The organism is Nocardia sp. NPDC057353, from assembly GCF_042667085.1.
Classification (GTDB): Bacteria; Actinomycetota; Actinomycetes; order Mycobacteriales; family Mycobacteriaceae; genus Nocardia.
In genome coordinates this window covers 1-57,482 of the sequence record NZ_JBHVAK010000041.1, presented here as the reverse complement: position 1 = coordinate 57,482, position 57,482 = coordinate 1, and the positions used below count along the sequence as shown (strand labels likewise).

The 57,482-nt window shown below is 73.4% G+C and carries 47 protein-coding genes (1 of these 47 running past the window's edge); 23 read left to right on the top strand and 24 right to left on the bottom strand.

Features of this window, described 5'->3' with window-relative positions:
- Positions 1-399, top strand: partial view of a PPA1309 family protein gene (locus tag ACFUUZ_RS21130; protein WP_378698693.1) — the 3' portion only. It extends 189 nt beyond the left edge of the window; the window shows 399 of its 588 coding nt (coding positions 190-588); its start codon lies beyond the left edge, outside the window; it ends in the stop codon at positions 397-399.
- A gap of 65 nt (positions 400-464) precedes the next feature.
- On the opposite strand, the gene ACFUUZ_RS21125 is transcribed toward ACFUUZ_RS21130, so the two are convergent.
- Positions 465-1,490 carry a PDZ domain-containing protein gene (locus ACFUUZ_RS21125; RefSeq protein WP_378698691.1) on the bottom strand — a complete coding sequence of 342 codons (1,026 nt, stop codon included), beginning with the start codon at positions 1,488-1,490 and terminating at the stop codon, positions 465-467.
- Between the two features lie 118 nt (positions 1,491-1,608).
- Here ACFUUZ_RS21125 and ACFUUZ_RS21120 point away from each other — a divergent pair, with 118 nt between their 5' ends.
- The 3 genes from ACFUUZ_RS21120 (at position 1,609) to ACFUUZ_RS21110 (ending at position 5,611) form a co-directional block, all read left to right on the top strand.
- On the top strand, positions 1,609-3,168 hold the full coding sequence (locus ACFUUZ_RS21120; RefSeq protein ID WP_378698689.1) for a zinc-dependent metalloprotease: 1,560 nt from the start codon (positions 1,609-1,611) through the stop codon (positions 3,166-3,168).
- Between the two features lie 71 nt (positions 3,169-3,239).
- Entirely contained in the window at positions 3,240-4,118 is an 879-nt protein-coding gene (locus ACFUUZ_RS21115) for a hypothetical protein (protein WP_378698687.1), read from the top strand.
- A gap of 137 nt (positions 4,119-4,255) precedes the next feature.
- Positions 4,256-5,611, top strand: coding sequence for an ABC1 kinase family protein (locus ACFUUZ_RS21110; protein WP_378698685.1), 1,356 nt, complete (start codon positions 4,256-4,258; stop codon positions 5,609-5,611).
- A 72-nt stretch (positions 5,612-5,683) separates the two neighbouring features.
- Here ACFUUZ_RS21110 and ACFUUZ_RS21105 read toward each other — a convergent pair whose 3' ends face one another.
- The 3 genes from ACFUUZ_RS21105 to ACFUUZ_RS21095 form a co-directional block, all read right to left on the bottom strand.
- Complete coding sequence (locus tag ACFUUZ_RS21105; protein WP_378698707.1) at positions 5,684-6,004, bottom strand: WhiB family transcriptional regulator; 321 nt, start codon at positions 6,002-6,004, stop codon at positions 5,684-5,686.
- Positions 6,005-6,139: 135 nt separating this feature from the next.
- Entirely contained in the window at positions 6,140-6,475 is a 336-nt protein-coding gene (locus ACFUUZ_RS21100; RefSeq protein WP_378698683.1) for a hypothetical protein, read from the bottom strand.
- Between the two features lie 134 nt (positions 6,476-6,609).
- The gene (locus ACFUUZ_RS21095) at positions 6,610-8,787 is read right to left on the bottom strand and encodes an ATP-dependent DNA helicase UvrD2 (RefSeq protein ID WP_378698681.1); all 2,178 of its coding nucleotides are present in this window, start codon (positions 8,785-8,787) and stop codon (positions 6,610-6,612) included.
- 92 nt (positions 8,788-8,879) lie between these two features.
- Between ACFUUZ_RS21095 and ACFUUZ_RS21090 the strand changes: the two genes are divergently transcribed.
- The gene (locus tag ACFUUZ_RS21090; protein ID WP_378698705.1) at positions 8,880-9,113 is read left to right on the top strand and encodes a mycoredoxin; all 234 of its coding nucleotides are present in this window, start codon (positions 8,880-8,882) and stop codon (positions 9,111-9,113) included.
- Position 9,114: 1 nt separating this feature from the next.
- Here ACFUUZ_RS21090 and nudC read toward each other — a convergent pair whose 3' ends face one another.
- Both nudC and ACFUUZ_RS21080 read right to left on the bottom strand, forming a co-directional pair.
- Positions 9,115-10,014, bottom strand: coding sequence for an NAD(+) diphosphatase (gene nudC / locus ACFUUZ_RS21085; RefSeq protein WP_378698679.1), 900 nt, complete (start codon positions 10,012-10,014; stop codon positions 9,115-9,117).
- Between the two features lie 20 nt (positions 10,015-10,034).
- Positions 10,035-11,087 (bottom strand): potassium channel family protein, encoded by a 1,053-nt coding sequence (locus tag ACFUUZ_RS21080; protein ID WP_378698703.1) that lies wholly within the window; start codon positions 11,085-11,087, stop codon positions 10,035-10,037.
- Positions 11,088-11,230: 143 nt separating this feature from the next.
- Here ACFUUZ_RS21080 and ACFUUZ_RS21075 point away from each other — a divergent pair, with 143 nt between their 5' ends.
- A complete protein-coding gene (locus ACFUUZ_RS21075) occupies positions 11,231-11,626 on the top strand; it encodes a hypothetical protein (RefSeq protein ID WP_378698678.1) in 396 nt (131 codons plus the stop codon).
- A gap of 135 nt (positions 11,627-11,761) precedes the next feature.
- Here ACFUUZ_RS21075 and ACFUUZ_RS21070 read toward each other — a convergent pair whose 3' ends face one another.
- Both ACFUUZ_RS21070 and ACFUUZ_RS21065 read right to left on the bottom strand, forming a co-directional pair.
- Entirely contained in the window at positions 11,762-15,319 is a 3,558-nt protein-coding gene (locus tag ACFUUZ_RS21070) for an ATP-dependent helicase (protein ID WP_378698676.1), read from the bottom strand.
- Positions 15,250-19,032 (bottom strand): PD-(D/E)XK nuclease family protein, encoded by a 3,783-nt coding sequence (locus ACFUUZ_RS21065; RefSeq protein WP_378698674.1) that lies wholly within the window; start codon positions 19,030-19,032, stop codon positions 15,250-15,252. Before ACFUUZ_RS21065 ends, ACFUUZ_RS21070 begins: the two co-directional genes overlap by 70 nt.
- A 94-nt stretch (positions 19,033-19,126) precedes the next feature.
- Between ACFUUZ_RS21065 and ACFUUZ_RS21060 the strand changes: the two genes are divergently transcribed.
- The 7 genes from ACFUUZ_RS21060 (at position 19,127) to mtnC (ending at position 26,008) form a co-directional block, all read left to right on the top strand.
- Positions 19,127-19,903 (top strand): alpha/beta hydrolase, encoded by a 777-nt coding sequence (locus ACFUUZ_RS21060; RefSeq protein WP_378698672.1) that lies wholly within the window; start codon positions 19,127-19,129, stop codon positions 19,901-19,903.
- Entirely contained in the window at positions 19,900-20,205 is a 306-nt protein-coding gene (locus ACFUUZ_RS21055; RefSeq protein WP_378698670.1) for an MGMT family protein, read from the top strand. The genes ACFUUZ_RS21060 and ACFUUZ_RS21055 overlap by 4 nt, the downstream gene beginning before the upstream one ends.
- A gap of 104 nt (positions 20,206-20,309) precedes the next feature.
- Entirely contained in the window at positions 20,310-21,041 is a 732-nt protein-coding gene (locus ACFUUZ_RS21050; protein ID WP_378698668.1) for a VOC family protein, read from the top strand.
- 10 nt (positions 21,042-21,051) lie between these two features.
- On the top strand, positions 21,052-22,884 hold the full coding sequence (locus ACFUUZ_RS21045; protein ID WP_378698666.1) for an NTP transferase domain-containing protein: 1,833 nt from the start codon (positions 21,052-21,054) through the stop codon (positions 22,882-22,884).
- A gap of 86 nt (positions 22,885-22,970) precedes the next feature.
- Positions 22,971-24,758: an S-methyl-5-thioribose-1-phosphate isomerase gene (gene mtnA, locus ACFUUZ_RS21040; RefSeq protein ID WP_378698664.1), complete on the top strand. Its 1,788-nt coding sequence runs from the start codon at positions 22,971-22,973 to the stop codon at positions 24,756-24,758.
- A gap of 3 nt (positions 24,759-24,761) precedes the next feature.
- Complete coding sequence (locus tag ACFUUZ_RS21035) at positions 24,762-25,337, top strand: acireductone dioxygenase (RefSeq protein WP_378698662.1); 576 nt, start codon at positions 24,762-24,764, stop codon at positions 25,335-25,337.
- Entirely contained in the window at positions 25,334-26,008 is a 675-nt protein-coding gene (gene mtnC, locus ACFUUZ_RS21030) for an acireductone synthase (protein ID WP_378698660.1), read from the top strand. Before ACFUUZ_RS21035 ends, mtnC begins: the two co-directional genes overlap by 4 nt.
- Here mtnC and ACFUUZ_RS21025 read toward each other — a convergent pair whose 3' ends face one another.
- The 3 genes from ACFUUZ_RS21025 to ACFUUZ_RS21015 form a co-directional block, all read right to left on the bottom strand.
- On the bottom strand, positions 26,009-26,950 hold the full coding sequence (locus ACFUUZ_RS21025; protein WP_378698658.1) for a hypothetical protein: 942 nt from the start codon (positions 26,948-26,950) through the stop codon (positions 26,009-26,011). It abuts the gene before it with no gap.
- 367 nt (positions 26,951-27,317) lie between these two features.
- The gene (locus ACFUUZ_RS21020; RefSeq protein ID WP_378698656.1) at positions 27,318-28,103 is read right to left on the bottom strand and encodes a helix-turn-helix transcriptional regulator; all 786 of its coding nucleotides are present in this window, start codon (positions 28,101-28,103) and stop codon (positions 27,318-27,320) included.
- Positions 28,104-28,359: 256 nt separating this feature from the next.
- On the bottom strand, positions 28,360-29,139 hold the full coding sequence (locus tag ACFUUZ_RS21015; RefSeq protein ID WP_378698654.1) for a helix-turn-helix domain-containing protein: 780 nt from the start codon (positions 29,137-29,139) through the stop codon (positions 28,360-28,362).
- 336 nt (positions 29,140-29,475) lie between these two features.
- Here ACFUUZ_RS21015 and ACFUUZ_RS21010 point away from each other — a divergent pair, with 336 nt between their 5' ends.
- From ACFUUZ_RS21010 to ACFUUZ_RS20985, 6 genes are all read left to right on the top strand, one after another.
- Positions 29,476-33,168: a nitrate reductase subunit alpha gene (locus tag ACFUUZ_RS21010; protein ID WP_378698652.1), complete on the top strand. Its 3,693-nt coding sequence runs from the start codon at positions 29,476-29,478 to the stop codon at positions 33,166-33,168.
- A gap of 10 nt (positions 33,169-33,178) precedes the next feature.
- Positions 33,179-34,921 (top strand): nitrate reductase subunit beta, encoded by a 1,743-nt coding sequence (gene narH / locus ACFUUZ_RS21005; protein WP_378698701.1) that lies wholly within the window; start codon positions 33,179-33,181, stop codon positions 34,919-34,921.
- Positions 34,918-35,604, top strand: a complete 687-nt coding sequence (gene narJ, locus ACFUUZ_RS21000) for a nitrate reductase molybdenum cofactor assembly chaperone (protein WP_378698650.1) — start codon at positions 34,918-34,920, stop codon at positions 35,602-35,604. Before narH ends, narJ begins: the two co-directional genes overlap by 4 nt.
- On the top strand, positions 35,601-36,338 hold the full coding sequence (narI, locus tag ACFUUZ_RS20995; protein WP_378698648.1) for a respiratory nitrate reductase subunit gamma: 738 nt from the start codon (positions 35,601-35,603) through the stop codon (positions 36,336-36,338). Before narJ ends, narI begins: the two co-directional genes overlap by 4 nt.
- A gap of 90 nt (positions 36,339-36,428) precedes the next feature.
- Positions 36,429-36,992, top strand: a complete 564-nt coding sequence (locus ACFUUZ_RS20990) for a hypothetical protein (RefSeq protein WP_378698646.1) — start codon at positions 36,429-36,431, stop codon at positions 36,990-36,992.
- The gene (locus ACFUUZ_RS20985; RefSeq protein WP_378698644.1) at positions 36,985-37,170 is read left to right on the top strand and encodes a hypothetical protein; all 186 of its coding nucleotides are present in this window, start codon (positions 36,985-36,987) and stop codon (positions 37,168-37,170) included. The genes ACFUUZ_RS20990 and ACFUUZ_RS20985 overlap by 8 nt, the downstream gene beginning before the upstream one ends.
- Before the next feature lie 40 nt (positions 37,171-37,210).
- Here the strand turns inward: ACFUUZ_RS20985 and ACFUUZ_RS20980 are convergent, their stop codons facing one another.
- From ACFUUZ_RS20980 to ACFUUZ_RS20970, 3 genes are all read right to left on the bottom strand, one after another.
- The gene (locus ACFUUZ_RS20980; protein ID WP_378698699.1) at positions 37,211-38,950 is read right to left on the bottom strand and encodes an amidohydrolase family protein; all 1,740 of its coding nucleotides are present in this window, start codon (positions 38,948-38,950) and stop codon (positions 37,211-37,213) included.
- A 10-nt stretch (positions 38,951-38,960) separates the two neighbouring features.
- The gene (locus ACFUUZ_RS20975; RefSeq protein ID WP_378698642.1) at positions 38,961-40,595 is read right to left on the bottom strand and encodes a class I adenylate-forming enzyme family protein; all 1,635 of its coding nucleotides are present in this window, start codon (positions 40,593-40,595) and stop codon (positions 38,961-38,963) included.
- A 79-nt stretch (positions 40,596-40,674) separates the two neighbouring features.
- The gene (locus ACFUUZ_RS20970; RefSeq protein WP_378698697.1) at positions 40,675-41,712 is read right to left on the bottom strand and encodes an NAD(P)-dependent alcohol dehydrogenase; all 1,038 of its coding nucleotides are present in this window, start codon (positions 41,710-41,712) and stop codon (positions 40,675-40,677) included.
- Positions 41,713-41,834: 122 nt separating this feature from the next.
- On the opposite strand from ACFUUZ_RS20970, the gene ACFUUZ_RS20965 reads away from it, so the two are divergent.
- Positions 41,835-42,449 (top strand): TetR/AcrR family transcriptional regulator, encoded by a 615-nt coding sequence (locus ACFUUZ_RS20965; RefSeq protein WP_378698640.1) that lies wholly within the window; start codon positions 41,835-41,837, stop codon positions 42,447-42,449.
- Here ACFUUZ_RS20965 and ACFUUZ_RS20960 read toward each other — a convergent pair whose 3' ends face one another.
- The 7 genes from ACFUUZ_RS20960 to ACFUUZ_RS20930 all read right to left on the bottom strand — a co-directional run bounded on the left by ACFUUZ_RS20960 (position 42,450) and on the right by ACFUUZ_RS20930 (position 50,916).
- Positions 42,450-42,905, bottom strand: a complete 456-nt coding sequence (locus tag ACFUUZ_RS20960; RefSeq protein ID WP_378698638.1) for a VOC family protein — start codon at positions 42,903-42,905, stop codon at positions 42,450-42,452.
- A 93-nt stretch (positions 42,906-42,998) separates the two neighbouring features.
- Entirely contained in the window at positions 42,999-43,700 is a 702-nt protein-coding gene (locus ACFUUZ_RS20955; RefSeq protein WP_378698636.1) for a sirohydrochlorin chelatase, read from the bottom strand.
- Positions 43,697-44,947 (bottom strand): uroporphyrinogen-III synthase, encoded by a 1,251-nt coding sequence (locus ACFUUZ_RS20950; protein WP_378698634.1) that lies wholly within the window; start codon positions 44,945-44,947, stop codon positions 43,697-43,699. Before ACFUUZ_RS20950 ends, ACFUUZ_RS20955 begins: the two co-directional genes overlap by 4 nt.
- A 10-nt stretch (positions 44,948-44,957) precedes the next feature.
- Positions 44,958-45,353, bottom strand: a complete 396-nt coding sequence (gene nirD / locus ACFUUZ_RS20945; RefSeq protein WP_378698632.1) for a nitrite reductase small subunit NirD — start codon at positions 45,351-45,353, stop codon at positions 44,958-44,960.
- A gap of 65 nt (positions 45,354-45,418) precedes the next feature.
- Positions 45,419-47,950: a nitrite reductase large subunit NirB gene (gene nirB, locus ACFUUZ_RS20940; RefSeq protein WP_378698630.1), complete on the bottom strand. Its 2,532-nt coding sequence runs from the start codon at positions 47,948-47,950 to the stop codon at positions 45,419-45,421.
- A gap of 31 nt (positions 47,951-47,981) precedes the next feature.
- Positions 47,982-49,418 carry a nitrate/nitrite transporter gene (locus ACFUUZ_RS20935; protein ID WP_378698628.1) on the bottom strand — a complete coding sequence of 479 codons (1,437 nt, stop codon included), beginning with the start codon at positions 49,416-49,418 and terminating at the stop codon, positions 47,982-47,984.
- A gap of 244 nt (positions 49,419-49,662) precedes the next feature.
- Positions 49,663-50,916 (bottom strand): MFS transporter, encoded by a 1,254-nt coding sequence (locus ACFUUZ_RS20930; RefSeq protein ID WP_378698625.1) that lies wholly within the window; start codon positions 50,914-50,916, stop codon positions 49,663-49,665.
- Positions 50,917-50,981: 65 nt separating this feature from the next.
- On the opposite strand from ACFUUZ_RS20930, the gene ACFUUZ_RS20925 reads away from it, so the two are divergent.
- Together ACFUUZ_RS20925 and ACFUUZ_RS20920 are read left to right on the top strand one after the other, a co-directional pair.
- Positions 50,982-51,653: a FadR/GntR family transcriptional regulator gene (locus tag ACFUUZ_RS20925; protein WP_378698623.1), complete on the top strand. Its 672-nt coding sequence runs from the start codon at positions 50,982-50,984 to the stop codon at positions 51,651-51,653.
- 132 nt (positions 51,654-51,785) lie between these two features.
- Positions 51,786-53,261 (top strand): MFS transporter, encoded by a 1,476-nt coding sequence (locus tag ACFUUZ_RS20920; RefSeq protein ID WP_378698621.1) that lies wholly within the window; start codon positions 51,786-51,788, stop codon positions 53,259-53,261.
- A 52-nt stretch (positions 53,262-53,313) separates the two neighbouring features.
- Here the strand turns inward: ACFUUZ_RS20920 and ACFUUZ_RS20915 are convergent, their stop codons facing one another.
- From ACFUUZ_RS20915 to ACFUUZ_RS20905, 3 genes are all read right to left on the bottom strand, one after another.
- Positions 53,314-54,165, bottom strand: coding sequence for a TIGR02569 family protein (locus tag ACFUUZ_RS20915; protein WP_378698619.1), 852 nt, complete (start codon positions 54,163-54,165; stop codon positions 53,314-53,316).
- 103 nt (positions 54,166-54,268) lie between these two features.
- Positions 54,269-55,450, bottom strand: coding sequence for an adenylyltransferase/sulfurtransferase MoeZ (gene moeZ, locus ACFUUZ_RS20910; RefSeq protein ID WP_378698617.1), 1,182 nt, complete (start codon positions 55,448-55,450; stop codon positions 54,269-54,271).
- 99 nt (positions 55,451-55,549) lie between these two features.
- Positions 55,550-56,584 (bottom strand): DUF3152 domain-containing protein, encoded by a 1,035-nt coding sequence (locus ACFUUZ_RS20905; protein ID WP_378698615.1) that lies wholly within the window; start codon positions 56,582-56,584, stop codon positions 55,550-55,552.
- Positions 56,585-56,753: 169 nt separating this feature from the next.
- On the opposite strand from ACFUUZ_RS20905, the gene ACFUUZ_RS20900 reads away from it, so the two are divergent.
- Positions 56,754-57,446: a TetR/AcrR family transcriptional regulator gene (locus ACFUUZ_RS20900; RefSeq protein ID WP_378698613.1), complete on the top strand. Its 693-nt coding sequence runs from the start codon at positions 56,754-56,756 to the stop codon at positions 57,444-57,446.
- The last annotated feature ends 36 nt before the right edge of the window (positions 57,447-57,482 follow it).

The following is a 57,482-nucleotide window of genomic DNA, read 5'->3' as shown; positions in this document are numbered from 1 at the left end:
CAGGAGCCCTTCCCGGAGGACATCAGCGGCGGGTCGTGGGCGCTCGACGAGTTCCTGGCGACCACCACCTGGCCGCCCGCGGTGAGCGGCTGCCTGCTGGTGCAGGAGATCGTGGTGCTCCCGCCGGACGCCGAGACGGCGCTGGACGACGCGCTGGCGCCGTTGCTCGCCGACCCCGACGCCGCGGACGCGGCGGCGCGCACCGCCGCCGCCGAGCACCCGGGGCGGCGGGAGGCCAGGCTCTTCGCCGCGGTGCTGCGCGGCGGGACCTCGCTCTGCCTGCTGCAGGTGCGCCCGGACGAGGACGCCGAGACCGACGACTTCGGCGACCTGGACCTGCGCACCTACCCCGACCTCGCGCCCAACGTGGTCGAGGCGCTCCGGCACACCCTGGACTGAGGCGCTGGGGCCGAGCCCACGGCTCCGGCCGGAGCCGCGCCCGGCCGATCCCCGGTGCAGGCGGCTCAGCCGCAGTTCGCGGTCTCCCGACCTGCGCCGATGTCGGCGAGGGACTGGACGGCGCCCGCGAGCGTCTCGACCTTGACCAGCTGCAACCCCTCGGGGGTGCGCTGCCGCGCCTCGGCGCAGTTGGCGGCCGGGACCAGGAAGGTCTCGGCGCCCTCGTCCCGCGCCGCCATCATCTTGTACTGGATGCCGCCGATCGGCCCGACCGCGCCTTCCTGGTCGATGGTCCCGGTGCCCGCGACGAAGCGCCCGTTGTCCAGCTCGCCCGGCGAGAGCTTGTCGATCAGCGCGAGGCTGAACATGAGCCCCGCCGACGGCCCGCCGATGTCGGCCAGGTTGAAGGTGACCTGGAGCGGGGGGCGCGCGCCCTCGGTCGGGGTGATCCCGAGGTACCCCTTGGCGGCGTCGTCCGGGCGGGCGCCGAGCGTGACCGCGAGCGGCTGCTCCGCGGTGTCGCGGCGGACCAGCACGTTCAGCACGTCGCCCGGCTTGCGCGCGGAGACCGCCGCCACCACGTCCGCGGGCGCGCCGACCGGGGCGCCGTCGATGCTGATCAGCTCGTCACCGGCGCGCAGCACCCCGTTGGCGGGCCCGTCCTCGACCACCTCGCCGACCAGCACGACCGTCGGCAGCTTCAGGAAGTTCAGCGCCGCCACCTCGGCGTCGGCCTCGGAGTTCTCGAACTCCTGCTGGTTGGAGCGGTCGATCTCCTCGCGCGGCACGCCGGGCGGGTAGACCTCGGCGCGCGGGACCAGCCCGTGCTCGCCGCTGACCCAGAAGCCGAACGCCTCGAAGATATTGAGCCGGTCGCGCACCGAGACCGTGGTCATGTTCAGGTTCCCGGTGGTCGGGTCCACCTCGGTGCCCTGCACGTCGACCACCTGCTTGCCGTCCACCTCGCCGAGGGTGTTGAAGGTGGGGCCGGGGCCGAGCGCGACGAACGGCACCGTGAAGACGCTGCCCGCCAGCCCGAGCACGAGCACCGGGACGAGCGCGGCCAGCAGGGTGAGGATGCGGCGATTCACCCGGACCACAGTAATGAGCGGGCGGCGCCCGGCGCGGCACCGGCCCGCCGGGCTGTCCGCAACGGTTTCGCGCTGCGCGAACACAGAGGTGGGCGGGGTTCCGCGTACCGTTGGGGACATGAGTGACATCCCGTTCGGCTTCTCGAACCGCGACGACGACAGGGAGCGGCGCGGCGACGAGCCCGGTGCGGGCGGCGGCAACCCCGGTGGCGGCAAGGGGGGCGAGCCGTCCGGCGGCACCCCGTCCGGCGACCCGGGCAACACGCCCGGCGGTGCAGGCACCCCCTTCGGCGGCGCGGGCAATCCGTTCGGCGGCGCGGGCAATCCCTTCGGCTTCCTCTTCGGCGGGGCGGGCCCGGCCGGGGCAGGCGCGGCGGGGGCGGGCGCGCCCAGCCCCGGCTTCGACCCCTCGCAGCTCGGGCAGATGTTCACCCAGCTCGGCCAGATGTTCAGCGGCGTCGGCACGCAGGCCGCAGGCGGCTCGGGCCCGGTGAACTACGACGTCGCCAAGCGGCTGGCCCGCCAGCAGCTCGGCACCGCGGGCAACCCCGTCTCCGAGCAGCAGAAGAAGGCCGTCGCGGACGCCGCGCACCTGGCCGAGCTCTGGCTGGACGGCGCGACCACGCTGCCCGCGGGCGCGACCCGCACCGTCGCCTGGACCGCCACCGAGTGGATCGAGCAGACGCTGCCCACCTGGCAGCGGCTCTGCGACCCGGTCGCCGAGCAGCTCGGCGGCATGTGGACCAGCCAGCTGCCGGAGGAGGCCAAGCAGTTCGCCGGGCCGCTGCTCGGCATGATGACCCAGATGGGCGGCATGGCCTTCGGCTCGCAGCTGGGCCAGGCGCTCGGCCAGCTCGCCAAGGAGGTGCTGACCTCCACCGACATCGGGCTGCCGCTCGGCCCGGACGGCACCGCCGCGCTGCTGCCCGCCGCCGTCGCCGAGTTCAGCGCGGGGCTGGAGCAGCCGGAGAGCGAGATCCTGGTCTTCCTCGCCGCCCGCGAGGCCGCGCACCAGCGGCTCTTCGCGCACGTCCCGTGGCTGCGCCAGCAGGTGCTCGGCGCGGTGGAGAGCTACGCGCGCGGCATCAGGATGGACTTCTCCGCGCTGGAGCAGGCGGCGCAGAACCTGGACCCGATGGCGCTGGCCGATCCGTCCAAGCTGGAGGAGATCCTGGCCGCGGGCGCCTTCGAGCCGCAGACCACGCCGGAGCAGAAGCTGGCGCTGGAGCGGCTGGAGACGCTGCTCGCCCTGATCGAGGGCTGGGTGCAGGTGGTGGTGGCCGAGGCGCTCGGCGATCGGCTGCCCGGCGCGGGCGCGCTCGCCGAGACGCTGCGGCGCAGGCGCGCCACCGGCGGCCCGGCCGAGCAGACCTTCGCCACCCTGGTCGGCCTGGAGCTGCGGCCGCGCAAGCTGCGCGAGGCGGCGGCGCTCTGGCGGCGGCTCACCGACGACGCGGGCGTCGACGCCCGCGACGGGGTGTGGGCGCACCCGGATCTGCTGCCCGGCTCGGACGACCTGGACAACCCGGCCGGCTTCATCGACGGGGTGCTCGGCGGCACCGCCTCCAGCTTCGACGACCCGCTCGCGCAGCTCGCCGCTACCGAGGAGCGCGAGCGCAGGGAGCAGGCGGAGAAGCCGTCCGAGCCGGAGGCAGACGGGGACTCCGGCAAGTCCTGAGCGAATGCCCCTGTGAACAGGGGCGATCCTGTGGATAACTCCGCCGTGGACGGCCGCCGGAGCAGGCCGGGATGGCAATACTGCTCGGCATGACGCCACCACCGCGAGGGCCCCTGCTGCAGCCGGGGGTCGCCATCCTGGTCCGCCCCTCCGGGTCGATCCAGCTCGGCTGGGATCCCGAGCGCGCCGTCGTGCTGCGCCCGCCCGGGCTGGACCCCGCCGCCGTCGAGCGCTTCCTGCGCGGGCTGGACGGGTTGCAGACCAGGCCGCAGGTGCTCTGGCGCGCGGGCGAGCTCGGGCTCGCGCCGGAGCAGGCGGGCGCGCTGCTGGACGCGGTGGACGATGCCGGGCTGCTGGTCCGCCCGGCCGACGGCCCGGCGCTGGTCCGCACCGTTCGGGTGCACGGCCGCGGCCCGCTCACCGACCTGGTGCTGGGCTGGCTCGGCGCGGAGGGGCTGCACCCGGCCCGCTCGCCCGGCGGCTACCGCCGCGCCGAGGTGCGGAGCTGGCGCGAGGACCTGGTGATCCTCACCGATACCCTGGTGATCGACCCGCGGCTCGGCGCCGACCTGGTGCTGGCCAGGATCGCGCACCTGCCGGTCCGGATCCGGGACGGCCGCGGCGTGGTCGGGCCGCTGGTGCTGCCCGGCGCGACCAGCTGCCTGCGCTGCGCCGACCTGACCCGCAGCGGCGGCGACGCCGAGTGGCCGCACCTGGCCGCGCAGCTGCTGGACCGGGTCGGCGCGGCCTCGCCCGCCATGGTCGCCAGGACCGGCGCGCTCGCGCTCACCGAGCTGGAGGCGATCTTCGCATGTTCCACCCGCCGCGAGCCGCAGACGCTGGACGCGACGCTGGAGCCGGACCCGGATTCGCACGCCGTGCACAGCAGGCGCTGGCGCCCGCACCCGGAGTGCGGCTGCAGGCTGGTCGCGGCGGGGCCCGCCGCGTGAGGGCGCCGGGTGGCCGGCGGCGGGTACCCGCCGGACCAGCGCGGAGGCGCGGCGGTGGGGTGACCGAGCCGGGGTACGGACCGGGGTGTGGCGCACAGACCACCGATTTTCGTGGCACGGCCGGGGAGGTTTCGGCCATGATGGGAACTGTGTCCGACATTGCGCGCCGCAGCTCATCCCGCAACGCGAAGTTAGCCAAGATTCCACTCGGGATCGCTGGCCGCGCCGCCGTTGGCTTCGGCAGGCGGCTGGCGGGCGGCGACCGCACCGAGATCAGCGCCGACCTGAACCAGAAGGCGGCCGAGCAGCTCTTCTCCGTGCTCGGCGAGCTCAAGGGCGGCGCCATGAAGTTCGGCCAGGCGCTGAGCGTCATGGAGGCGGCGGTTCCCGAGGAGTTCGGCGAGCACTACCGCGAGGCGCTGACCAAGCTGCAGGCCGCGGCCCCGCCGATGCCGACCGCCACCGTGCACCGGGTGCTCGACCAGCAGCTCGGCACCCGCTGGCGGGAGCGGTTCAGCGAGTTCGACGACGAGCCGACGGCGTCGGCGAGCATCGGGCAGGTGCACCGCGCGGTGTGGTCGGACGGCCGCCAGGTCGCGGTGAAGGTGCAGTACCCCGGCGCCGACGAGGCGCTGCGCGCCGATCTCAAGACGCTCTCCCGGATGTCCGGGCTGTTCGCCTCGGTCATCCCCGGCGCCGACGTCAAGCCGGTGCTCGCCGAGATCACCGAGCGCACCGAGGAGGAGCTGGACTACCGGAACGAGGCCAGCCACCAGCGCGCCTTCGCCAAGGCCTTCGCCGACCACCCCGACTACGTGATCCCCAGGGTGGTCGCGGGCTCGCCCAAGGTGATCGTCACCGAGTGGGTCACCGGCACCCCGCTCTCCGGCATCATCCGGGCGGGCGCCGACGACCCGGCGGGCACGGTGGAGCTGCGCAACCGGGTGGCCGCGCTGCTCGGCACCTTCCACTTCTCCTCGCCCGCCAGGGCCGGGCTGCTGCACGCCGACCCGCACCCCGGCAACTTCATGATGCTGCCGGACGGCAGGCTCGCGGTGATCGACTTCGGCGCCTGCGCCCCGCTGCCGAACGGTTTCCCCCCGGAGCTGGGCCGGATGCTGACGCTCTCGGTCGCGGAGCGGTACGAGGAGCTGACCGCGTTCATGCACGACAACGGCTGGGTGATCCCCGGCCGCACGGTGACGCACCGGGAGATCGCGGACTACCTGCGCCCCTTCACCGACCCGATCAAGGCCGACTCGTTCCACTTCACCAGGCAGTGGATGCAGCGGGTCGCGGGCAAGGCATCGAACATCTCCAGCGCGGAGATGAAAACCGCACGGGCGCTGCAACTTCCGGCGGAGTACGTGATGATCTTCCGGGTGCTCGGCGGCTCGATCGGCATCCTGGCCCAGCTCGACGCCGAGCTGCCCTTCATGCAGCTGGCGCGGGAGTGGATGCCCGGCTTCACCGAGGAGCCGTCGCCGGCCTGACCCCCGAAACCAACGAACCGCCCACCGGAAAACGGTGAGCGGTTCGTCGGCGGACAGTCGGAAAGCCGGTCCTCATGCCGGGATCGCGACCTTACGCGGCCGGCCACGCGGCCGCTTGCGGGCGATCACGACCCCCTGGTCGAAGATCTCGCCGCCCCAGACGCCCCACGGCTCGCGCCGGTCGATGGCGGCGCTCAGGCAGCGCTTCCGGATCGGGCAGCTGGCGCACAGCGCCTTGGCCTCTTCCAGCTGGACCGGGCTCTCGGCGAACCACAGGTCGGGGTCGCCTGCTCGGCAGGGCAGGGTGGCCGCCGCGCAGGCGCGCGGGGGCTGGGCCACGGTCCGGCATGTCACGTCAGTAGCGGCCGACGGCCATTCCTGGGCGGTGAACACGTCGTTCTCCTTCAGCTCGTTGCAGCGGTTCGGATGTTCGGTGCGAAACCGGTGCCACTGCGGCTGAAGAAGCCGGAGAATACTGGCCACGATTTCGCTGGTGCGATCCGTGGCCAGGAGGTCGGGGAGAATTCCCTACCTAAGTCGACATCTCTGTCGAATCCTGATCACGGACGCTGGGTGTGCGGTGCGGAGGCGTGCTGCCGCATTGCCGAGCTCCTCGGCGAATGCGGGCTGCCAGCCTGCGCTGGGCTTGTCCTGCGAAATGGCGTAAACGGGCAGTCGCATGCCGTGCGTATCGCAGACCTGCGCATTGCCACCGCCGACACCGGACAGACCGATCCCCTGCACGGCGAGGATCCCCCGGGAGGCCGACATGGCTTTGCCCATCGCGCCGTCGACGCGCACGGCTTCGCCACCGCGCGGTGCGGTGCCGGTCCCGGTGCTGCCGAAGATCGTGATGTTGTCCACTGGTCTGCCTCCCTCCTGTACTCGTCGGTCGTCGTGTTCCGTGTTCACCGGGTGCGAGCCCGGTCGGTGCGCGCGGGAGAGACCTCCCGTTGCGCGCTCATCAACCATAGGCGGGTGAACCACAACGCCACAACCTATTTTCTACCTGCAGTTTCAGGGGCATTCGCGGGTTCGGCGCGGGTGGTATGGCGGCGCCGCGAGCGCACGATCGCGAGCACGTCGGCGCCGTACTGCTCGAGCTTGCCCGCGCCGACGCCCGCGATGCCCGCGAGCGCGGCGTCGTCGGCGGGCAGCTGCTCGGCGATGGCGGTGAGCGTGAGGTCGGTGAAGACGGTGAACTCGCGCACCCGCAAGGCCTCGGCCTTCTCCCCGCGCCAGTCGCGCAGCGCGGCGAGCAGCTCGGCGTCCAGCTCGGCCGGGCAGCGCTTGCAGCGGCCGAGCATGGTCGCGTAGGTGCCGATCAGCGGCTTGCCGCAGACCCGGCAGAGCGGGCGCTCGGCGGTGCGGGCGGGCTCGGCCGCCGCGGCGATCCGCGAGGCGGGCGAGTCCTCCGGCACCAGCCCGGTCAGGAAGCGGGAGCGGCGCCGGTTGCGCCTGCCGCCCGCGCCGCGGGCCAGCGCCCAGGAGAGCTGCAGGTGCTCGCGGGCGCGGGTAACGCCGACGTAGAGCAGCCTGCGCTCCTCCTCCAGCTGGTGCTGGTCGGCGACCGAGCCGTCGTCGCCGAGCACGTGCCCGATCGGCAGCATGCCGTCGGTCAGCCCGACCAGGTAGACGGCGTCCCACTCCAGCCCCTTGGCGGCGTGCAGCGAGGCCAGCGTGACGCCCTGCACGGTCGGCGGGTGCCTGGCCTCCGAGCGGGCGGCGAGCTCGCGCAGCAGGCCGGGCGCGTCCAGCTCGGGCTCGTGCGCGACCAGCTCGTCGACCAGCCCGGCCAGCGCGGTCAGCCCGGACCAGCGCTCCCGCGCGCCCGCGCCCGCGGGCTCATCGGCGGTGAGCCCGAGCGGGGCGAGCGCCGCGCGGGTGAGCGTGGCCAGCGCGGCGCCGCGCCGCGCCGCCTCCGGCAGGTCGTCGCGCTCGGCGGCCCGGCGCAGCGCCGCGACGCCCTGCTTGATCTCGGCCCGGTGGAAGAAGGCCTCGCCGCCGCGCACCTGGTAGGGGATGCCGCGCGCGCCGAGCGCCTCCTCGTACGCCTCGGACTGGGCATTGATCCGGAAGAGCACCGCGATCTCGGCGGCGGGGGTACCCGCCGCGATCAGCCGCTCGATCCCCTTCGCCACCGCGGCGGCCTCGGCGGGGGCGTCGTCGTACTCGGCGAAGACCGGCTCCGGGCCGTCCGCGCGCTGGCCGATGAGCTGCAGCCTGGTGCCCGCGATCCGGCCGCGGGCGGCGCCGATCACCCGGTTCGCCAGCGAGACCACCTGCGGTGTCGAGCGGTAGTCGCGCTCCAGCCGGACCACGGTCGCCTCCGGGAAGCGCCGGGAGAAGTCGAGCAGGTAGCGCGGGCTGGCGCCGGTGAAGGAGTAGATGGTCTGGTTGGCGTCGCCGACGACGGTCAGGTCGTCGCGCTCGCCGAGCCAGGAGTCGAGCACCCGCTGCTGCAGCGGGGTGACGTCCTGGTACTCGTCCACCACGAAGCTGCGGTAGCGCTCGCGGAACTCGTCGGCCACCGCCGGGTAGTCCTCCAGCGCGGCCGCGGTGTGCAGCAGCAGGTCGTCGAAGTCGAGCAGCATGCCGTCCGCGGAGGACTTGCCGGTCTCGTAGGCGTCGTAGACCCTGGCCACCCGGATCGCCTCGCGCGGGGTGTCGCGGCGGCGCTCGGCGACCGCCGCCGGGTAGTCCTCGGGGGCGATCAGCGAGGCCTTGGCCCACTCGATCTCGCTCAGCAGGTCGCGCACGCTCTCGGTGTCCGCGGGCAGCCCCTCGGCCTGCGCGGCCCTGGCGACCAGCGGGAACTTGTTGTCGATCAGCCGCCACGGCACGTCGCCCACGATCTGCGGCCAGAAGTAGCGCAGCTGGCGTAGCGCGGCGGCGTGGAAGGTGCGGGCCTGCACCCGGCCCGCGTCGCCGCCGAGCCCGAGGCCGCGCAGCCGCCCGCGCAGCTCGCCCGCCGCGCGGGCGGTGAAGGTGACCGCGAGCACCTGGTCGGCCTTGACGTGCCCGGCCGAGACCAGGTGCGCGATGCGGTGCGTGATGGTGCGGGTCTTGCCGGTGCCCGCGCCCGCGAGCACGCACAGCGGCCCGCGCGGGGCCCGTACGGCGGCGGCCTGCTCGGGGTCGAGCGCGGCGGGATCGAAGGCTGGCACGGCTCCCATCATGGCAGTGCGCGCCGACAGCCCCCGGCGGGAACAGGTTCGGCCGCGGCGGCGTTGTTCCGGACGTGAGTGACGCAACCCCGCAGCTGACCATGTACTCGACCACCTGGTGCGGCTACTGCCGCAGGCTGAAGAAGCAGCTGGACGAGAACGGCATCACCTATGCCGAGGTCGACATCGAGCAGGATCCGGCCTCCGCCGAGTTCGTCGGCAGCGTCAACAACGGCAACCACGTGGTGCCGACGGTGAAGTTCAGCGACGGCTCCACCGCCACCAACCCGACGCTGGTCGACGTCAAGCGAATCCTGGCGGGCATCTCCTCCTGAGCTACACGCCCGCCCAGGACTCCACGATGGTGCGGGCGATGGAGATGCTGCTCGGCAGCAGCAGCCGGGAGCCGCTCTCCCGCGCGGACCAGTCGCCCTGCTCCAGGGCGGCCCTGACCTCCGCGCGGGTGAACCAGTGCGCCTCGGCGATCTCGCCGTCCGAGAAGACCAGCTCCTCCTCCGGGTCGCCGACGGCGGCGAAGCCGAGCATGAGCGAGCGCGGGAAGGGCCACGGCTGGCTGCCGAGGTAGGTGATGTCGCGCACGTGCACGCCGACCTCCTCCAGCATCTCCCGCTCGACGCAGCGCTCCAGCGACTCGCCCGCCTCCACGAACCCGGCGAGCAGCGAGAACAAGGTGGGCGGCCAGCTGTGCTGGCGGGCCAGCAGCACCCGGTCGGCGCCGTCGTGGATCAGGCAGATCACCGCGGGGTCGATGCGCGGGAACTCCTCGTACCCGGCCTCGGTGGTCCGCGACCAGCCGCCCCGGCTCGCCGCCGTCGCCACCCCGTCGGCGCCGCTGAAGCCCGCCTTGTCGTGCCAGTTCAGCAGGGCCATGGCCGCGGTGAGGATGCCCGCGGTGTAGTCGTCCAGGTCGCCCGCGAGGGCGCGCAGGTCGGTGAGGTCGCCGGTGAGCTCGGGCTCCCGGATCGCCCAGAGGTGTCTGCCGTCGGGGTCGGTGCCGAGGAAGACCGCGGCCGGGCTCGGCTCGGCCGCGTACTCGACGGCGGGCTCCAGCACCAGCGCGCCCGCGGTGCGGCGGAACCGGCCGCGCCGGTCCACGTGCAGCAGCAGCGCCCGGGCCCAGCCCTCCTTCAGCGCCTGTTCGTCGGCCCTGATGTGCTCGGCCCGGTCGATCGTGGAGCGGGACAGCAGCGGAACGTCCTTGAGCGTGAAAGACACCCGTCGAGCCTAGCGCGCAACTATTTGGCGACGCGTTTGATGTAGAGCAGCTTGTCGCCCGCCTCGATCGCGTCCACCTCGGGCTCGCCGACCCGGATCAGGTCGCCGCCGCGGACCACGCCGAGCACGATGTCGCTGAGGTGCCGCGGCGAGCCGCCCACCTCGGAGAGCTCCACCTCGCGCTCGGCGACGGCGAAGCCGTGCTCGGGGGTGAGCAGGTCCTCCATCATCTCCACCACCGACGGGGTGGTGGTGGCGATGCCGAGCAGCCTGCCCGCGGTCTCCGAGGAGATGACCACCGAGTCGGCGCCGGACTGGCGCAGCAGGTGCATGTTCTCCGCCTCGCGGATGGCGACCACGATCTTGGCCTTCTTGTTCAGCTCCCGCGCGGTCAGCGTGACCAGCACCGCGGTGTCGTCGCGGTTGGCGGCGACCACCACCGACGCGGCGTTCTGCACGCCCGCCAGCCGCAGCACGTCGGACTGGCTGGCCGAGCCGTGCACCGTCACCAGCCCGGCGTTGGCGGCCCGCTCCAGCGCGGTGAGGTCGGTGTCGACCACGACGATGTCGCCGGGTTGGACATTGTCGCCGAGCATGGCGTCGATCGCCGTCCTGCCCTTGGTGCCGTAGCCGACGACGACGGTGTGGTTGCGCACGCGGTGCCTCCAACGCTGGATCTTGAACGCCTGCCGGGACCGCTCGGTCAGCACGCCGAGGGTGGTGCCGACCAGCACGATGAGGAAGAGGACCCGCAGCGGGGTGATGACGATGATGTTGACCAGCCGCGCGCTCGGCGAGATCGGCGCGATGTCGCCGTAGCCGGTGGTCGAGAGCGAGACGGTGGCGTAGTAGAACGCGTCCAGGAAGGACAGCTCGTTGCCGGAGTTGTCGCGGTAGCCGTCCCGGCCGAGCCAGACCACGAGCGCCGCGAAGAACAGCAGGAAGATCGCGAACAGCACCCGGCGGGTGAGCGAGATCCACGGGCTGGCCTGGATCTCAGGGATGCGCAGCACACCGACGAGCGCGAAGTCCGGGCGTCCGGTCAGCCCGACGGCGCGCGGCCGCAATCGCAGATCGGCGAAGATCCGCCCGCTTCGTTCGCCGAGCCGATCATCGCGCAGCTCAGCATCTTCCTCCGGCACAGGACGGCAGCCTAACCGATCCGGCGGGGCGGGCAGGGGTCGACGCGATCGGGGGGCGAATGTCAGGGTGGGGCATGGCAACCACCACCGACGCCGCCCGCCGCCCCGCGCTCCTGCTCGCCGCCGGGCTGGCGGGCGCGGGCGTGATGCACTTCGTCACCCCCAAGTTCTTCGACTCGATCGTGCCGCCGGTGCTGCCGGGGCAGGCGCGCACCTACACCTATGCCTCCGGGGTCGCCGAGCTGGCCGTCGCGGGCACGCTGGCGGTGCCGCGGACCAGGGGGCTCGGCGGGAAGCTGGCGGCGCTGCTCTTCCTCGCCGTGTTCCCGGCGAACGTGCAGATGGCGGTGGACGTTGTGACCAATCCGAAGACGACGCCGCTGTTCAAACTGGGGTCGATCCTGCGGTTGCCGCTGCAAATTCCAATGATCACGACGGCGCTCTCGGTGAGTCGGAACGCCAGGGGCTGAGTTCGCTCGCCGGGGCCGGGTGGCCTGGACCGGGCTCACCGGGTCGGGCTCGACCGGGCCGGGCTCGACCCAGTTCGACCGGGCCGAGCTCGGAGCGGGCCGAGCGGATCGGAGCGGGCTGAGCGGGCTCGGCCGTCACGCCTCCGGGTCGTCCTCGGTCCAATCCCCGGCTCGGCCGGGGGCGTCCCCTTCGCGGGCGGGGGCGGCCGCGCGGACCAGCTCGGCGAGTTCGTCGGGGCCCGCGAGGCCCGCGGGGGCGACGGTGCGGCCGGTGCGGACGTAGTAGAACGCGGCGGTGACCCGGTCGAGCAGTTCGGCCTCGGAGGCGCCGGTGCGGCCCGCCATGAGCCGGGCCCAGGCGACGCGGTAGACCGCGAGCTGCATGGCCAGCGCGGGCTCGTCACCGGTGTCCGGCTCGGCGCCGGTCTTCCAGTCGACGACGGTCCAGCCGCCGTCGGCGGCGGCGAAGACCGCGTCCATCCGGCCGCGCACCACGGTGCCGGCGATGGTGGTCTCGAAGGGGATCTCGACATCGATCGGGGTGCGGTTCGCCCACGACGAGCCGAGGAAGCGCTCCTGCATGCGGGCGAGCTCGGCGTCGTGCCCGGCGAGTTCGGCATCGGCGGCGCCGGGCAGCTCGTCCAGCCCCGGCAGCCGGTCGGCGGCGAACCAGCGCTGCACCCAGGCGTGGAACGCGGTGCCGCGCCGCGCCATCGGGTTCGGCGGGTACGGCAGCGGCCTGCGCAGCCGGGCGGCGAGCGCGGCGGGGTCGGCGCGCAGGTCGACCAGCGCGGTGGCCGGGATCCGGCCGGGCAACTCGACCTCGCGCTCCCCGGGCGCGCGCTCGGCCGCGATCTCGGCGAGCAGCGCGTCCACGTCCTCGGCCCAGCCGTCCGGGTCGGGTTCGGTGTCGGACCCCGCTGCCACACTTGGCCCGTCCGGGCTCGGTGAACCAGGGGGGACGGCATGGTCGGCATCCGCGGCGCGCAGCCGGGCCAGCGCGGTCCGCACCCGCTCGGCCCCGCCGGTCACCGCGGGGCGCCGGTGCCCGAGCGGGTCGCGCGGCCAGTCGGCGCCGATCGGTTCGTCGGTGAGCGGGTTCTCCGTGCCGTCCTCGGGCGGGTCGGCCCAGTGCGCGAGTTCGAGCAGGCCGTCGGTGTGCTCGCCGGCCGCGCGGAGTTCGAGCAGGAAGTCGGACGGCCCTTTGGGTTTGGTGCCGGTCTCGGCCCACCAGAAGCCGGAGACCAGCAGCACCCGCTCGGTGCGGGTGAGCGCCACGTAGAAGAGCCGCCGCTCCTCGTCCAGCCTGCGGTCGGAGAGCGCCTCCTTGTGCTCGGCGATGGCGCGGTCCAGGTCGGCGCGGTCGCCGAGGTCGAGCAGGTCGAGCACGGGGACGCCCTCGACCGAGTCCGCGGTGGCCCGGTCGCCGCGCAGCGCGGTGGGGAGCTCGGCGGGTGCGCCGAGCCAGGTGGAGGAGCCGGTGCCGGAGGGGAAGACGCCCGCCGCGATGTGCGGCACCGCGACGACCTCCCACTCCAGCCCCTTGGCGGCGTGCACGGTAAGGATCTGCACCCGGTCCTTCGCGACCTCGATCTCGCCGGGCTCCAGCCCGTTCTCCACCGACTCGGCGGCGGTGAGGAAGGCGAGCAGCCCGGCCAGCGTGGCGTCGGAGTCGGCGGCGTAGCCGGAGACCACGTCGGCGAAGGCGTCCAGGTGCTCGCGGCCCGCGCCCGCGCCGAGCATGGCCCGCCTGGCCTGGGTCTCCACCGCGACGCCGATGGTGCGCTCGACGTCGGCGACCAGCTCGGTGAGCGGCTGCCCGGCCCGCTCGCGCAGCGCCGCCAGCTCCCTGGCCAGCGCGACGATCCTGGTGTGGCCGCGTTCCGAGTAGTTCTGCGCCGGGCCGGGATCGGCGATGGCGTCGGCCAGCCCGGCCTGCTCGGCGGGCTCCGGCGCCACGTCGCGCAGCGCGGCGGCGAGCCCGGCGGCGTCGGTGATGTCGCCCGCGGCCTCGTCCGGGCGGCGGGCGATGGAGAGCTCGCGGGCGCGGCGGGCCAGCGCGGCCACGTCGGCGATGCCGAGCTGCCAGCGGGCGCCGGTGAGCAGCCGCAGCGCGGCGCTGCCCGCGCCCGGCTCGGCGATCAGCCGCAGCGTGGCGACCACGTCGGCGACCTCGGGGGTGGCGAGCAGCCCGCCGAGCCCGACGATCTCGACCGGCAGGTCCCGCTCGCGCAGCGCCTCGGCCAGCGGGGCGGCGTCGGCATTGCGGCGGACCAGCACCGCCGAGGTCGGCGGCGGCTCGCCCGCCGCGCGGTTGGCCCGCCACTCCGCCGCCACCCGCTCCGCGACCCAGGCCCGCTCGTCGGTGATCGTGTCGGTGAGGGCGAGCGCGACCGCGCCGGGCCCGGCGTGCGGGGCCGCCCGCAGCTGCGCCACGGTGACGCCGCCCGCATCGACGGCCCTGCGGCGCAGCGGCTCCGAGACCAGGTTGGCCAGGACCAGCGGCTCCGGCGGGTTGCGCCAGCTGGTGAGCAGCGAGAGCGTCGGGGCAGGCACGCCGGGGGCGGCGGGGAAGTCGTCGGTGAAGCGCGGCAGGTTGGCGGCGGAGGCGCCGCGCCAGCCGTAGATGGACTGCATGGGGTCGCCGACCGCGGTGACCGCGAGCGGGAGCCGGTCCGGGTCCGGCTCGGCGCGGTCGCCGCCGAAGAGCGCCGCGAGCAGGATGCGCTGGGCGTGGCCGGTGTCCTGGTACTCGTCGAGCAGCACCAGCCGGAAGCGGTCCCGCTCGGCGGCGCCGACCTCGGGGTGCTCGGCGGCGAGCCGGGCGGCGAGCGACATCTGCGAGCCGAAATCCAGCGCGCCGCGGCGGCGCAGCGCCTCGGCCAGCTGCCGCACCAGCGGGAGCAGCCCGACCCGCTCGCGCTGTACGCCGACGATGTCCTGCAGCCCCTTGCTCGGGCCGCCGCGCTGCCGCGGCCCCGCGGGCAGGGTGTAGACCAGCTTCTCCAGCTCGGTGTGCGCCTCGGCCAGCTGCTCCGGCTCGACCAGGTGCTCGGCGAGCTGGCCGCTCAGCGCGAGCACCGCCTCGGTCACCGAGACCGGGGTGCGGTCGGTGTCCAGCTCGCCCTCCCAGTTCCGCACCACCTGGTGCGCGAGCTGCCAGAGCTGGGTCTGGGTGAGCAGCGTGGCGGAGGGCTCCACCGGGAGCAGCAGGCCGTGCTCGGTGAGCAGCCTGCCCGCGTATGAGTGGTAGGTGCTGATCTCCGGCTCCGCGCCCGCCAGGGAGCCGCGCAGGCCGCCGCCGGGGTCGAGGTCGCGGAGCAGGGGGGCGCCCGCCAGCCGGGCCAGCCGGGTGCGGATTCTGGCGGTGAGCTGCTGCGCCGCCTTGCGGGTGAAGGTGAGGCCGAGCACCTGGTCGGGGGCGACGAGGCGGTTGGCGACCATCCAGACCACCCTGGCCGCCATGGTCTCGGTCTTGCCCGCGCCCGCGCCCGCGACCACGAGGGCCGGGCCGGGCGGGGCCGCGATCACCGCCGCCTGCTCGTCGGTCGGCGGCGGGAGGCCGAGTGCGTCGGCGAGTGCGTGCGGGGTCACGGCCGGGCCGGGTAGCGCGCCTGCGGCGCTCACTCGTCGGTCACCTGCCTCCCCGTGTCGCGCGTCGGGCAGCACCCGGTGACCGGGCAGTGCCTGCATCCCTCGTTGCGGACGGCGCGGAAGCCGGGGCCTTTCGTCGCGCCCGCCGCATCGTGCACGGTATCGCGCCAGCCCTCGAGTGCCTCGTCGGCCAGTGGGGGTTGGGCGCGTTCCGCCGCCCCCTGCTTGGTGTTGGGGACGGCCACGTAGACCAGTCGGGCGCCGCCGGGCGCCTGGGGTTCGGGTGCGGTGGGGTCCGGGGGCACGCCGCCACCGGCCGTGGTGCCGAGGTCAGGAGCCGCGCCGGCGTCGGGCGCATGCTCGCCGCCGAGCGCCGCCGCACCGCCGAGCGCCGCCGCACTGCCAAGCGCCGCCGCACCGCCGGGAGTCGGCTCGCTGCCGGGAGTCGGCTCGCTGCTGGGGGCGACCGCTGACGCCGCTGTGGCGTCCGAGTTCTCGGCGGCGGCGAGGGCGGCGTCCAGGGCGCCCGCCGCGACGGCGACCTGGTAGGTGGCGAGCTGGGCGTGGTCGCTCGCGGCCTGCCTGGTGACCGGATTCTTGCCGGTCTTGACGTCGACGATGACGAAGCGGCCGTCGGCGTCGCGCTCCAGCCGGTCCACCCGGCCGCGGATGCGCACCGGCGGCTCGCCCTCCGCGCGGGCGGGCAGCAGGCAGTCGACGGCGATCTCCACCCCGGCCTGGGTGAGCTCGGCGCGGGTGGCGCGGAACCAGGCGAGGAAGTTCTCCAGCATCCCCTCGGTGCGGCGCAGCTCCTGGCGCGAGTGCCAGCCGGTGCCTGGCTCGACGTTCGCCCACGCCTCGTAGAGCGCGTCCCGCACCCGCTCCTCCGGCACCTTCCCGGCGAGCGCCTGGACCAGGGTGTGTACCAGGTTCCCCTTGAGCGCGTACGGGTTCTCGCCGTCGCTTCCGCCGTTGCGCTCCAGCGCCCAGCGCAGCGGGCAGGTGCGCAGCAGCTCGACGGTGGAGGGCGAGAGGTTCACCGGGGTGCCGTCGTCATCCCAGAGCGGCTCGGCGGTGCTCGGCTCGCCGGTGCCGTACCACTCGTCCGGGTGCGTGCCGCGCACCCCGGCCGCGGCCAGCCGGGCCAGCTGGTGCGCGGCGCGCTCGCGCCGCTCCTCGTCCACCTCGGGGTCGCAGACCGCGCCGCGCAGCTCGGCGACGAGCGCGTGCAGCACGAGGGCGCGGCCGGGGTCGGCCACCGGGAGCACGCCGGGCTCGCCGTCCTCGGTGTGCCCGAGCAGCTCGGTGAGGAAGCGCGACGGAACCAGGTCGCGGTCGCCGGTCACCGACTCGACCGCCGTCACCAGCAGCGAGCGCCGCGCCCTGCTGCAGGCGACCAGCAGCAGCCTGCGCTCCTCGGCCAGGATCGGCGCCGCCCTGCTCACCCGCTCGCCCGCGCCGGAGACCCCGCTGTGCAGGTCGACCAGGTCCTCGGTGTGCAGCAGGGTGCCGCGCGGGCGCGGGTTGGGCCAGAGCCCCTCCTGCACGGCGGCCACCGCGACGACGTCCCACTCCCGGCCCGCGGCGGCGTGCGCGCTGAGCAGCTCCACCGCCTCGCCGGGAGCGACCGGGGCGGAGAACTCCTGCGGGATCTCCTGCTGCGTGACGTACTCGACGAACCCCTCCAGGCCGGCGCCGGGCAGCCGGTCGACGTAGGCCGCGGCCGCGTCGAAGAGCCCGACGGCGGCGTCCAGGTCGCGGTCGGCCTGCATGCCGACGGCGCCGCCGCGCTCGGACTGCGCCACCCAGCGGCGCTCCAGCTTGGAACCGGTCCACAGCGCCCACAGCACGTCCTCGACGGCGGCGCCGCGGCGGCGGGCGGCCCGGCCGCGTTTCAGCGCGGTGAGGGTGCGGCGCAGCGGGGCCGACTCGACCTCGGTGAGGCGGTCGAGCAGGGCGTCGTCGCCGGTGCCGACGATGAGGTCGCGCAGCGCCTCGGCGGAGGAGCGGTCGTCCCGGTCCGGTTCGCGCTCCAGCGCGGCGCGGCGGATGCCACGGCGGAGCCTGCGCAGCGCGATCTGGTCGGCGCCGCCGAGCGGGCCCGCGAGCAGGTCGAGCGCGTCGTCCGGCTCGAAGAGCTGGGCGGTGGAACCGTCCGGGCCGCGCCGGGACTCGTCGCCCGCTAGCAGGGCGCGGACCGCGAGCAGCAGCCAGGCGGCGCCGCGGCGGCGGGCCAGCGGGACGTCCGGGCCTGGCTGGTGCACCGGGACGCCCGCCGCCAGCAGGGCGCGGCGCAGCGGCGCCAGCGAGGTGGGCACCGAGCGCAGGATCACCGCCATCCGCGACCACGGGACGCCGTCGCGCAGGTGCGCCCGGCGCAGGTGGTCGGCGACCAGCGCCGCCTCCTTCGCCGGCGTCGACAGCACCCGGACCCGCACCTCGGCGGGGGGCGGGTCGTCCGGCGCTCCGGCCGAGGGCGGGTCGGCAGGCACTTCGGCCGAGGGCGAATCGCCTGGCTCTCCGGCGCGGCGCGCATCGCTTGCCGGTTCGGCGGGCCTGCCTCGGGTCGGTGGAGGGGGGGTGGGAACAGCGTCTGGTTCGCCCGCAGCCCTTCCGCGTCGGGTGTCGGCAGGGCCGCGTTCGACCGCGACGGCGGCTCGACTGCCGCTCGGTGCGGGGGAGGCATCCTCCCCTCCCCTCCCCGCTTCGCCCGCGGTCAGCGCGGACTCGAGCACGCGGTGCGGCGGGTTCCCTGGCAACCGCCCGGCGATGCGGGCTGTCGCGAGCTCGATGGGACCATCGGTGCGGTGGTTGCGGCGCAGCAGGATGCGCCGGTCGGCGGGGGCGCCGGGGTCGGCGATGAAGGCGGGGTCGGCGCCGCGGAAGGTGTAGACGGCCTGGTCGGGGTCGCCCGCGAGCACGGTGGTGGCCGAGCCCGCGCCGATGACGCGGACCAGCAGCGCGGCCTGCGGGTCGAGGTGCTGCGCGTCGTCGACCAGCAGGTGGCGCAGCCGCTCGCGCTCCTCGGCGAGCAGCTCGGGGTCGGCGGCGAGCGCGTCGAGCGCGGCGCCGACGAGTTCGGCGGCGTCCAGCGCGGGCGCGCTCGCCTCCGGCGCCTCCACCCCGACCGACCAGCGCAGCAGCAGCGACTCCTCGAACCGGCGGGCGAAGTGCCCGGCCGCGACCCACTCCGCGCGGTCGTGCTCGCGGCCGAGCCGGACCAGGTCCTCCGGCCCGAGCCCGCGCTCGGTGGCGCGCAGCATGAGGTCGCGCAGCTGGTCGGCGAAGCCCGCGAGGCCGAGCGCGGGCTGCAGCCGCTGCGGCCAGAGCCGGGCGCCCGCGGCCATGTCGAGCAGGTCGCCCTGCAGCAGCTCGCGGACGACGGCGTCCTGCTCGGCGCCGGTGAGCAACCGGGGCGGCGGGTTGCCGTGCCTGGTGGCGTGGCGGCGCAGGATGCCGAAGGCGTAGGAGTGCAGGGTGCGGGCCAGCGGCTCGCGGCTGGCGCCCGGCACGCCGCCCTCGCCCGCGTCGTCGGGGCGCAGCCGGGCGGTGATGGCGTCCCGCACGGTGTTCGCCGCCTCCTTGGAGTAGGTGACGACCAGCACCGCCCCCGGGTCGACGCCCGCCGCGATCCGCTCCGCCGCGTACTCGACCAGCAGCGTGGTCTTGCCCGTGCCAGGACCGCCGAGCACCTGCCACGGCGCCCACCCCGGCCGGACCGGCCCGGCGTCCCCGGCCGCGAAGAGGGCGCGCACCTCGGCGCCCAGGACGGGAGCCAGGGGCGCGGTTATCCGCCGGCGAACGAGCCGCACCGCGCTATCTGATCGCACCACGCCGGCTATTGCAACAGACGCCCCCGACAGCTCCGCGGCGGCGGCCGCCGCGGGCCCGCGTCACAATGGTCCGATGCCCGATCTGCACGTCCACCGCTTCGGTCCGGAGACCGGCCCGGTCGTCCTCGCGCTGCACGGCGTGACCGGGCACGGCAAACGCTGGGCGGCGCTCGCCGCCGAGCACCTGCCCGACCTCCGGATCCTGGCGCCGGACCTGCGCGGGCACGGCCGCTCGACCGGGCTGCCGCCGTGGAACTTCGAGACCATCGTCGACGACCTGGTCGCGCTGCTGGCGGCGGAGGGGGTCGGGCCGGTGGTGCTGGTCGGGCACTCCTTCGGCGGGGCCTGCGCGCTGCACCTGGCGCACCGGCGGCCGGAGCTGGTGCGCGGCCTGGTGCTGCTGGACTCGGCGATCGGGCTGGAGCCGGAGCGGATGCTCGACATCGCGCTCTCCGCGCTGGCGCACCCGGACTACGACAGCGTGGCGCAGGCGCGCCGGGACAAGCAGGAGACCGGGTGGGGCGCGGTCGACCCGCGGCTGCTGGAGGCGGAGCTGGACGAGCACCTGGTGCCGACCGCCAACGGGCAGGTGGGGTGGCGGATGAGCATTCCCGCGGTCAACTCCTACTGGGGGCAGCTGGCGCGCGGCTACGTGCTTCCGCCCGCCGAGCTGCCGACGGTGCTGGTCCAGGCCATGCGGGTGCGGCCGCCGTTCCTCACGAGCGAGTTCCTGGCCGCGATCTCCGCGCGGCTCGGCTCGAATTTCCGGCTGCTGCAGTGGGATTGCGACCACATGGTGGCACAGGAGCTGCCCGCCGAGACGGCGGCGCTGATCCGGTCGATGCTGTGACGACCGGCGACGAGCAGATCGAGCGGGTGCGGGCGCTGGTGGCGGCGGTCCCGGCCGGGCGGGTGACCACCTACGGCGACCTGGCCGCGGCGGCCGGGCTCAGCAGCGCGCGCACGGTCGGCTGGATCATGCGCACCGACTCGGGCGACCTGCCCTGGCACCGGGTGATCGGCGCGAGCGGGCGCCCGGCCGCGCACCTCGCCGAGCGGCAGCTGCGGCTGCTCGCCGCCGAGGGGGTGCCGATCGCCGACGGGCGGGTCCGGTTGCGCGCCGCCCGCCACCTGTTCCCCGAGCCGGACTGATCGCCCGCGGGGTGTGTTCCGCCGGCCCGCCGGAAGGGCTCCCGCGCGCGTTCAACCGCGTCATTCGGCTGCTCGACCGGGGGTTCGCGCACTACCGTGGGGACATGTCCACCCGCCTGGTGTACGTCGCGGTCCGCGCGGAGCGGCCGCGGGCGCTCGCGGAGTTCTGGGCCCGGCTGCTCGGCTGGACCGTGACCCTGGACCGCGCCGACAGGGTCGACGTCGCCCCGCCGGATCCGGGGTTGCCCGGCCCGGCGCTCACCTTCCGCCCCGCCCAGCCGGACGCCCCCGCGCACACCACCCCCAACCGGCTGCACCTCGACCTCGCCTCGCACGGCCCGCGCGGCCAGGCCGACCGGGTGCGCCTCGCCCTCGAGCTGGGCGGCGCGCACGCGGACATCGGGCAGGGCGCGGTGCCGTGGGTGGTGCTCGCCGACCCGGAGGGCAACGAGTTCTGCGTGCTCGAACCGCGCCCGGAGTACGCGGGTACCGGCGCGCTGGCCGCGGTGGTGGTCGGCGCCGCGGAGCCCGCCCGGCTGGCGGCGTTCTGGTCGGTGGCGTCGGGGTGGCCGGTGGCCAGGGACGGCACCGTGGCCGGGCTGCGTTCGCCGACCGAGCTGGGGGCCTGGCTGGAGTTCATCCCGCAGCCGGGGCCGGGTGACGACCGGCTGCACCTGGAGCTCGGCACCCGCACCGCCCCCGCCGCGGCCACGCGGCTCGCCGCCGCGGGCGCCGTCCCCCGGCGGGCGGGGCCGTGCGGCGGCGCCCGCTTCCTCGACCCCGAGCACAATCCGTTCTGTCTGGTCGACGCCGGGCGCGGGGAGCCGACGAACTAGCATCGCCCCCATGGGGAACCGCGCCGCACCGCCGCCGGAGCGGGCCGACGCCGTCGTCCTTGCGGGTGGCAGGGCGAGCCGGATGGGCGGCGTCGACAAGCCGGGAATCGTGGTCGGCGGTCGGTCGCTGCTGGCGGCGGCGCTGGCGGCGGTAGCCGGGTGCGCGCGGGTCGCGGTGGTCGGGCCGGACCGCGCCGAGCTCGGGCCCGAGATTCTGCAGACCAGGGAGCAGCCGCCGGGCGCGGGCCCGGTCGCGGCGCTCGCCGCCGGGCTGGCGGCGCTCGGCGCCGACCCCGCGCCGCTGGTCGTGGTGCTCGCCGCGGACCTGCCCTTCCTCACCGCCGACACCGTGCACCGGTTGATCGCCCAGCTCGGGGCGGCGGACGCGGCCTTCGCGGCGGACCGGGACGGCCGCCCGCAGTACCTGATCGGGGTGTGGCGGCGCCGGGCGCTCGACGCCGCGCTGGCCGGGCTCGGCTCGCCGGTGAACCACCCGATGAAGGCGCTGGTCCCGGCCGCGAGCACGGTGCTCGAGCTGCCGGGCACCGACGACTGCGACACCGCCGACCAGGTGCTGCGCGCGCGCACCGCGCTCGGCGACACCCTGGACGACGCGCGCGCCGCGCTGCGCACCGGGCTCACCCCGCTGCCCGCCCGCGCCAGCGCGCTCGCCGACGCGCGCGGCGCCGCGCTGGCCGAGCCGCTGCACGCCGCCGGGCCGCTCCCCCGCTTCGACGTCTCCGCCATGGACGGGTACGCCGTTTCGGGGCCGGGTCCGTGGCGGATCCGCCGCGATATCGGGTACGCGGGCGGCGAGCGTCCGGCGGGGTTGGAGCCGGGCGAGGCGGTGCGGATCGCCACCGGCGCGCACGTCCCCGACGGCACCACCCGCGTCGTCCGCGACGAGTTCGCCACCCTGCTGCCAGACGCACCCGCACGCGCGGACGAATCGGGTGATCCGCGCACACCCGGGCACTCGGACGCACCGGGCGCCGATCCGCAAAATGCCCGAGTGGAAACACTCGCTCTCCTCCCCGACTCCCCGGTTCGCGGCGATATCCGCAGGCAGGGCGAGGACCGCGCCACCGGCGACGAGATCGCCCCCGCGGGCGCCGCGATCACCACGGCGCTGATCTCGGCCGCCGCCTCGGTCGAGGTCACCGCCGCGACCGTGCGCGGCCCGGTCCGCGCCCGGATCGTCATGACCGGCGACGAGATCCGCGCCGACGGCCCGCTGCACGCCGGGCAGACCAGGGACTCCATCGGCCCGGTGCTGCCCCGGCTGCTCGCGGGCTGCGGCATCGTCGCCGTCGACCGGGTGCACCTGCGCGACACCGCGCACGGCTTCGACGCCGTCCTGGCGGCCGCGCACGACCGCGACCTGCTGGTGGTGGTCGGCGCGACCGGCGGCGGCGCGGCCGACCAGCTGCGCGGCGCGGTGGCCCGCGCGGGCGCGCGGATCCTGGTCCCGCGGCTCCGGCTGCGCCCGGGCGGCTCCACCCTGGTGGCCGAGACGACCTCGGGGACAACGGTTCTCGGACTCCCCGGCAACCCGTACGCCGCGGTCGCGACGCTGCTCGCGCTCGCCCCGGCCATCGTGGCGGGCCGCACCGGCGCCACCCCGCGCCCCGCGCAGCGCGGCCCGCTGCACAATGCCGCCGAGATCGCGGCGCCGGTGCCGCGCATCGTCCCCGCCAGGCACGCGCCGGAGGGCGGCTTCCGCGGCGACCCCGCCGTCCGCACCGCGCACCTCGGCGGGCTGATCGACCGGGACGGGCTGGTGGTGGTCCCGGCGGGCGCGGCGGACGGCGCGCTCGTCGAATTCCTCGCCCTGCCCGGCTGATCCAGCATTGCGCGCGCGCTGAATCGATTCTGGCGACCCGCCGCCACCGCTGGTTCACTGGAGAACGACCGGAAGGACGACACCCGATGGACGACAGCTCCCTGCGCTGGGCGGACGGCGCGCTGGTCACCCTCGACCAGCGCGCGCTGCCGCACGAGAGCCGCGAATTGCGGCTCGGCACGGTCGACGCGGTGATCGATGCCATCCGGACGCTCGCCGTGCGCGGGGCACCGGCGATCGGCATCGCGGGCGCCTTCGGGGTCGCCGTCGCCACCGCCGCGCACACCGGCCCGGCCGGGGTCGACCTGGCCGCCGTGCGCGCCGAGGCCGACCGGCTGGTGGCCGCGCGGCCGACCGCGGTGAACCTGGCCTGGGCGGTGCGCCGGGTGGTCGCGCTCGCCCCCGCGGGCGCCGACGCCGTGCTCGCCGAGGTGCTGGCCATGCTCGACGAGGACGCCGCCGTCAACCGCGCCGCCGCCACGCACGCCGCCGACCTGGTGCAGCGGCTGACCCCGGACCGCCCGCTTCGGCTGCTCACGCACTGCAATACCGGCCGGCTCGCGACCAGCGCCTTCGGCACGGCGTTCGGCGCGATCCGGGTGCTGGCCGAGCGCGGCGCCGTCACCGAGGTGCTGGTGGACGAGACCCGCCCGCTGCTGCAGGGCGCGCGGCTCACCACCTGGGAGCTGGCCGCCGCGGGCATCCCGCACCGGCTCCTCGTCGACTCCGCCGCGGCGTGGGCCATGGCGAACGGGCTGGTGGACGCGGTGCTGGTCGGTGCGGACCGGGTCGCCGCGGACGGCGCGGTGGCGAACAAGATCGGCACCTACGGGCTGGCGCTGGCCGCGCGGCACCACGGCATTCCCTTCGTGGTGGTCGCCCCGGAGTCGACGCGGGACTCGGCGACCGCGACCGGCGCGGAGATCGTGGTCGAGGAGCGCGCCGCCGAGGAGGTGACCGGGTTCGCCGGCACCGCGGCAGCGCCCGCCGGGACCGCCGCCTACAACCCGGCCTTCGACGTCACCCCGCCGGAGCTGGTGACCGCGGTGGTCACCGAGCGCGGAGTGGTCTCCGGCACGGTGCTCGGCGAGGGGTCAGGCGTGGTCGCCCCGTTCTCCGGCACGACCGCCGACCAGGCCCACCCTGCCACCGCGGTCGCCGACACCGTGCATGACGGCCGAGCCGGCCTGGACGCCGCGCTTCCCGGCACAGCACTCGCCGAGCGGGCCTGCGCGGCCGCCACCGTTTCCGGCCCCCTGCGCGACGAGCAAGCCCGCGCGGTCGCGGCGGTCTCGCGCGAGCTGCACGCGCGCGGCTGGATGCCGGGCACCGCGGGCAATATCTCGGTGCGCTCCGGCCCGAACGCGGTGATCACCGGGAGCGGCCTCGCCAAGGGCGAGCTGGGCCCGGCCGACATGGTCACCGTGCGCATCGCCGACGGCACCGCCATCGCAGGCACCCGGCGCCCGTCGGCCGAGACCGCCATCCACACCGCCGTCTACCGGACCACGGACGCGGGCGCCGTCGTGCACGTGCACTCCCCCGCCGCCACCGTCCTCGCCACCCGCTCCGGCCCCGGCCCGCTCTCGATCACCGGCTACGAGCTGATCAAGGGCCTCACCACCGGCACCACGCTCACGCTCCCGGTCTTCGCCAACCACGCCGACGTCGCCGCGATCGGCGCGGAGGTCGAGCACCACCTCCGCGAGAACCCCGGCGCCGCACCGGTTCTCGCCATCACCGCGCACGGGATCACCACCTGGGGCGCGGACCTCGCCCAGGCGCGGGACCGCGCGGAGTGCCTGGAGGCGCTCTGCGACCTGGTCGAGCGCACCGGCCGCACGCACCCCGTCGACCCACTCGAGATCGGATAGGACATGACCCTGCTCCAGGTGATGAGCGCCGACCGCCCGGACGAGGTCCGGGTGCGGACCACCGACCGCACGGCCATCGCGGCCGAGCTCGCCGCGCACGGCATCCACTTCGACAGCTGGCCCGCGCTGGACGGCGCCGCCGCCCGCCCCTCCGACGAGCTGCTCGCGGCCTACGCCGACCGGATCGCCGAGCTGGACCGGGCCGGGAAGTACCGGCACGTCGACGTGGCCAGGCTGCACCCGGACGACAGCGACCCGCAGTGGCCGGTGGTCGCCGCGGCCGCCCGCGCGAAGTTCCGCCCCGAGCACCGGCACGCCGAGGACGAGGTGCGCTTCTTCGCCGCGGGCCGCGGCTGCTTCTACCTGCACATCGAGGACGCGGTGCTGGCCGTTGTCTGCGAGGCGGGCGACCTGCTCGCGGTCCCGGCGGGCACCACGCACTGGTTCGACATGGGCGACCGCCCCGACTTCGTCGCGCTGCGCTTCTTCGAGGCCGAGGACGGCTGGGTCGGCGACTTCACCGGCGCGACGATCAGCGACGGCTTCCCCTCGCTCGACGAGCTGCTGACCGCCCGGTGACCACCGCCGTCGTCCTCGACATCGAGGGCACCACCAGCGCGACCGCGGCCGTGCAGGAGCGGCTCTACGGCTACACCCGGCGCGAGCTGCCGCACTGGATCGCCACCGACGCGGCGGCCCCGGTCCGTGCCGCGACCGCGGCGCTGGCCGAGCGCCAGGACGCCACCCCGGACGAGCTGGCCCGGATCCTGCTCGACTGGCTGGACACCGACGTCAAGGCCGAGCCGCTCAAGCTGGCCCAGGGGCTGATCTGCCACGCCGGGTTCCGGGCGGGCGCGCTGCACGGCGCCTTCTTCCCGGACGTCGCGCCCGCGCTGCGCGGCTGGCACGCGGCGGGGCTGCGGCTCGCGGTCTACTCCTCCGGCTCGGAGCGCAACCAGCGGGACTGGTTCGGCTTCGCCGAGGACGGCGAGCAGGCCTCGCTGATCTCCGTCTGGTTCGACCTGACCACGGCCGGGCCGAAGCGCGAGCCGGGCTCGTACCGCCGGATCGCGGCGGCGCTGGCGCTCGACCCCGGCGAGCTGCTCTTCCTCTCCGACCACCCGGACGAGCTGGACGCGGCGGTGGCCGCGGGCTGGCGGGCGGTCGGCGTGCACCGCGCGGGCGAGCCGAACGCCCCGCGGCCGCCGCACCGCTGGATCGCGGAGTTCGGCGAGCTCGAACTCGGCTGACTACCCGCTGTGCGCGCGCAGCGTCACCTGCCTGCCGGAGCGGTCGGTGGCGAAGATGCGGCGGGCGTGCAGCGCGACCGGGCTGGTCGACCACGGCGCCAGCGCGGTGGTGAACATGAGCTCGCACCAGGAGAGCGCGGGCACCTCGCCCGCCGCCAGGGTGGCGATCAGCGAGAGCTCGGTGTCCTGCTCCTGCCAGGCGGCGATCAGCCAGGCCGCGTCCAGCCTGCCGAGGAACTCGATGGCGTCCTCGGGCGGGCCGTGCGGGGTGTCCACCGCGAGGTGGACCACCGCGGCGATGGCGTGCCGCATCTTGGCGTCGAGCCCGACCGCGTCGTGCAGCAGCAGCGCCTCCAGGGCGGCCCGCAGCTCGACGCTCTCGTCGATGGGGTCGAAGGAATCCGGACGGTCGGCGGTGGCGTGGTACATGGTGGCAAGCCTTTCCTCTGGGGCCGTATGGAGTTGTCGGTGCAGGAGCCGGGCGGTGGAGGCCGGGTCGGCGGCGTCGTCGAGCGCCGCGGGTTCGCAGTCGCCGATGAGGTCGTCGAGGGTGCCGGTCCGCCAGTTCAGCCGCCCGTAGGCGTTGCACCAGTCGAGTGCGGGATTGTCGTCGGTGACGATCAGATCCAGCGCCAGCCCGGCCAGGGAGGCCGCGCAGGCCAGAGCCGTCGCGTCGAGGTCGGCGTCGATGACGCAGAGGTGCAGGGTGGCCTCGTCCAGCCCCGCGTCGGTGCGCGCCCGGCCCGCGAGCCAGACCGCGCGGGCCGCCGCGGCGGTCGCCGCGGCCTGCCGGTCACCGCGCGGGTGGTCCGGGTCGTCGGCCGCGAACGGCCCGTACCACAGCGCGTTCCCCTCCTCCCCGCACACCGCGAAGGTGCCGGAGCTGCCGTCACCGGCCGCGGCCAGTGAGATATGCGGTACCGAATCGAAACGCTGCGCCATTCCGGCTCACTTCCCCGCGGTCCCCGATTCCGGTCCGGTTCGAAAGAACCACTGGATCCCTGCTCCGGAATACGTCTCGCCCACTCGAGCTGAATTGTCTCGGAGTCAGGTCTACCGAGGCGGACAGGCAGATGTCCACGAATCGCCGTTGTTCCGGCAAACCCCTTGTTGTACATACACCCGGCAGTGACACACCGGATTCCGCTGAACCCCAGGCGGAATCGATCGTGGTCGGGCAAAATCTCGGCATTCGCTACGAAGCAGGCACCGCGAAGCACTCGCTCGTACGAATCGGGCCGCCGCCGCCTCCGGCGAGACGCTCTGGCTAACTTCCAGTTAATCGAAATCGCCGGTTTGCCCGGCCATCTCAGCGCACCCGCATGCCGAGGTAGTACTGCACGAAGCCCGGGTAGGGGCCCGCATCGAGCAGGAAGGTCTGCACCGCGATGTGCTGCGGCACCCCGGTGCGCGGGTCGCGCAGGTACATGGCCAGCCGCTCGCGCCCGTACGAGGCGCCGCCGCGCTCCCACAACCTGCGGAACTCGGGGAATTCGGCCAGCTCCGCGAGAAAACCGACCGCCCATTCCGATTCGGCGTAGCGGCCGATCGCCGCGCGCAGCGACTGCACCGCGAGCAGGGCCTCGTCCTCCCACTCCAGCACCACGCGCGCCGCCGCCGGGTCGGCGAAGTACCAGCGCAGCACGTTGCCCGTCGCCTCGAGCCCGGGAAACGCCGCGCGGTACGCCTCGTTGCAGGCCAGCACATTCCAGCGAATGTCCAGATAGGCGGCGAGATTGGGCTCCTGCATGGCCAGCGTGCGGTGCATGTCGCGGGTGATCGCGGCGCGCAGCGTGGCGGGCTCGGGCAGCTCGACGTGGTCCAGCCCGGCCAGCTCCAGCAGGTGCCTGCGCTCGTCGTCGCCGAGCGTGGAGATCCGGTCGAGGTAGTCGATCAGGGCCGCGATCACCGGGCGGGTCGGGCGGTCCCGATCACCGTTCTCCAGGTGCGTGATGTAGCTGGCGCTCACCCCCGCCGCGAAGGCCAGCTTCTCCCTGGAGATCCGGCGGCTGTCCCGCAACTCCCGGAGCAGCCCCCCCAGTGTCGGCAGCCGCAGCTGCCCCTCCGCACCCGACCCGGGTGTCTTGCGTGCCACAGCAACCCCGCTCCCGACTCACATCCGACGCAGTACCGTAGTTGATCACAGGCGGCCCGGCTTTCCGGTGGCAAACCGAAGGGGCGCGGCGGTGCGAGACATTTCCCACAGCGCGTGCCATATCGGCGGCCCACCCCGTCGAGCACGCTGAGCCGATATTAAACGACGAATTACCGGGGAAATGACCCCGCGCCGCGCGGCGGAGTGAAGTGGGGACCTTCGGCCCTGCCGATCGTCCCTGCCCGGCGGCGCGGCCTCAGCCGCTGCGCAGGCCGAGGAAGAACCGGATCCAGCCGGGGTGCACGCCGGAGTCCACCTCGTAGACCTGGAACTCCAGCTCGCGGGGCGCCGCGGCGGCGTGGAAGCGCAGCCGCGGCAGGTCGCCGCCGTAGGAGATGGCACCGGTGCTCCACAGCCTGCGGAACTCCTGGTACCGGCTCAGCTCGGCCAGCAGCGCGCCCGCCCACGCCGCCTCGCCGGGCCTGCCGATCCGGCCGCGCAGGTTGGCGACGCTGAGCGCGGTGACCCGGTCCCAGTCCGGCAGCGCCCGCCTGGCCTGCGGGTCGCCGAACATCCAGTGCAGCATGTTCCCGCCCTCGGCCAGGCCGGGGCAGAGCGCCGCGGCGGGCCCGTTCACCGCGAGCAGGTTCCAGCGCGCGTCGAAGAAGCCCGCCGGGTTCGGCTCGTGCAGGCTCAGGCCGCGGCGCATGGCGGGGCCGATCCCGGCGCGCAGCTCGTCGACGGTGGGCACCTCGGTGACGGCCAGCCCGGCCAGCTCGAACAGGTGCCTGCGGTCGTCGGCGGGCAGCCTGCCCACCCGGTCCAGGTAGCGGAGCAGCGCGTCGACCACCGAGCGGGTGGGGTGCTCGCGCTCGCCGCTCTCCAGGTGCGCGATGTAGCTGGCGCTCACCCCGGCGGCGAAGGCCAGTTTCTCGCGGGAGACGCCGCGATCGTCCCGGATCCGGCGCAGCGTCCCCCCGAAGGTCGGGGGCGCCACGTCGAGGCGATCGCGAGCTTCCAGCACACCATCCGGCACGGCACACCACTCCCTGCGCTGTCGTACACCGCGAACCGGCGGACCTCATCGACGCGTCGGCCGCGGTGTGTGGGCCGATCCTGTGTTGCCCCATGCTCAGCGATCAGCGCGGAAACAGCGCGCGGAGCCACGAAACTTTATCGATTCTTTACCTTCGGCCCGGCCGCCCGCCGTGTAAACAAATGTAAAGCGCCGGAGAACCGGCGGTTTCCGAACCTTCACCGCGGCCCGTTCCACCAGCCGTCGACCGGCACGGCGTGACCGCGGTGTTGCGGCCGCCTCACACCTCACCCCGGCCCGAAGCAGGGTGTGAGACAACCGTTTTGACCTGCGACGATGCCTCCTTACCCTCGGGTGGTGGCCGATACGCGAGAAACGCAGGATCCGGGTGACGCGCTGCTCCGGCTCGGGCGCTACTTCCGGCGCGACGAGACCTCGGACGATCTGCGCAGCGTGCACCGGGTGGGCGGGCGCTCGGCCGACGAGTTCTACCGCGACCGCTGGTCGCACGACAAGGTGGTGCGCTCGACGCACGGGGTGAACTGCACCGGCTCGTGCTCCTGGAAGATCTACGTCAAGGACGGCGTGATCACCTGGGAGTCGCAGCAGACCGACTACCCCTCGGTCGGCGCGGACAAGCCGGAGTACGAGCCGCGCGGCTGCCCGCGCGGCGCCTCCTTCTCCTGGTACACCTACTCCCCCGCCCGGGTGCGCTACCCGTACGTGCGCGGGGTGCTGCTCAAGCTGTACCGGGAGGCCAAGGAGCGGCTCAAGGATCCCGTGCTGGCCTGGGCCGATGTGGTCGAGGACCCGGAGAAGGCGAAGCGGTACAAGGCCGCGCGCGGCAAGGGCGGGTTCGTCCGGGCCGAGTGGTGGGAGGCGGCGGAGATCGCGGCCGCGGCGCACGTGCACACGGTGAAGGAGTACGGGCCGGACCGGGTGGCCGGGTTCTCCCCGATCCCGGCCATGTCCATGGTCAGCCACGCCGCGGGGGCCAGGTTCATCTCGCTGCTCGGCGGCTCCATGCTCTCCTTCTACGACTGGTACGCCGACCTCCCGGTGGCATCGCCGCAGGTCTTCGGCGACCAGACCGACGTGCCGGAGTCGGCGGACTGGTTCGACGCGAGCTACCTGATCATGTGGGGCTCGAACGTCCCGGTGACCAGGACCCCGGACGCGCACTACATGACCGAGGCGCGCTACCGCGGCCAGAAGGTCATCGTGGTCTCGCCGGACTACGCCGACAACACCAAGTTCGCCGACGAGTGGGTCCCCGCCCGCCCCGGCACCGACGCCGCGCTCGCCATGTCCATGGGCCACGTCATCCTGCGCGAGTTCTTCGCCGAGCGGCGCACCGAGCGGTTCCACGAGTACGTCACCAAGTACACCGACCTGCCGTACCTGGTCTGCCTGGACGGCGAGCTCCCCGGCAAGTTCCTCACCGCCGCCGACCTGGGCGAATCCGGCGAGGGCGCCGCGCACAAGCCGGTCCTGCTCGACGAGGGCGGCGCGGCGGTCGTGCCCAACGGCGCGCTCGGCCACCGCTTCAACGCCGCCGACGCGGGCCACTGGAACCTGGACCTCGGCGACACCCGCCCGCTGCTCACCCTGCTCGGCGGCGAGCCCGCCACCGTGCGGCTGCCGCGCTTCGACGCCGACTCCCCCGAGGTGCTGCTGCGCGGGGTGCCGACCCGCGAGATCGCGGGCAAACGGGTGACCACCGTCTTCGACCTGCTGCTCGCGCAGTACGGGGTCGGCCGCGACGGCCTGCCCGGCGACTGGCCGACCGGCTACGACGACGCCGAGCGGCCGTACACCCCGGCCTGGCAGGAGCGGATCACCGGCGTCCCGGCGGTGCAGGCGGAGCGGATCGCGCGCGAGTTCGCCGACAATGCCGAGCGCTCCGGCGGGCGCTCCATGATCCTCATGGGCGCTGGCACCAACCACTGGTTCCACTCCGACCAGATCTACCGCTCGTTCTTCACCCTGACCCTGCTCACCGGCTGCCAGGGCGTGAACGGCGGCGGCTGGGCGCACTACGTCGGGCAGGAGAAGTGCCGCCCGGTGACCGGCTGGTCCACGCTGGCCTTCGGGCTGGACTGGCAGCGCCCGCCGCGGCAGATGCAGGGCACCGTCTTCTGGTACCTGAGCAACGACCAGTGGCGCTACGACCCCTTCACCGCCGAGTCCTTCGCCTCCCCGCTCGGCACCGGCCGCTTCGCCGGGCGCACCGCCGCGGACAATATCGCGCTCGCCACCCGGCTCGGCTGGATGCCGAGCTACCCCACCTTCGACCGCAACCCGCTCGACCTCGCCGACCAGGCCGCCGAGGCGGGCAAGCCGGCGGCCGAATACATCGTGGACGAGCTGAAGGCGGAGAACCTCCGCTTCGCCTGCGAGGACCCGGACGCCCCGGAGAACTTCCCGCGCTGCCTGACGGTGTGGCGGGCGAACCTGCTCGGCTCCTCCGGCAAGGGCAACGAGTACTTCCACCGGCACCTGCTCGGCACCGACTCCAATCTGCAGACCGACGACACCCCGGGCGTCCGCCCGCAGGAGCTGGTCTGGCGCGACGAGGCCGCCACCGGCAAGCTCGACCTGCTGCTCTCGCTCGACTTCCGGATGACCAGCACCACGCTCTTCAGCGATATCGTGCTGCCCGCCGCCACCTGGTACGAGAAGCACGACCTCTCCTCCACCGACATGCACCCCTTCGTGCACGCCTTCTCCCCGGCCATCTCGCCGCCGTGGGAGGCGAAGACCGACTTCGAGGCGTTCCACCGGATCGCGCGCGGCTTCTCCTGGCTCGCGGAGAAGCACCTCGGGGTGCGCAAGGACATCGTCGCCGTCCCGCTGCAGCACGACTCCCCGGACGCGCTCGCCCAGGCGGGCGGGAAGGTGCTGGACTGGAAGGCGGGCGAGTGCGAGCCGATCCCCGGCCGCACCATGCCCAAGCTGGTCGAGGTCGAACGCGACTACCCGCGGCTGGCGGAAAAGATGGCGGCGCTCGGCCCGCTGGTGGAGACGCTCGGCACCACCACCAAGGGCGTCACCACCTACCCCGAGCCGGAGGTCCGCTACCTGGCCGGGACCAATGGCACCATCGTCTCCGGGATCGCGCAGGGCAGGCCGTCGCTGGCCAAGGACACGCACGCCGCCGAGGCGATCCTGGCGCTCTCCGGCACCACCAACGGCAGGCTGGCGGTGGAGGGGTTCGAGGCGCTGGAGCGGCGCACCGGCACCGAGCTCGCCGACCTGGCCCGCGAGCACGAAGGCAAGCGGATCACCTTCGCCGACACCCAGGCGCGCCCGGTCCCGGTGATCACCTCCCCGGAGTGGTCCGGCAGCGAGACCGGCGGCCGCCGCTACTCCCCGTTCACCATCAATACCGAGCGGCTCAAGCCCTGGCACACGCTCACCGGCCGCCAGCACTTCTACCTCGACCACGACTGGATGATCGAGCTCGGCGAGCAGCTGCCGGTCTTCCGGCCGCCGCTGGACATGTCCGCGCTGTTCGCCGAGCCCGGCATCGGCAGCGTCACCGAGCGCGGCGTCACCGTGCGCTACCTGACCCCGCACTCCAAGTGGTCCATCCACTCCGCCTACCAGGACAACCTGCACATGCTCACGCTGAGCCGGGGCGGGCAGTCGATCTGGATGTCGGAGAAGGACGCCGCCAAGATCGGGGTGGCGGACAACGACTGGATCGAGGCGGTGAACCGCAACGGCGTCGTGGTGGCGCGCGCCATCGTCAGCCACCGGATGCCGGAGGGCACCGTCTTCATGTACCACGCGCAGGACCGCGCGGTGGACGTCCCGCGGATCGAGGGCACCGGCGCCGCCGACTTCAAGGGCAAGGGCAAGCGCGGCGGCATCCACAATGCGCTCACCCGCATCATGATCAAGCCCTCGCACCTCATCGGCGGGTACGCGCAGCAGTCCTTCGCGCTGAACTACCACGGCCCCACCGGAAATCAGCGCGACGAGGTCACCACGATTCGCCGCCGCTCGCAGGAAGTCGAGTACTGATATGCGTGTCATGGCCCAGCTCGCCATGGTGATGAACCTGGACAAGTGCATCGGCTGCCACACCTGCAGCGTCACCTGCAAGCAGGCGTGGACCAACCGCGGCGGCACCGAGTACGTCTGGTTCAACAATGTGGAGACCCGCCCCGGCCAGGGGTACCCGCGGCAGTACCAGGACCAGGAGCGGTGGAAGGGCGGGTGGACGCTCAACAAGCGCGGCAAGCTCACCCTGAAATCCGGCTCCCGGCTCAAGCGGTTGCTGAACATCTTCGCCAACCCGGAGCTGCCCACCGTCGCGGACTACTACGAGCCGTGGAGCTACGACTACGACAACCTGCTCTCCTCGCCGCCGTCGGACACCGTGCCGGTGGCCCGGCCGAAGTCGCTCATCACCGGCGAGGACACCCAGGTCACCTGGGGCGCGAACTGGGACGACGACCTCGGCTCCGGGCCCGAGCAGGTGGGCCGCGACCCGCTGCTCGGCAAGCTCTCCGAGCAGGTCAAGCTGGAGTTCGAGCAGACCTTCATGTTCTACCTGCCGCGCATCTGCGAGCACTGCCTGAACCCGTCCTGCGCGGCCTCCTGCCCCTCCGGCGCCATCTACAAGCGCGCCGAGGACGGCATCGTGCTGGTCGACCAGGACAAGTGCCGCGGCTGGCGGCAGTGCGTCACCGGCTGCCCGTACAAGAAGATCTACTTCAACCACAAGACCGGCAAGGCCGAGAAGTGCACCTTCTGCTACCCGCGGGTGGAGGTCGGGATTCCGACGGTGTGCTCGGAGACCTGTGTCGGGCGGCTGCGCTACATCGGCGTCATGCTCTACGACGCGGACAAGGTGGCGGAGGCGGCGGCGGTGACGGAGGTCGCCGACCTCTACCCGTCGCAGCTCGGGGTGTTCCTCAACCCGCACGACCCGCGGGTGATCGCCGAGGCCGAGCGGGCCGGGATCTCGCCGGAATGGATTCAGGCAGCGCAGGATTCGCCGGTCTACAAGCTCATCGTGGACTACCAGATCGCGCTGCCGCTGCATCCGGAGTACCGGACCATGCCGATGGTCTGGTACGTGCCGCCGCTCTCGCCCGTTGTCGACGTGCTGAGCGAGACCGGGCACGACGGTGAGGATGCCGGGAATCTGTTCGGCGCCATCGATGCGCTGCGAATTCCGGTGGAGTACCTGGCCGAGCTGTTCACCGCCGGGGAGGTCGGGCCGGTGCGGGCAGCCTTGCAGCGGTTGGCCGGGATGCGTTCGTTCATGCGCTCGGTGAACCTGGGTCAGGAGCCGGATCTGACCATCGCGCCGTCCATTCGGCTGGAGCCGGAGGAGATCGAGGCCATGTATCGGCTGCTCGCCATTGCCAAGTACGAGCACCGGTACGTGATTCCCAGCGGGGCCGGGTCCGAGGCGCATCAGCTGGATTCGCTGGCGACCGGGTGCAGTCTGGATGTGGACGGCGGGCCGGGGATGACGGCGCTGGATCAGATGGTGGAGAAGTTCCACCTGGCGGATACGAATTCCGCTGCGCCGGAGTCGAAATCGGGGCGTATCAATCTGCTGGACTGGGACGGGCGCAGTACGCAGGGGCTGGTGCCCGTCGGGGGCGGCAACGCGGACTCGGCGGGCGAGAACGGTTCGGCGAGCGGGAACGGCTCCGCGACGGGTACGAGTGCGCGGCGTGGCAACGGCGCCGCGCCGGCGGGTGGCAACGGCGCCACCCGGCCCGGCGGCGCCTCGACCGACGAGGCGGCCGTGCGATGAGCCTGCTCAAACTGCGCCGCCGCCCGGAGCCCGCGGTCGCGCTGCCCGAGCCGGACCGGCTGCTGGTCTGGCGCCTCGCCGCACTGCTCCTCGACTACCCGAGCCGGGAGACGCTCGACCTGCTCGACACCGTGTCGTCCGCCGTCGAGCGGCTCCCCGCACCGATCGGCCCGTCGCTGGCCGAGTTCATCGGCTACCTGCGCGGCACCGACGAGATCTCGCTCGCCGCGACCTACGTCGAAACCTTCGACCTGCGCAAACGCGCCAGCCTGCACCTCACCTTCTACGCCTACGGCGACACCCGCAAGCGCGGCATGGCGCTGCTCCGCTTCAAGCACGCCTACCAGCACGCCGGGGTCGAACTCGACGACCGCGAACTCCCCGACCACCTCCCGGTCCTGCTGGAATTCGCCGCCACCGTCGACCTCGTCGGCGGCGAACGCCTGCTCGGCGAGCACCTCCCGGTGATCGAACTCCTCCGCCTCTCGCTCGCCGACACCGGCTCCCCCTACGCCGCCGTCCTCGCCGCGGTGACCGCCACGCTCCCGCCGCTCACCACCGCCGACCGCAGGCGGATCGCCGAACTCGCCGCCCAGGGTCCGCCCGACGAGGACGTCGGCCTGGAGCCGTTCGCCATGGACCCCAGCCTGTTCACCGCCTCCGGAGGGGAAGGCCGCCGATGAGCACCATCGTCTGGATGACGCTGCCCTACATCGCCTTCACGTCATTCCTGCTCGGCCACGTCTGGCGCTACCGCACCGACCAGTTCGGCTGGACCACCCGCTCCTCCCAGCTGCACGAGAGCCGCCTGCTCCGCCTCGGCTCCCCGCTCTTCCACTTCGGCATGCTCGGCGTCTTCGGCGGCCACGTCCTCGGCGTCCTCATCCCCCAGTCCTGGACCGACGCCATCGGCATCTCGCACCACACGTACCACGTGGTCGCCGTGGGCGCGGGGTCCGTCGCCGGCTTCGCCGTGATCGCGGGCATCGGCATCCTGCTCTACCGCCGCTTCACCGTCCCCGCCGTGCGCCGAGCGACCACCCGCTCCGACAAGATCATGTACTTCCTGCTGGCAGGCGCCCTGATCACCGGCCTGCTCAACACCGTCGGCAGCAACCTGCTCTGGGGCACCTACAACTATCGCGAAACCGTCTCCCCCTGGTTCCGCAGTCTCTTCACCGTCGACCCCCAGCCGGAGTTGATGGTCGGGGTGCCGTGGACCTTCCAAGCCCACGGCCTGTTCGTCCTGGTCCTGGTCGCCATCTGGCCCTACACCCGGCTGGTGCACATGTTCAGTGCACCGATCGGGTACCTCACGCGGCCGTACATCGTGTACCGCAGCAAGGAGACGAACGCCGCCGATACGCGGCGCTACGCGCGGGCGTGGGAAACCTCAATGCTTCCGCCCGGCAGGTGATTTCGCCCTCCCCGCGCACCGGACTACGGTCGTCGCGTGCCGCGACCAAGGTCCTCCGCCCTCGCCCGCTGGAAGTCCGAACGCTGCGGTGTGCTCAACAGCCTCGAGGCCGTGCATACCGCAGCGACCGGCGGGCGCCCCGGCCGCTGGAACGCGACCAAGCACCTGAACCTCGCGCTCTTCGTGAGTCTCGCGGCCGAGTTCCAGGGCTACTGCCGCGACCTGCACGACGACGCTGCGATCGTGCTGGCAGGAAGCCTCGCGCCAGGGAACGACCAGCAGATCCCGGTCGTCCTGAACGCACTGGTCCGGGAACGCAGACTCGACCGCGGTAACGCCTCCCCAGCGGCGCTCGGCAGCGACTTCGCGGTCCTCGGCCTCACCCTCTGGCCCACGATCCATGCCACCTACCCGACTCGGGGCAAGCAGTGGAACTCGACGCTGACCGCGCTGAACGAGGTCCGCAATGCGGTCGCGCACAGCGATGGCGCCAAACTGCGCGAAGCACGCCGCAGCCATCCACTACACCTGGGTACATTCCGGCGGTGGCGACGCTCGCTCGACGGTGCGGCCGCTGGCCTCGACCGGGTCGTCGGTGCACACTTGGTGGACCTGACGGGAACGAACTGGGACGAGGAGGGCGGGCATGCTTGAGCGGAAGCGGAGGTCGCTGCACCCGGGCGACCGGATCCGAGTGCGCTTCGGGCGGCGTCTCGTCGATGGAACCGTCACCAGCGTGCGGAACGGGCACGCGCACGTCTCGCTCGATATCGAGGGCACGGACGGCCCGGTCGGCGGGTTCTACCCCGAGAGTTCGCTGCTTCCGGCCTGAGCGGATGAGGCTGCCGCCGCGGGCAGGCACGGTGTGCTGATCAGCGGCTCTCGGCGCGCAGGAACCTCCCGGTGCGGACGGTGCCGAGGCGCTCGGCGGCAGCGCCGTCCCCGAAGACGAACTCACCGTTGACCAGGACGGCGTCGATGGCCCGGTCGTTGCGGTTGACCATGCGGGAGAGCCCGTCGTAAGCGGGGATGGCGGCTTCGGCGTAGTCGTCCAGGGACGAATCCAGCCCGGCCGGGTCGAGGACGACGAGGTCGGCGCGGTCGCCGAGGCGGAGATGACCGGCGTCGAGCCCGTACCAGTCGGCGAGCTCGCCGGTGAGGCGGTGGACCGCGTGCTCGATGGTCATGAACGGCTTGCGGGCCTGGTGGACGCGGCGGAGGAAGCGGAGGCCGAAGTTGTAGAAGGCCATGTTGCGCAGGTGGGCCCCGGCGTCGGAGAAGCCGAGCTGGACGCCGGGGTCGACGGCGATCCGGTTCAGCACGTCTTCGCGGTGGTTGGAGATGGTGGTGCGCCAGCGCAGTTTGCGGCCGTGCTCGACCACGAGGTCGAGGTAGGCGTCGACCGGGTGCAGGCCGCCGCGGTCGACGCCGACCTGGCCGAAGGTCTTGCCGATCACCGCGGAGTCGGGGCAGTCCACGATCTCGGCGTCGAAGAAGTCGCGGTGCCAGACGCGCGGCCCGAACTTGCTGTCGTAGTCGGCCCGAAAGCGGCGGCGGTACTCCGCGTCCTGGAGCATGCTGCGCTGCTCCTCGATCCGGTCGGCGAGGTGCAGTGCGGCGGCGCCGGAGCCGAACTCCTCGAAGATCACCAGGTCGATGCCGTCGGCGTAGACCTCGAAGGGCACGGGAAGGTGCTGGAAGCGGAGGTTGCCGCCCAACCCGTTGAAGAGCCGGGCGAGCAGCGGGAAGACGCGGATGATGAACGGGATGGCCTTCAGGTCCGCGGCGGCGAGCAGGCTGACCGGCATCGGTTTGCGGAAGAGGCCGACGGTGCTGGCGGCCATGGTGACCAGGCTGTGTGGGCGGGCTACGTCCGGCCCGCCCTGGAGTGCGCGGCCGTAGCGGCGGAGCACGGAGTTCAGCCGGTGGCGTTCGCGGCTGCGGGCGTAGGTCGACGGCAGGGTGCGGGAGCGGCAGGTATCGCCGTCGAGCTTGTCGAATTCGAGCTGCTGCGAGGACATGCCGACGAACCCGGCCTCCAGCGCGGCGACCAGCCGGCGCTCCATCTCGCCGAGTTCGGTGGCAGAGGGGCGGAAGGAACGGTCGGTGGCGCGGTCGAGGCCGAGTACGTCCGCCCTGATGTCGGAGTGGCCGATGAAGGCGGCGATGTTCGGGCCGAGCGGGAGTGCGTCCAGGTAGGCGGCGTACTCGCCGGCGTCGCGCCACACCTGGTGCTTCTCGACGCCGTCGACGACGTGCTTGCGCGGGATCGCCTCGACGCGGGCGAAGAGGTCGGCGGCGGTGGTGGCGTCGACGTGCACGGTGGAGAGCGAGCAGGAGCCGAGCAGCACGGTGGTGACGCCGTGCCGCACCGACTCGGCGAGCGCGGGCTGCTGCAGCACCTCGATGTCGTAGTGGGTGTGCACGTCGAGCATGCCGGGCAGCACCCAGCGGCCCTCGGCGTCGATCACCCGCGGGCAGCCGGTCTCGTCCAGCGGGACGGTGGAGACGGTGGCGACCCGGCCGTCCACGATGCCGAGGTGCCGGACGGCGGAGGGCGCGCCGGTGCCGTCGAACCAGCGGCCGCCCTTGACGATGGTGTCGTACACGATGGTCTCCTCTCTACAGCGATAGGTCGCGCCGGACGACTTTCCCGGTCGCGTTGCGCGGCAGTGCTTCCGGGGTCAGCCGCCAGTGCGCGGGGATCTTGAAGTAGGCGAGCCGGGCCGCGGCGAACTCGCGCAGTTCGTCCTCGGTCACCGGCGAGGTGGTCACCACCAGCGCCGCCACCGCCTGGCCGAGGTCCGGGTCCGCGACGCCGAAGACCGCGGACTCGGCGACCGCGGGGTGCTCGTCCAGGACGTTCTCGATCTCGGTCGGGTAGACGTTCTCGCCGCCGCGCAGGATGAGGTCGCTGCGCCGACCCACGAGGTAGAGCCGCCCGTCCCGGAGCAGGCCGAAGTCGCCGGTGCGCAGCCAGCGCTCGCCGTCGAGCGCGGCGGCGGTGGCCGGCGGGTCGTTCCAGTAGCCGAGCATGACATACGGGCTGCGCACGCAGATCTCGCCCTCGGTGCCCTCGGGCAGGTCGTTGCCCTCGGGGTCGCGGATGGCGACGCTGACGCCGATGATCGGGCCGCCCACCGTCTCCGGGAAGGCCGCCAGCTCGGGCGGCGTGGCCAGGGTGGCGGCGGTGCCCGCCTCGGTGAGGCCGTAGCTGGTGGCCAGCTGCACCGGCAGCGCCTCCCGCAGCCGCTGGTGCAGCGCGGGCGAGGAGGGGGCGGTGTTCAGCGAGAAGGCGCTGAGCGAGCTCAGGTCGTACTCGGCGAGGTCCTGCTCCAGCAGCCGGATGGCCATGGTCGGGACCGCGCCCCAGTGCGTGACCCGCTCGCGTTCGATGAGCCGCAGTACCCGACTCGCGTCGAACTTGCTCTCCGGGAAGATGACCGCGGCGCCGGTCGCGATCCGCGGTACCACCAGGTTGTGCAGGCTCGCGATGTGGAAGAGCGGCGAGCTGAGCAGCCAACGCTTGGCGCTCGGCCGGTCGGGGTCGAAGGCGACCCCGGCGAAGGTGTCAGCCATGGCCTCGGTGAAGCGGTGGTACTCGGTGACGGCGAGCAGGTTGCGGTGCGTGTGCACCACGCCCTTGGGCCTGCCGCTGGTGCCGCTGGTGTAGAGGATGACGGCCGGATCGTCCTCGGCCACCTCGGTCTCCGGGGTGTTGCCCGCGAACTCGGTGAACAGCGCGGGGAGGTCGTCTTCGACGGTGAGCACGGGGATGTCGGTGCCGGTGATCTTCTCGGCGCGCGCGGCGTCGGCGATCACCACCGTCGGGGTGGAGTGGCCGAGCGCGTAGTCGATCTCGCGCGGCGCCCACCAGGCGTTGTACCCGACCGCGATGGCGCCGAGGCTCTGCGCGGCCCAGAAGGCGATGACCCACTCCGGGGAGTTGGCGGCCAGGATGGCGACCCGGTCGCCCTTGCCGACGCCGTAGCGCGCCGCCAGCCCGGCGGCCAGCGCGCCCGCGGCGTCGGCGTGCTCGGTGTAGGTCCAGCGCCGCTCGGCGGTGACCAGGTAGTCGCGGTCGCCCCAGGCCCTGGAGTCGGTGAGCGCGATGCCGAGTGAGCGGCGGCGATTCACGAATACGGGAAGCTCGGTGCCGAGCACCGGCTCGACGGTGAGCGCGAACGGGCCGCCGGGGCCGGCGAGCTGCGCCGCCACCTGCGCGGCGAGCTGCCGCGGATCTGCCGCCATCGTCATCGGGACACTCTCCTGCCTCAGGGAATCAGTACCGCGCGGCCGCGGATCTGCCGCCTTGGTCATCGGGACACCCACCGCCTCAGGGGACCAGCACCGCGCGGCCGCGGATTTCACCGCGCGCCAGCCGATCGAACGCGGTGCGGCCGTCGGCCAGCTCGAACCGCTCCACCGCCACCGAGAGCCGCCCGGCCCGCGCCAGCGCGACCGAGTCGATGAGGTCGGATTTGGTGCCGCCGTACGACTTGCGCACCGAGGCACCCCACGGCCAGCCGGGCCCGCCGGACGGCCCCGCGGTGAGCTCCGGCGCGCCGCCGCCGAGCCCGACCATGCGGTAGGCGCCGTTCGGCGCGACCGCCTGCACCGCGAGCGCGGCGGTGGCGTCGGTGCCGACGAAGTCGAAGACCGCCTCGGCGCCGCGGCCGTCGGTCAGCGCCAGGATCTCGGCGGCGGTCTCGGGGCCGCCGATCAGCCCGACGTCGGCGCCGCACTCGGCGGCCAGCTCCAGCTTGTCCCGGCCGACATCCACCGCGATCACCCGCACCGCGTCGACGGTCTTCAGGATCTGCACCGCGACGTGCCCGAGCCCGCCGATCCCGATGGTCACCGCGGTGGCGCCCGGGTACAGCTGCTCGCGGGCGCCGCGGATGGCGTGGTACGAGGTGAGCGCGGCGTCGGCGAGCGGCGCGGCGTCGGCGAAGTCGAGGTCGCCGATCGGCACGAACGAACTCGCCGGAACCTTGATGTACTCGGCCATCCCGCCGTCCGGGCCGAGCCCGGGGCAGGGCGGCATGGCGGTGCGGCCCGCGGCACGGCAGACGTTCTCGTTGCCGCTCACACACTCCCGGCAGACCCCGCAGGACCAGCACAGGTAGATCAGGCCGCGCTCACCCTCGGCGATGCCGGTGACCGCGCTGCCGACGGCCGCGACCGTGCCCGCGACCTCGTGGCCGAGGGTCAGCGGGTCGGGCAGCGGGAACTCGAGCTCCAGCACGTAGAGGTCGGAGTGGCAGATGCCGACCGCGCCCACCCGGACCAGCAGCTCGGTGGGGCCCGGCTCCGGGATCGGCACCTCGCGCAACTCCAGGGTGCCCGGCCCGGTGAGCTGCAGCGCCCGCATCGTCGAGGTATCGCCCACCACACGCTCCTGTCCGCGCCGGGCCCGACGTGACCTGGCACACAGGACGCTAGCAGTCGCTGGACACCGGGTCCAGTGAACGACGGAATGTCTATGATCGGACGATGCCCGCCTCCACCGAACCGCGGCGCACCCTGCGCGACGAGCAGAAGTTACGCACCAGGGAGCGCATCCTGGAGGCGGCGGGCGCGCTCTTCGTGCAGCGCGGCTACGGCGCCGTGCGGGTGGACGACGTGGCGGCCGCCGTCGGGTGCAGCCGCGCCACCTTCTACCTGCACTTCACCGGCAAGATGGAGGTGCTGCGCGAACTCGGCGAGCGCACCGCGCTACCGAACGCGCTGGCCTTCTGCGAGGACCTGGACCGGGTGCTGGAGACCGGCTCGCGCGCCGAGTTCGAGGACTGGATGCGCCGCGCCATCGACTGGTTCGAGCAGCACCGCGACCTGCTCTCCGCCTGGGACGAGGCGACGGCGCTCGAGCCGGAGTTCCGCGACCTCATGCGGGCCGGTTTCGCCGCGCTCCCCGAGTCCATGACGGCCTACCTGGCGCGCTGGCCCGCCGAGCGCCGCGACGAGGCCAGGCTGCGGGTGGAGATGCTGGTCGCGCAGCTGGAGCGGTTCTTCACCCGGTGGGCGCTGCTCGGCACCATCGACGTCACCGCGGACCGGGCGGCCGCGGTGCTCGCCGACATCTGGTTCCCGGCGCTGCAGACGCCCTGATCAGCCCTGGTCGTGCGCGGCGCGCAGGGCGGCGATATCGATCTTCGACATGGTGCGCAGCGCGGTGGCGACCGCACCGGCGCGGGCCGGGTCGGGCGAGCCCATGAGCTGCGGCAGCTCGTCCGGGACGACCTGCCAGGAGAGCCCGAAGCGGTCGGTGAGCCAGCCGCACGGACCGGGGGTGCCGCCGTCCGCGGTGAGCGCTGCCCAGAGCCGGTCGACCTCGGCCTGGCCGTGCACCGTGAGCTGCAGTGAGGCGGCGTCGGAGAGCGGGTGGCCCGGCCCGCCGTTCATCAGCGTGACGGCGTGGCCGTCGAGGTCGAGGGCGACGATGAAGGCGCGGCCGTCCGGGCCGGGGGTGGTGTCGACGATCGTCGAGTTCGGGATGGCGGCGGTGTAGAGCGCGGCGGCCTCGTCGGCGCCGGACTCGAGCCAGAGGAAGGTGGTGACGGTCATGGTGTCGCTCCTCGATCGTGAGTTGCTGTCACCCTTCAGTCGTAGCTGGTCTCCGGTTCTCGACACATCCGGCAGATCTTTTTCGCGGCCCGGTCAGCGGGCGTGGGCCAGCTCCCTGACCCCCGCGTGGTAGCGGGAGAGCAGCAGCCGGACGACGGCCGGGTGCACGCCGATGGGCTCGGCGACGGCATCCGCGCCCGCCTCGTGCAGCCGCTGGTGGAACAGCCCGTGCGCCAGCAGGTAGGAGGCGATGACGACCCGCTCGGCGCCCGCGGCGCGCAGCTCGGCGACGACCTCGGGCACCCGGGGCGTCCCGGTGGCGACGTAGGCGATCCGCACCGGAACCCGCAGCTGCTCGGCGAGCAGCCCGGCCGCCCGCCGCACGTCGGAGCGGGCCCTGGCATCCGACGACCCCGCCGCGGCCAGTACCACCGCGTCCCCGCGCCGCCACCCGGCCGCGCGCAGCCGCAGCACCATCACCCTGGCCAGCGCGGCGTCCGGGCCCATGGCGGGCGTCACGGTGACGGCACCGTGCCCGCTCTCCGCCACCTCGCGCGGCACGTCCTGGTAGACGTGGTACCCCGAGGCCAGGAAGGCCGGGACCAGCACCGCGGCCTCGGCCTCCAGGTCGCGCAGCACCTCGGCGGGCGAGGGGCCGAGCACGTCGACGAAGGCGGTGCGCACCCGCGGCGCCCCCGGCTCGGCGGCGACCGCCTCGGCCAGCGCCGCGATCATCTGCACTCCCCTGGTGCTGCGCGTGCCGTGCGCCACCAGCACCAGCGCGGGGGCGCTCACCGGGCCCCCACCGCGCGCCTGCCGGGCAGCTGCCTGCCGCCGCGGAACGGCGTGACCGTACTCGCGCCGCCCCCCGGCGTCACCGCGGGCGGCGGCGGGTTGTTGTCGATGCACTCGGCGGCGTCCAGCGCGAGCCGGTAGCCGCGCTTGACCACGGTCTGGATCGCCTTGGGGGTGCCGAGACCGGCGCGCAGCCTGGCGATGGCGGTCTCCACCGCGTGCGTGTCGTCGCCGCCGCCCGGCAGCGCGGCCAGCAGATCTTCCCTGGAGACCACCCGCCCCGGCTGCCTGGCCAGCGAGCGCATGAGCGCCATCGGCGCGGGCGCCAGCTGGCGCACCTCGCCGTCGACGACGACGCAGGCGCCGCGCACGCTGATGTGGTGCCCGGCGGCGTGGATCCGGTTCGCCCTGCGCGGGAGCTCCTCGGCGACGTGCCTGGCCAGCGCGCCGAGCCGGGCCCGCGCGGGCTGGGTGGTCGGCACGCCGAGCTCCTCCAGCGGGGCCGCGGTGATCGGCCCGACGCAGGCGGCGAGCACCCGGCCGCGCAGCGCGTAGAGCAACCCGTCCAGCAGCCCGGACTCCTTGGCGCGCATGAGCATCGAGGCCACCGCGGGCGCGCTGGTGAAGGTCACGCAGTCGATGCTGCCGGTGACGATCGACTCGATCAGGGTGTCCATCGGGCCGTTGTCGTCCGGCGGCACCCAGCGGTACACGGGGACCGGCACCACGTCGGCGCCCGCGCAGCGCAGCACCTCGCAGAAGTCGGGGACCGGCTCCCACTCGGTGGTGGCGCCGTGCAGCTGCACCGCGATCCGCACCCCCTCCACGCCCTCGGCGAGCAGGTGGTCCAGCACCTCGGCGGAGGACTCCGAGGCGGGCGACCACTCCTCGCGCAGCTCGGCGGCGCGGATGGCGCCCTTGGCCTTGGGGCCGCGGGCCAGCATGCGCCCGCCCGCGAAGGTCTCGCGCAGCTCCTCGGCGATCCCCCAGCCCTCGGCCGCCTCCATCCAGCCGCGGAAGCCGATGCCGGTGGTGGCGACGGTGATCTGCGGCGGCTCGGCCATGAGCTGCCTGGAGACCCGCTCGAGCTCGGTGTCGTCGGCGAGCGGGATGATCCGGATGGCGGGCGCGGAGACGATGCCCGCGCCGCGCCGGACGAGCAGGGTCGCGAATTCCTCGGCGCGGCGCGCGGCCGTGATGCCGATGGTGAAGCCGGCGAGCGCGGCGGTCTGGTCGGGCTGTGTCATGGGCGTGGCCTCACCCGTCCGCTGCGGTGTCACCGACCGGCTTGTTCGAGATCGACACCAGCCCGTCCTCGACCCGCACCGCGTAGACCGGCAGCGCCGCCGATTCGTCGTCCAGGCAGCGCCCGTCGATCAGCGAGAAGGCCTGCTTGAGCAGCGGCGACGCCACGACGGGGACGCCGCCGCGGTCGCCGACGATGCCGCGCGACATCACCGCGGCGCGGCCGAACGGGTCGATATTGCCGACGGCGTAGAGCACGCCGCCGGGGAGCAGGAACAGCGCGGCCTGGCGACCGCCGCGCAGCAGGACCGCGACGCCGCGGCCGGGGGTCAGGTAGTCGAGGCGGCAGGCCTGTGTCCACCCGGTGGTCGTGGCCGGCGCGTAGCCGGGGGTATCGATAACGGTCATCGCTCTTCTCCTCGCCGAAGCCCTACCTATTGGTACCGGCGTCCTGTTTCCTCGCGGTTAAACGGTCATTTCCCGGCGGTAGCGGTCACCGCGGGCATGCCGAGCAGAACCGGCACCTTGCGCTCGCCGCTGTCGTCGAAGGAGATGGTCGGATCGGACTCCTCCGGCGCGTTCACGAACGAGACGAACCGGGAGAGCTTCTCCGGATCATCCAGCACCGCGGCCCATTCGTCGCGGTAGCCGTCCACGTGCTTGGCCATGGCCAGCTCCAGCTCGTCGGCGATGCCCAGGCTGTCCTCGCAGACCACCGAGCGCACGTAGTCGATGCCGCCCTCGAGTGATTCCTGCCACGGCGCGGTGCGCTGCAGCCGGTCCGCGGTGCGGATGTAGAACATGAGGTAGCGGTCGATGTAGCTGATCAGCGTGGCGTCGTCCAGGTCGCCCGCGAGCAGCACCGCGTGCTTGGGGGTGAGGCCGCCGTTGCCGCCGACGTAGAGGTTCCAGCCGTTCTCGGTGGCGATCACCCCGACGTCCTTGCCGCGCGCCTCGGCGCACTCCCGCGCGCAGCCGGAGACGGCCAGCTTGAGCTTGTGCGGCGAGCGCAGCCCGCGGTACCGCTTCTCCAGCAGCACCGCCATGCCGACCGAGTCCTGCTGGCCGTACCGGCACCAGGTGGAGCCGACGCAGCTCTTCACGGTGCGCAGCGACTTGCCGTAGGCGTGCCCGGACTCCATGCCCGCGTCCACCAGCCGCTGCCAGATCAGCGGCAGCTGCTCCACCCTGGCGCCGAAGAGGTCGATCCGCTGCCCGCCGGTGACCTTGACGTACAGGTCGAACTCCTTCGCCACCTCGCCGATGGTGATGAGCTGCTCGGCGGTGACCTCGCCGCCCGGCATGCGCGGCACCACCGAGTAGGTGCCGTTCTTCTGCAGGTTGGCCAGGAAGTGGTCGTTGGTGTCCTGCAGCGCGGCCTGCTCGCCGTCCAGGATGTGCTCGCTGGAGGTGGAGGCCAGGATGGAGGCGACCGTCGGCTTGCAGATGTCGCAGCCGGAGCCCTTGCCGTGCTTGGCGATCAGCGCGGAGAAGGTGCGGATCCCGGTCACCTGGACGATCTGGAAGAGCTCGGCGCGGGACTGCTCGAAGTGCTCGCAGAGCGCCTTGGACATGGCGACGCCGGACTGTTCCAGCAGCTTCTTGAGCATCGGCACGCAGCCGCCGCAGGAGCTGCCCGCGGAGGTGCAGCTCTTGATCGCGGGGATGTCGCAGGCGCCGTCGGCGATGGCGCCGCAGATGGCGCCCTTGGAGATGTTGTTGCAGGAGCAGATCTGCGCGTCGTCCGGCAGCGCGTCGGCGCCCAGCTCGGCGCCTGCCGGGGAGATCAGCGCGGCGGGCTCGGCGGGCAGCGGCCGCCCGACCAGCGGGCGCAGCGCCGCGTACTGCGAGGCGTCGCCGACCAGGATGCCGCCGAGCAGGGTCTGCGCGTCGTCGGAGACGACCAGCTTGGCGTAGGTGCCCTTGGCGGCGTCGTGCAGCACCACCGACAGCGCGCCCTCGGTGCTCCCGTGCGCGTCGCCGAAGCTGGCGACGTCGACGCCGAGCAGCTTGAGCTTGGTGGAGAGGTCGGCGCCGGGGAACTCGCCGCCGCCGCCGAGCAGCCGGTCGGCCACGATCTCCGCGGTGGTGTAGCCGGGGGCGACCAGGCCGTAGCAGACGCCCTCGACCGCGGCGCACTCGCCGATCGCCCAGATGTTCGGGTCCGAGGTCTGCAGCCCGAGGTCGGTGACGATGCCGCCGCGCGGCCCGACCTCGAGCCCGGCGTCGCGGGCGATCTGGTCGCGCGGGCGGACACCGGCCGAGAAGACCAGCAGCCCGGCGTCGATCACGCTCTCGTCGCTCAGGGTGACCCGGAGCCGGTCGGCCGGGCCCGCGCCGACTGCCTCGATGGACGCGGTGCCGACGCCGGTGTGCACCTGCAGCCCGAGGTCGGTGACGAGCCGCTCCAGCACCGCGCCGCCGCCCTCGTCGACCTGCGCGGGCATCAGCCGCGGGTTGTACTCGACGACGTGCGGGGTGAGGCCGAGCATGCGCAGCGCGTTCGCCGCCTCCAGCCCGAGCAGCCCGCCGCCGACCACGACGCCGTGCGCGCCGGGCCCGGCGGCCTCGGCCGCGGCCCGGATGCCGTCCAGGTCGTCCAGGGTGCGGTAGACGAAGCACTCGGCGTTGTCGTGGCCGGGCACCGGCGGCACGAACGGGTACGAGCCGGTGGCGAGCACCAGCGCGTCGTAGGCGAGCACGTCGCCGGTCGTCGTGGTGACGGTCTTCGCGGCCCGGTCGATGGCCGCGCCGCCCTGGCCGAGCCGCAGCTCCACCAGGTCGTCGCCCGCGTACTCGTTGCCGGGCAGCGCCAGCGCGGCGGTGTCCCAGCTGCCGATGTAGGAGGAGAGCCCCACCCGGTCGTAGGCGGGCAGCGCCTCCTCGCTGAGCACGACCACCCGCCAGGTGCCCTCGGTGTCCCTGGCGCGCAGAGCCTCGACGAAGCGGTGGCCGACCATGCCGTGACCGACGACCACGGCGGTGCGAATTGCTGTGGATGTCATGGGGAAGTTCCTTCGGGGTGTCGGGTGCGGGTCAGCGGGCGCGGACGGCGTCGGCCTCGGCTTCGAGGACCAGCGCCTCCGCTTCGACGACGATGTCGGTGGCTGCGGTGGCCGGGCGGCGGACGAACACCAGCCAGGTGAGCGCGACACAGGCGACGTAGAAGCCGGTGAAGACCCAGAAGGCGGTGGTGGCGGAGCTGGTGGAGGCGTAGGAGGAGCGCAGCACCAGGTTGATCCCGACCCCGCCGAGCGCGCCGATCGCGCCGACGAAGCCGATCAGCGCGCCGGAGGTGTTCTGCGACCACGCCGCCCGCTCGGCCTCGGGCAGCCCGAGCGCGCGGGACTCCTCCTCGAAGACCGACGGGATGAGCTTGGTGACCGAGCCGTTGCCCAGCCCGGAGAGCACGAAGAGCGCGATGAAGCCTGCGACCAGCAGCGTCATGGTGCCGCCGGTGGGGACGCCGCCGTTGCCGTCACCGGCGGTGCTCGCCGCCGCCACCAGCACGGCCGCCGCGGTCATCAGCACGAAGACCACCGCGGTCACCCGGCCGCCGCCGATCCGGTCGGCGAGCTTGCCGCCGTAGGGCCTGGCCAGCGAGCCGAGCAGCGGGCCGAGGAAGGCGATCGAGGCGGCGTGCAGCGTGGCCTGCGCGGCGGTGTCGCCACCGGCCCGGAAGCTGAGCTGCAGCACCTGCCCGAAGGCGAAGCCGTAGCCGATGAACGAGCCGAAGGTGCCGATGTAGAGGAACGCGACGGCCCAGGAGCGGCGCACCTTGAGCGCGGTGAGCATGTAGCCGAGGTCGGCCTTCTGGTTCGCCAGGTTGTCCATGTAGAGCGCGGCGCCGACGCCCGCCAGCGCGATCAGCACCAGGTAGACCGCGCAGATCACCGAGGCGTACTCGTTGCCGAGCGTCGCGATCACGGCCAGCCCGACCAGCTGGATCACCGGGACGCCGATATTGCCGCCGCCCGCGTTCAGCCCGAGCGCCCAGCCCTTGAGCCGCTGCGGGTAGAAGGCGTTGATGTTGGTCATGGAGGAGGCGAAGTTGCCGCCGCCGAGCCCGGCGAAGGCCGCCACCACCAGGAAGGTGGTGTACGAGGTGCCGGGCTGGTTGACGAAGTACAGCGTCAGCAGCGTGGGGATCAGCAGCATGACGGCGCTGAAGACCGTCCAGTTGCGGCCGCCGAAGCGGGCGGTGGCGACGGTGTACGGGATGCGCAGCAGCGCACCGACCAGCGTCGGCACCGCGACCAGGAAGAACTTCCCGGCCGGGTCGATGCCGAACTGCTCGGCGGGCATGAACAGCACCATGACCGACCAGATCGACCAGACCGAGAACCCGACGTGCTCGGCGAAGACCGACCAGATCAGGTTGCGCCTGGCGATGTCCTTGCCGCCTGCCTCCCAGGCCGCGACGTCCTCGGCATCCCAGTCGGTGATGGTGCGCTTGCGCGTCGACGTGCTCAACGGGGCCTCCCTGTCTTGCGGATGGCCCAACGGTAGGGAACGGGTATTGCCGGAATGCTGCGCGAAATGACCGCCGGATCAACGGTTGCTCACCTGCCGCGCGGAGCGCGGGTGAGACCCGGAGCTTTGTTTCGGGCATGTGACACAACGGTTCTCGTCGCGTCACGAAGAGCCGAAACCGCAGGTAATCGCCGGTGAGGTGTGACCTACAGCATGAACCGGGCGCGCGCCGGGCGCAACCGGATCACCAGCTGTCCTCGAGCATGCGCGGCTTGCAGGCCTGCCACGCGCCGAGCAGCATGACCACGACCACCACCGAGAGCAGCCCGAACCCGGCGGCCCAGCCCCCGGTCGCGGTGTGCAGCACGCCGAAGAGCAGCGGGCCCGCGCAGGCCACCGCGTACCCGACGCCCTGCGCGAAGCCGGAGAGCGCCGCCGAGCCCGCCTGGGTGCGGGTGCGCAGGTTGATCAGGGTGAGCGCCATCGGGAAGGTGCTCGGGCCGAGGCCGAGGATCACCACCCACAGCACCGGGGCCGCCATCGGCGCGAAGTAGAGCCCGGCGAAGGCCACCCAGAAGCACACCGCGCAGCCGAGGACGATCGGGAACGGGTTCGCGAAGCGCGCGACCACCACCGGCGAGCCGAGCGCGGCGACCAGCCCGAGCAGCGCGAAGAGCGCGACCATGGTGCCGCCGAAGGCGGCGTCGGCGCCCGCGTCGGCGAGCACGGCGGGCAGCCAGGCGAAGATGGCGTAGGTGGAGAGCGAGGTCATGCCGAACATGACCGCCATGCCCCAGGCCACCGGCGAGCGCCAGACCCGGCCCCGCGCGGTGCCCGCGGCGGGCAGCGCGGTCTCGTCGACCCGGTCCCGGCCGCGCCGCACGCGCAGCACCGCGAGCCACGGCACCGCCGCCGCGAAGCCCGCCAGCGCCCAGACCCCGATGGAGACCCGCCAGCCCTGCGCCTCGGCCAGCGGCACCGCCGTCAGCGCGGGCAGCACCGTCCCGAGCTGCACCATGGTGATGTAGAGCGCGCTGAGCACCGCGACCCGGTCCGGGAAGTACCGCTTGACCAGCGGCGGGATCACCACGTTGCCGACGCCCATGCCCGCGAGCGCGAGCGCGGAGAAGACCAGCAGCGCGCCGGTGCCGGAGACGGTGGCGCGGATCAGCATGCCCGCGCCCGCGGCCAGCATGGCCAGCAGCGCGGTGCGCTCCAGCCCGAGCGGGCGCACCAGCAGCGGCGCCAGCACCCCGGAGAGCGCGAAGGCCGCGGTGGGGATCATGCCGAAGACGCCGACCACGGCGGTGCCGTAGCCGATGTCGGCGCCGATCCGCTCGGCCAGCGGGCTGAACGCGGTGACCGCGACCCGCAGGGTGAAGGCGGACATCACGATCGCGGCGAATACCAGCAGGCGACCCTCCAGCAACGCGCGGCGACGCGCCGCAGGCTGCGTCGACGTGGATTCGGTCGCCGATGGATCGAGGGTGGCAGTCACCCGGAAATCATAGGATGACCCGATGATGTGCGGCAACCCGGTGTGAGCAGCGGTACCCTGTCGCTGTGCAACCCGTCCGGCGCACCAGCCTCATCGCCCAGGTGACCGAACAGCTGCGAGCCGAAATACGCTCCGGCCGTTGGGCCATCGGCGCGCGCATCCCCACCGAGCCCGAGCTCACCGAGCTCACCGGCACCGGCCGCAACACCGTCCGCGAGGCGGTGCAGGCGCTGGTGCACGCCGGCATGCTGGAGCGCAGGCAGGGCTCGGGCACCTACGTCATCGCCGCCTCCGAGGTCGGCGGGACGCTCGGCAAGTTCTTCGCCGACGCCGAGGAGCGCGACGTCCTGGAGCTGCGGATGGCGCTGGACACCACCGCCGCCGGGCTGGCCGCCCGGCGCCGCGACGACACCGACATCGAGAACCTGCTGCGGCTGCTCGCGGTGCGCAACGAGCAGAATTGGGACCACTACGACGCGGACTCGGTCGCCGCCGACGTCGAGCTGCACCGCGCCATCGTCGTCGCCAGCCACAACGCGGTCTACCTGGAGTTCTACGATTCGCTGCTGCCGACCATCGAGCGGGTGATCGCGGCGCGCGCGGTGAAGCAGCCCGCCGCGTACCAGGAGGAGCACACCGACCTGGTGCAGGCGGTGATCGCGGGCGACCAGGAGCGGGCCGAGCGGGCCGCGCACTGCTTCCTCGGCTCGCTCATCGCCGAGTACCCGGATCACTGAGGTAACCGAAGGGTCACCATCCGGCCGGTGCCGGTGTGAGCGGGATTTGCCGCCGGTGTCACCGGGGGCCACGGGGACGCAACAACGGTTTCCTACCTTTTTCTGGACCGAGGTGTCGAGGGAAGGAATCCGATGACAGCGGTGGCCGAATCCGGTACGCAGACAGAACAGTTCACCCATCAGAAGCGCGGCCGCTGGCTGGAGCGCTGGGAGCCGGACGACACCCGGTTCTGGGAGTCCGGCGGCAAGCGCACGGCGCGGAAGAACCTGGCCTTCTCGGTCTTCGCGGAGAACCTCGGCTTCAGCGTCTGGGTGATCTGGGGCACCGTGGTGACCAGCATGGGCGCCGCGGGCTTCCCCTTCCTGGCCGGGCTCGGCCAGGGCGACCCCACCGCGGTGAGCAACGCGCTGCTGCTCACCTCGACCCCGACCCTGGTCGGCGCGGCGCTGCGGATTCCCTACACCTTCGCCATCCCGCGCTTCGGCGGCCGCGCCTTCACCGCGTTCAGCGCGGCCATGCTGCTCATCCCGACGCTCGGGCTCGCCTGGTTCGTCAACCAGCCGGGCACCCCCATGTGGGTGTTCCTGGTGCTGGCCGCGCTGGCGGGCTTCGGCGGCGGCAACTTCTCCTCGTCGATGGCGAACATCTCGTTCTTCTTCCCCGAGGGCAAGAAGGGCGCCGCGCTCGGCATCAACGCCGCGGGCGGCAACCTCGGCGTCGCGCAGACCCAGCTGGTGCTGCCGCTGCTCATCACCCTCGGCACCCACCTGACCGCCAAGGACCCGGCCGGGTACCGCTTCGGCATCACGCTCTCGGTGCTGGTCTGGGTGCCGTTCATCCTGGTCGCGACCTTCGGCGCGCTGCGCTACATGGACAGCATCGCCACCGCCAAGTCGGACGGCCGCTCCTACAAGCTGGCGCTCACCAACCAGCACACCTGGGTGATGTCGTTCCTGTACATCGGCACCTTCGGCTCCTTCATCGGCTTCTCCTTCGCCTTCCCCACCCTGATCAAGGCCAACTTCCCGGACCTGGCGAAGATCGGCTGGATCACCACGCTCGGCAACCTGGCCTTCCTCGGCGCGCTGGTCGGCTCGTTCAGCAGGCCGTTCGGCGGCTGGATCTCGGACCGGGTCGGCGGGGCGCGGATGACCGTCGCGGTGTTCGGCGGGATGGCGGTCGCGGTGGCGCTGATCATGGCGTCGCTGGAGATGAAGAGCTTCCCGCTCTACCTGATCTCGTTCCTGCTGCTCTTCGTGCTCACCGGGATCGGCAACGGCTCCACCTACCGGATGATCCCGTCGATCTTCAGCGCCGAGGCCACCCGGCGGGCGGACGCGCACGGCATGGGCGCCGCGGAGGCGGCGGCATCGGCCCGGCGGCAGGCGGGCGCGGCGATCGGCGTCATCGGCGCGGTCGGCGCCTCCGGCGGGTACCTGCTGCAGCAGGCGCTCCGGCTCTCCAACATCAACTTCGGCAGCATGGCGCCCGCCTTCTGGGCCTATGCGGGCGCCTTCCTGGTGATGGCGGGCGTGACCTGGTGGTTCTACCTGCGGTCCTCGTTCGCGGTGCAGCGGGCGCCCTCGCTGGCCTACGCCAACGTCTGACCCACGCCCGACGAAACGGCGCGCCGGAGCCCCCGGCGCGCCGTTCGCGCGTTCAGACCATGAGCCGGACCATGTCGGCGGTGCGGGCGAGCCCGGGGAACGCCTCCGCGCTGGAGCGCGGGTGCAGCGCGTGCACCGCGAGCCGGAAGATCACCGCGCGCAGCAGCATCTGCGGCCACTCCGGCAGCTCGCACCAGCGGTCGAGCAGGCCGTCGTCGGCGCCGCCCCAGGAGAGCGCGTCCACCACGACCACGCCGGCGGCCCAGGCGGCGGGGCGCCAGTACGGGGTGATGTCGGTGAGGCCGGGCGTGCTGAGGCCGTTGAAGAGCACGGTGCCGAAGAGGTCGCCGTGCACCAGCTGCGCGGGGGTGCGCACCGGGCGGCGCAGCGTCGCCAGCTGGCCCAGCATCTCCATGCTGTGCACGCCGTCCGGCGAGGTGGGCGGGGGCGCGCCCGCGACGCGCAGGCTGCGCAGCGGGATGGCCTCCCAGGCCGAGCGGTCGGCGGCGACGAAGACGTCGACCTCCTGCCAGGGCGCGACCGGCGGCTGCGCCAGGAAGCGCGGCCGCTCCAGCGCGGCGGTGGCGCTGTGCAGCCGCAGCGAGACCGAGACGACCTCGTCGTGCCGCGGCTCGGGGACGCCGTCCAGGTAGTAGTCGGCGCGCCAGCCGGAGACCACGTAGCGGCCGTCGGTGGCGCGGACCGGGCGGGCCAGCCGCAGCCCGTCCACCGCCAGCGTCTCCCTGACCCGGGCCGACCACGCCGCCCGCGCGTGGTCGGCCACCGGGCTGAGGACCACGTCGTCCAGCAGCCAGCCGCCGTCCCAGTCGCCCAGCGACACCGGGGCCACCGACTGCAGACCGAAGGTGGCTCGCACGTGATCAGGAGGTTCCTCTGAGGTCACGGCGGTACGGTAACCCCGGTCCAGTACCCTCGACGGACGCCGCGCCGCAGCGTGCAACCGCTGTAGCACATCCGTAGCATCCGCCGCGGGAGGCGGCCCGCGGTCAGTACACGGGCAGGCTCTTGTCCACCTGGTTGGCCCAGGCGATCACGCCGCCCTGCAGGTGCGTCGCGTCCGCGAAGCCCGCCTGCTTGAGCGCGGCCAGCGCCTCCGCGGAGCGGATCCCGGTCTTGCAGTGCAGCACGATCGGGCGGTTCTGCGGCAGCTCGGCGAGCGCCTCGCCGGAGAGGATGCGGTCCTTGGGGATGAGCGTCGCGCCGTCGATGTGCACGATGTCCCACTCCACCGGCTCGCGCACGTCGATCAGCTCGACCTTGTCCTCCGCCAGCAGCGCCTCCAGCTCGCGCGCGGTGATGGTCGAGCCCGCGGCGGCCGCCTGCCCCTCGTCGGAGACGACGCCGCAGAAGGCGTCGTAGTCGATCAGCTCGGTGATCGGCTTGCGCTCCGGGTCGCGGCGCAGCTTGATGGTGCGGTAGTTCATGTCCAGTGCGTCGTAGACCATGAGCCGCCCGAGCAGCGGCTCGCCGATCCCGGTGAGCAGCTTGATCGCCTCAGTCACCATGACCGAGCCGATGGAGGCGCAGAGCACGCCGAGCACGCCGCCCTCGGCGCAGGAGGGGACCATGCCCGGCGGCGGGGCCTCCGGGTAGAGGTCGCGGTAGTTGATGCCGCGGCCGTCAGGGGCGTCCTCCCAGAAGACCGAGACCTGGCCCTCGAAGCGGTAGATCGAGCCCCAGACGTAGGGCTTGCCCGCCAGCACCGCGGCGTCGTTGACCAGGTAGCGGGTGGCGAAGTTGTCGGTGCCGTCCACGATCAGGTCGTACTCGCCGAACAGCTCGACGGCGTTCTCCGGCTCCAGCCGGATCTTGTGCAGCCGCACGTCGATCCCGGAGTTGATCTCCAGGATGGAGTCGCGCGCGCTGTCCGCCTTGGGCCGCCCGATGTCGGACTCGCCGTGGATGACCTGGCGCTGCAGGTTGGAGGCGTCCACCTCGTCGAACTCGACGATGCCGAGCGTGCCAACGCCTGCCGCGGCCAGGTAGAGCAGCGCCGGGGAGCCGAGCCCGCCCGCGCCGATCACCAGGACCTTGGCGTTCTTCAGCCGCTTCTGCCCGTCCACCCCCAGGTCGGGGATGATCAGGTGGCGGCTGTAGCGGGCGACCTCGTCCCTGGTGAGCTCGGCGGCCGGTTCGACCAGTGGCGGCAGCGACTTCGGTGATGACACGTCAAGGGCTCCTCGCGTCGATGGCCGGTGAATTTCTCCGTGCAACGCCGGTGACCGGCCGGTTCTTCCCGGCCATCGTCGCGCACCTGGCGAGCGCGCTCACCCGCGGGGGTACGGCCACGGATTGAAGCGGCAGCGCTTCCCGTCCATGGGGACGACCCCGCTGGGGTCGAGCGTGGCGATGGCGTTGTTGTCGGTGCCGAAGGTCTGCTGCATCATCACCGGCGCCAGCCCGCCGTCCGCCTCGCACGGCTGGTGCTGGTGGTAACCGATGGCGTGGCCGATCTCGTGGTTCACCAGGTACTGCCGGTAGGAGCCGATATCGCCCTCGAAGGCGGGTGCCCCGCGCACCCAGCGCGCCTCGGAGAGCACCACCTGCTCGGAGTCGGCGTTGTAGCAGGACGAATCGATGGGGATCTCGAAACCGCAGGCCTTCCTGGTGCTCGCCCGCGTGCTCAGCGCCACCCGGAAGTCCGCGTCGCCCTGGTCCACCCGGCGGAAGCCGAAGCGCGAATCGTGGCTCCAGCTCTTCGGGTTGGCGAGCGTGGAGTCGACCATCTTGGCGACCGCGGCGTCCCCACCGTAGGCCGCGGTGTCCACCCCGTCCTCCACCTCGACGGTGTAGCGGAAGACGTACTGCGTGCCATGGCCGACCTGCTCGGTGCCGCCCGGGACGACGCGCCAGGTTCCCGCGCCCACCTCGGTGAACGGCCCGCCGTCCGGCAGCGCGCCGGTCGGCAGGTCGGCCGGGAACTTCCCGTCGCCGGGCGGCGCGCCGATGATGCCGACGTCGTCCGCGCGCGGGCTCAGCGTGCCGAAGCCGGGCACCCCGCCCGCCACCACCGCGGGCGGCCCGCCGCCGCGCACCGCGTCCACCCCGACCAGCACCGTCACCGCCAGCAGCACCGGCAGCGCGTAGGCGCGCCAGCCGTAGGTGGCGAGGAACCGCCGGACCGGCCCGCGCCGCGGCTCCGGCTCCGCCGCGAACGGGCTCTCGGCGGCCGGATTCCAGCTCGCGTAGAGCGGCTGGTGGGAGCGATCCGGGGGGCTGTACAGCGCGGGTGGAGCCCCACCCGCCGCGACGGGAAGGCGGTCGAGCTCGGCGCCGGACGGTGGTTCCGGTCGGTCGGTCACGGGAGACAGACTCTCACAGCAACCACTCCTCCTCGAATCGCCGCATGCCGCAGCGGTGTTCAGCCGGTATTCCCGGGCGGGCACGAGCGGCGGCGGGCAATTGGTATCGTGCTTGGGATACCCGGTGCAAACCCCCATTCTTGCCGGGGCGTCGACTGGGAGAGCCGAAATGACTGACCTCGTGGATCGGATGGCGCGCAACTCGTCGCCCGATCCCCTGCCCGCGGGCAACCGCGGCGCGACCGCGACCAAACGTGGCACCCGGCTGCCGCGCGACGAGCGCAGGCAGCAGCTACTCCAGGCCGCCAGCGAGGTCTTCGTGCTCCGCGGCTACCACGCCTCGGGGATGGACGAGATCTCGCAGTGCGCCGGAGTGAGCAAGCCGGTGCTGTACCAGCACTTCACCAGCAAGCTCGAGCTGTACGTCGCCGTGCTGCAGAACTACGTCGACATGCTGGTCTCCAGCGTGCGCCAGGCGCTGCGCTCGACCACCGACAACCGGCAGCGCGTGCGCGCCGCGGTGCAGGCGTACTACGACTTCGTCGACAACGAGCAGCAGGGCTTCCGGCTGGTCTTCGAGTCCGACCTGACCAGCGAGCCGCAGGTGCAGCGCCGGGTCGAGCAGGCCACCGAGGCCTGCGTCGACGCCGTCTTCGACGTGGTGGCGCACGACTCCGGGCTCGACCCGTACCGGGCCCGCATCCTCGCGGTCGGGCTGGTCGGCGCCAGCCAGTTCACCGCGCGGTACTGGCTGGAGGCGGACCGCCCGATCCCCAAGGAGGAGGCGGTGGACACCACCGTCGCGCTGGCCTGGGGCGGGCTCTCGCACATCCCGCTGCAGCACCCGCTCGAGCGGCCCTGATCCGACGGCGAGGGCCCCGCACCGATCTTGGTGCTG

What these genes read in the sequence shown, in the direction of transcription:
- ACFUUZ_RS21110 (WP_378698685.1), top strand. Translation starts at nt 4,256, where the DNA reads ATGATGGGAACTGTGTCCGACATTGCGCGCCGCAGCTCATCCCGCAAC.
- ACFUUZ_RS21025 (WP_378698658.1), bottom strand. Translation starts at nt 26,950, where the DNA reads ATGGCGCAGCGTTTCGATTCGGTACCGCATATCTCACTGGCCGCGGCC.
- ACFUUZ_RS21120 (WP_378698689.1), top strand. Translation starts at nt 1,609, where the DNA reads ATGAGTGACATCCCGTTCGGCTTCTCGAACCGCGACGACGACAGGGAG.
- ACFUUZ_RS20965 (WP_378698640.1), top strand. Translation starts at nt 41,835, where the DNA reads ATGCCCGCCTCCACCGAACCGCGGCGCACCCTGCGCGACGAGCAGAAG.
- ACFUUZ_RS21035 (WP_378698662.1), top strand. Translation starts at nt 24,762, where the DNA reads ATGACCCTGCTCCAGGTGATGAGCGCCGACCGCCCGGACGAGGTCCGG.
- ACFUUZ_RS20950 (WP_378698634.1), bottom strand. Translation starts at nt 44,947, where the DNA reads ATGACACAGCCCGACCAGACCGCCGCGCTCGCCGGCTTCACCATCGGC.
- nirD (WP_378698632.1), bottom strand. Translation starts at nt 45,353, where the DNA reads ATGACCGTTATCGATACCCCCGGCTACGCGCCGGCCACGACCACCGGG.
- ACFUUZ_RS21045 (WP_378698666.1), top strand. Translation starts at nt 21,052, where the DNA reads ATGGGGAACCGCGCCGCACCGCCGCCGGAGCGGGCCGACGCCGTCGTC.
- ACFUUZ_RS20985 (WP_378698644.1), top strand. Translation starts at nt 36,985, where the DNA reads ATGCTTGAGCGGAAGCGGAGGTCGCTGCACCCGGGCGACCGGATCCGA.
- ACFUUZ_RS20975 (WP_378698642.1), bottom strand. Translation starts at nt 40,595, where the DNA reads ATGACGATGGCGGCAGATCCGCGGCAGCTCGCCGCGCAGGTGGCGGCG.
- narJ (WP_378698650.1), top strand. Translation starts at nt 34,918, where the DNA reads ATGAGCCTGCTCAAACTGCGCCGCCGCCCGGAGCCCGCGGTCGCGCTG.
- ACFUUZ_RS21115 (WP_378698687.1), top strand. Translation starts at nt 3,240, where the DNA reads ATGGCAATACTGCTCGGCATGACGCCACCACCGCGAGGGCCCCTGCTG.
- ACFUUZ_RS20970 (WP_378698697.1), bottom strand. Translation starts at nt 41,712, where the DNA reads ATGCGGGCGCTGCAGCTCACCGGGCCGGGCACCCTGGAGTTGCGCGAG.
- ACFUUZ_RS21010 (WP_378698652.1), top strand. Translation starts at nt 29,476, where the DNA reads ATGCCTCCTTACCCTCGGGTGGTGGCCGATACGCGAGAAACGCAGGAT.
- ACFUUZ_RS20920 (WP_378698621.1), top strand. Translation starts at nt 51,786, where the DNA reads ATGACAGCGGTGGCCGAATCCGGTACGCAGACAGAACAGTTCACCCAT.
- ACFUUZ_RS21090 (WP_378698705.1), top strand. Translation starts at nt 8,880, where the DNA reads ATGTACTCGACCACCTGGTGCGGCTACTGCCGCAGGCTGAAGAAGCAG.
- ACFUUZ_RS21095 (WP_378698681.1), bottom strand. Translation starts at nt 8,787, where the DNA reads ATGGGAGCCGTGCCAGCCTTCGATCCCGCCGCGCTCGACCCCGAGCAG.
- ACFUUZ_RS21060 (WP_378698672.1), top strand. Translation starts at nt 19,127, where the DNA reads ATGCCCGATCTGCACGTCCACCGCTTCGGTCCGGAGACCGGCCCGGTC.
- mtnA (WP_378698664.1), top strand. Translation starts at nt 22,971, where the DNA reads ATGGACGACAGCTCCCTGCGCTGGGCGGACGGCGCGCTGGTCACCCTC.
- narI (WP_378698648.1), top strand. Translation starts at nt 35,601, where the DNA reads ATGAGCACCATCGTCTGGATGACGCTGCCCTACATCGCCTTCACGTCA.
- ACFUUZ_RS21050 (WP_378698668.1), top strand. Translation starts at nt 20,310, where the DNA reads ATGTCCACCCGCCTGGTGTACGTCGCGGTCCGCGCGGAGCGGCCGCGG.
- ACFUUZ_RS21070 (WP_378698676.1), bottom strand. Translation starts at nt 15,319, where the DNA reads ATGCAGGCACTGCCCGGTCACCGGGTGCTGCCCGACGCGCGACACGGG.
- nirB (WP_378698630.1), bottom strand. Translation starts at nt 47,950, where the DNA reads ATGACATCCACAGCAATTCGCACCGCCGTGGTCGTCGGTCACGGCATG.
- ACFUUZ_RS21075 (WP_378698678.1), top strand. Translation starts at nt 11,231, where the DNA reads ATGGCAACCACCACCGACGCCGCCCGCCGCCCCGCGCTCCTGCTCGCC.
- ACFUUZ_RS20900 (WP_378698613.1), top strand. Translation starts at nt 56,754, where the DNA reads ATGACTGACCTCGTGGATCGGATGGCGCGCAACTCGTCGCCCGATCCC.
- narH (WP_378698701.1), top strand. Translation starts at nt 33,179, where the DNA reads ATGGCCCAGCTCGCCATGGTGATGAACCTGGACAAGTGCATCGGCTGC.
- ACFUUZ_RS20960 (WP_378698638.1), bottom strand. Translation starts at nt 42,905, where the DNA reads ATGACCGTCACCACCTTCCTCTGGCTCGAGTCCGGCGCCGACGAGGCC.